We start from the raw sequence: 57,671 nt of genomic DNA on the forward strand, positions 1-57,671 counted from the left end.
TCAAATGTTTGTTACGAAAAATCGGGTATTTAAAGGGTATAAAAAAATAGTAGCAAACTAAAGTCTACTACTATTTTTTATGTAATTTTATAATATTAATCCTGTATCGTTATTTCAGGACTAGACAATTATTGTTTTAAAACAAGAGATTTGTTAAAGTGTCTTTTTAAAGTTTTAGTTTGGAATAAAATGGAACAAAATAAACCGGTATCATAGTTTTTGGTTTATCTTTGCCAGTTGTAAATAGTTAATATGAAGTTCGATTTATTACATACCGATGCGCAAAGCAATGCGCGTGCAGGGAAAATTACTTTAGATCACGGTGTTATAGAAACACCTATTTTTATGCCTGTAGGAACAGTTGCTACAGTAAAAGGAGTGCACCAACGTGAATTAAAACAAGAGGTGAATCCTGATATTATCTTAGGAAACACGTATCACTTGTATTTACGTCCGAAGATGGATATTTTAAAGCAAGCAGGAGGTTTACATAAATTCATGAACTGGGATCGAAATATTTTGACCGATAGTGGTGGATTTCAGGTGTATTCGCTTTCAGCAAATCGTAAGATTAAAGAAGAAGGAGTGAAGTTTAAATCGCATATCGATGGTTCTTATCATTTCTTTTCACCGGAGAGTGTAATGGAATTGCAAAGAACAATCGGGGCTGATATTATTATGGCCTTTGATGAGTGTACGCCTTATCCTTGCGACTATCATTATGCAAGACGTTCGATGCACCGTACTCATCGTTGGTTAGATAGATGTATTAACCATCTTGAAAAAGTTCCCGAGTATTATGGTTATTCGCAAACATTTTTTCCTATCGTACAAGGAAGTACATATAAAGATTTACGCACGCAATCTGCTGAGTATATTGCTAATGCTGGGGCTTTAGGTAATGCAATAGGTGGTTTGTCGGTAGGAGAGCCGGCAGAGGAGATGTATGCAATGACAGATATTGTATGTGGTATTTTACCTAAAGAAAAACCACGCTATTTAATGGGGGTAGGAACACCAATTAATATATTGGAGAATATTGCTCTAGGGGTGGATATGTTTGACTGTGTGATGCCTACTCGTAATGCAAGAAACGGAATGTTATTTACTGCCGAGGGTACCATTAATATAAAAAACAAAAAATGGGCTGAGGATTTCTCTCCAATAGATGCTAATGGCTATACTTGGGTAGATACCGAATATTCTAAGGCGTATTTGCGTCATTTATTTGCTGCTGATGAATCTTTGGGTAAGCAAATTGCCACTATCCATAATTTAGGTTTTTATTTATGGCTTGTTCGAGAGGCTAGACGCCAAATTTTAGCTGGAACTTTTACGCCGTGGAAAAATAAAATGGTTCTTAAATTAGGGCAACGTTTATAATTGATTCAAAACATCAAATCAATAAAGTATGAAGATTATCGATTGGTATATTCTAAAGCGTTATTTGGTAAACTTTACGGTAATGTTAATGCTGTTTGTTCCTATTGGGATAGTTATCGATGTTTCTGATAGAATAAATAAAATTTTAAACAATAAGGTTCCTTTAGAAGCAGTGTTGCTTTATTACTTAGACTTTACAATCTATTTTGCCAACATGCTTTTTCCTATTTTTTTATTTATCTCTATTATATGGTTTACCTCAAAGCTTGCAAATAATTATGAGATTATAGCTATTTTAAGCTCTGGTATTTCATTTAATCGATTTTTAAGGCCTTATTTTATAGGAGCGACAATGGTTTCTATTTTCGCACTTATTATGTCGGTTTTCATTGTTCCTAGAGCTAGTGCTGGTTATAATGATTTTAGATATAAGTATTTAACTCGTAGTGAGGTACGTGAGTCTCAAAACGTCTATCGACAAATTAGCGAAAACGAATTTATTTTTGTTAGTAGCTTTTCTTTTGGTAGTCAAACCGGATATAATTTTTTAATGGAGCAAATGGATGGTAATACTTTAAAGAGTAAAACCACCGCTAGTCGTATTGTTTGGAATCCAGAGTCTCAAACCTACACTCTTCATGATTATTTTAAAAGAGAGGTAGGAAGTGAAAATGCGGGTGACACTTTTGAAAAGGCCAATAGAAAGGAAATGAAATTAGATTTTGATTTAGATGATTTAACACCTGTAGTATATGCAGCAGAGACTATGTCTTTAAAGCAGTTAAAGGCATTTATTGCCAAAGAACAAATGCGTGGTTCTTCCAACATTAGTACTTATTTAATTGTTTTATATAAAAAGTATAGTATTCCCGTGTCTGCTTTTATTTTGACAATTATAGCTGTATCAGTTTCTTCAATGCAACGAAGAGGAGGAATGGGGGCAAACTTAGCCATAGGTATAGCCTTGGCATTTATTTACGTGTTTTTTGACAAAGTATTTAGTGTGTTGGGAGAGGCCTCAAGTATTCCACCTTTGTTAGCAGTATGGATACCTAATATAGTTTTTGGTATTTTAGGATTATATTTATTAAATAATGCTCGCAGATAACATAAAGAGTTATATTTATCTTCATATAATAGTTTTTATATGGGGGTTCACTGCTATACTGGGACACTTAATAAGTTTAAGTGCCTTGCCATTGGTTTGGTATAGGATTGCCATAGCGGTTATTACACTTGTTTTAGTGTTTGTTTTTCGAAAGCAAAGCTTTCGTATTTCCAAAAAAAGATTACTACAAGTTCTTGGTGCTGGAACTGTGATTGCTTTACATTGGCTTACGTTTTTTTGGGCCATTAAAGTATCAAATATTTCGGTAACACTTGCTTGTATTTCTACTGGTGCTTTTTTCGCCTCTATTTTAGAACCAATCTTTTATAAAAGGAAGATTATATATTATGAGGTTTTTTTAGGCTTAGTAGTTATTGGAGCTTTAGGGCTTATTTTTAGTGTAAGTGGAGATTATGTAGAAGGAATAGCTTTGGCTTTAACAGCAGCATTTCTTTCCGCTTTATTTTCCATTATTAATGCAAAACTAGTGGTACATTGCCCAGCTTATTTGATAACTTTCTATGAGATGATTGGAGGATTAATCATTTTGAGTTTATTTTTACTTATAACTGGAGGCTTTACTTTAGAGTTTTTTCAAGTGAGTCTACAGGATTGGTTTTGGCTTGTTATCTTAGGGGTATTTTGTACAGCTTTTGCATTTTTGGGATCGGTTTATATACTAAAGGATTTAAGTCCTTATACGGTTATGTTAACGATAAATTTGGAGCCAGTTTATGGCATTTTGTTGGCGTTGGTTTTGTTTAAAGATAATGAGAAAATGAACTCAGCTTTTTACATAGGGGCAGCACTGATTCTCAGTACTGTAATTGCTAATGGAATTATTAAAAATAGAAAAAAGAGAAAACTTGTTGCTAAATAGCTTATCTATTAGCGGAATATTTTATCTTTGTAAATTGTAATTGAAACTAAAACCTATTCATAAATGGAATATTTAGATTTTGAACTTCCTATTAAAGAACTTGAGGAGCAGTTAAAAAAATGTACGTTGATCGGTGAGGAGTCGGATGTAGATGTATCAACTACTTGTAAGCAAATCGAGTCTAAACTTGAAGAAACCAAGAAGAACATATACAAAAATTTAAGTGCTTGGCAAAGAGTACAATTGTCTAGACATCCAAACAGGCCTTATACATTAGATTATATCAAAGCTTTGTGTGGCGATACTTTCTTAGAGTTATTTGGTGACAGAAATGTAAAGGATGATAAGGCAATGATTGGTGGTCTTGGAAAGATTGGTGATCAAAGTTATATGTTTATTGGTCAACAAAAGGGATTTAACACAAAGACAAGACAATACCGTAATTTTGGTATGGCTAATCCGGAAGGATACAGAAAGGCTTTGCGTTTAATGCAGATGGCTGAAAAATACAACATTCCAATAGTTACTTTAATTGACACTCCTGGAGCTTACCCAGGTCTTGAGGCAGAAGAAAGAGGACAAGGAGAGGCAATCGCAAGAAACATTTACGAGATGTTCCGTATTAAAGTGCCTATTATGTGTATTATTATAGGTGAGGGAGCCTCTGGTGGAGCTTTAGGTATTGGTGTTGGAGATAGAGTAACTATGCTTGAGAATACATGGTACTCTGTAATATCCCCTGAATCCTGCTCTTCTATTTTATGGAGAAGCTGGGAATTCAAAGAAACTGCAGCCGATGCACTTAAGTTAACTTCATTTGATATGAAGAAAAACAAACTTGTAGATGATATTATTGAAGAACCTCTTGGAGGAGCGCATTCTGATAGAGAAGCTACTTTTACTTCAGTTAGAAAGTATATCGAAGAAACTTACAAAGAGTTAAAAAAATTACCAGTTCAAAAACTTTTAGACAAGCGAATGGATAAATATTTTGAAATGGGAGAATACAGAGATTAAGGTTCTGCCTTTTTTATATAAATCCGAGATATGTTCTCGGATTTTTTTTGTTAATTGTTTTTCGTAACAAGAATTTAAGCAAGTTAATAACTAAAAAATACTTATTTTCGCATCATGGAACAAGCAAATGAATTTCGCCCAATAAAATCCTTCTCTAAAGAGTTAGTTTCTTTAGAAAAGGGTAAATTACCCCCACAAGCAATTGATTTGGAGGAGGCAGTCTTAGGCGCAATGATGATTGATAAAAAGGGAATCGATGAGGTTATCGATATCCTTCAGCCAGAAGCTTTTTACAAAGAAGCTCATAAGTATATTTTTGAGGCTATTGATCAGTTATTTGTAAGTAACCAACCTATCGATTTATTAACAGTAGCTGCGCAGTTAAGAACTAACGCTAAGCTTGAGATGGCAGGAGGGGAGTATTATCTGGTGGGATTAACGCAAAAGATTACTTCTTCTGCTCACATAGAGTTTCACTCACGAATTATATTACAGAAGTTTATTCAGCGTAGTTTAATACGTATTTCTAATGAGATTATTGCGGAGGCTTATGATGAGACTAGTGATGTATTTAATTTATTAGATAAAGCCGAGGCCAGATTATATGAAGTAACTCAGGGTAATATTAAAAAAAGTTCAGAAACAGCACAATCATTAGTAGCGCAAGCAAAAAAACGTATCGAGGAAATCTCTACTAAAGAAGGATTAAGTGGATTACCCACTGGATTCCATAAGTTAGATGAGCTTACCTCTGGATGGCAGCCAAGTGATTTGATTATTATAGCCGCCCGTCCTGGGATGGGGAAAACAGCCTTTGTTTTGTCCATGGCACGTAATATTGCTATTGACGCGGGGAAAGGTGTAGCCGTATTTTCCTTGGAGATGTCTTCCGTTCAGTTGATTACTCGTTTAATTTCATCTGAAACTGGTTTAAGTTCGGAGAAGCTTCGTACAGGAAAATTAGAAAAACATGAATGGGAACAATTAAATGTGAAAGTAAAGGATCTAGAACGAGCACCTCTTTATATTGACGATACCCCTTCTTTATCTATTTTCGATTTACGTGCAAAGGCAAGACGTTTGGCATCACAGCATGGAATTAAATTAATTGTTATAGATTATTTGCAATTAATGACCGCTGGAGGAAATCAAAAAGGTGGAGGTAATCGGGAGCAAGAGATTTCAACTATTTCAAGAAATTTAAAAGCCTTGGCCAAGGAGTTAGATATTCCTGTGATCGCACTATCGCAATTATCGCGAGCTGTGGAAACTCGAGGGACCTCAAAAAGACCTTTATTGTCGGATTTAAGGGAGTCTGGTGCTATTGAGCAAGATGCGGATATTGTTTCGTTTATCTATCGCCCAGAGTACTATAAAATTGATGAGTGGGACGATGAAGAGAGAACCCCTACCCAAGGACAAGCAGAGTTTATTGTTGCAAAACATAGAAATGGTGGCTTGGATAATATTCGTTTGAAATTCTTAGGACAGTTCGGAAAATTTGATAATCTAGAGGATGATTTTCTAGGAGACGGTGGTATGTACTCTTCAGCTATAAATGAAGCAGCACAAGGGGGAAACATGGGATATGGTAATCAGAATTTTACCAATAATCTACCTCCGGCCAACCAGGTCTTTAATGATGATGATGTACCATTTTAATAAAAAAAATAAGCTAGTTTATAAACTAGCTTATTTTTTTTGATATTGTTCGTTGGCGTATTCCCAATTTAAAGTTTTTAAACATTTTTCTATGTATGATTTCATATCATTGGGATAAGTTGTTACATAGGCATGCTCCCATAAATCAATTCCAAATAATATTTGCTTTGTAGCTGGTAAATTAAAAGGATTTTCATTGTTCGGAGTCCAAAGAATACTTAAGGTATTATCTGATTTTTTGATTAACCAAATCCAACCGGATCCAACGCTATTTAAGGCTATATTTTTGAATTGATTGTTAAACTCTTGTAAAGAACCAAATGAGCTCTTTAAAGCTTGTTCAAGTTCATTGCTTACAGTAGTTTGTATATTAGGCTCTAGACTTTTCCAATATATGTTGTGATTTAAATAAGCACCACTTAGATTTTTTATATTAGAATCATTATTACCAACCTTTTTGACTATCCCTACGATGCTGTCTTTTTCATACTGTGTATTGTGAATTGCAGTATTTAAAGCATTGGCATACCCCAGGTGATAGTTTTGATAATGAGAGTAAGCTGTTTTAGGTTCAACAATTGTAAATTGATCGAAACGATAAGCTAAACCCGGCATATCAAAAGGACCTTGTAATGTTTTTATACTTGCCGGATCTGGAAACTCTGTTTTTTCAACTATGAAGGTTTCTCTTTCCGGAATTTCTATTTCCGTTAAAGTCTGGTTATCATTACAACTAAATAAAATAATAGACCAAATCGATAAAAAAGCATAACGTAGTTTATTCATTACCTTTTGTGGAATCTAATATTTGATTTGCTAGTTTGATATACTCCTCTTTAGCTTGAGTGGGGGTTAGATGGCTTACTTGCGTCCAGGCGTTAAACTTAAAGGCTTGCTTTAAGTTACCTGACATATTTTCAAAGTCTCTATGACTTAGGCCGTTTGTTGCTTGTTTGTAGAAAGCATATATTCGCAGCATGACATCTGGAGCTAAATTAATTGCTTCATTGGAAATGCGAATATATGCTTCGTGGAATTCTTTATCTAAAGTGTTCATCACTTATTTACGTACAATTTCTGTTATATTACCTACTGCTTTTTGATTCAGTACTACCTCTACATTAGTTCCTAGTGGTAGATATAAATCTACTCTTGATCCAAATTTAATAAATCCAGCATCGTCCCCTTGTTCAACACGCTCTCCTACTTTAGCATAATTAACAATTCTTTTTGCTAAGGCTCCTGCTATTTGGCGATACATTACTTCTCCAAAAACAGGGTTATCAATAACAATAGTAGTTCTTTCATTTTCTTCACTAGCTTTGGGATGCCAAGCTACAAGATACTTTCCAGGGTGATACTTACTGTATTTTACTACTCCACTTAATGCATATCTGGTTACGTGCACATTTAAAGGCGACATAAAGATAGATACCATAAGACGTTTGTCTTTGAAATATTCAGGTTCGAAAACCTCTTCAATAACTACAACCTTACCATCCACTGGGGCTAGAATAGTATTGTCTTCTGGAGTAACTGTTCGGTTTGGATTACGGAAAAATTGTAGAATTAAACCTAAGAAAACTACAATTAAACCTTGTATTGAAATTTTCAACCAAACTGTGTCTATTAAAAAATAGGCCGCTATGAACAGAAAAATTGCTACAATTAGCGAGTAAAAAATAATTTTAGTTCCTTCTTTGTGAAACATGATTATAATATTTGAAAAATTATATACAAAAACGGGGCTACAAAAATAACACTATCTAAGCGATCTAATATCCCCCCATGTCCAGGCATTATTGATCCGCTATCTTTTACTTTCGCCTCTCTTTTAAAATGCGATTCGACTAGATCACCAATTGTGCCAAAAATTCCGACAAAAATAGCACTACTTATCCATATTGTAATAGAAAAAAAGCTAAAAAATTGACTTAATATAATAGAAGCCACTATACAGAAGAAAATTCCCCCTAAAAAACCTTCAATTGTCTTCTTTGGCGAGATTCTTTCAAAAAGTTTATTTTTCCCAATTTTTTTTCCAACCAGGTAAGCAAAGGTATCATTTGTCCAAATAAGTATAAACATGCCGATTATTATTTCTGGTTTATACTCTTGGTGATTAAAAGGAAGAAGTAAAAGACATAAGAATGGGCATATTATGTATCCAAGAAATATAATTAACTTTATAAATACTGATCTGTTAGGTTTTTGTGTCGTAAATAGCTCTGCCATTAAGGCCAAGAGAACTAAAATTGCAAAACCTGCGATAATACTACCAGGAATTAAACTAGGATAGAAGAAATAGACTCCTAAAGCTACTAAAGTAGTACTAATTGTTACTGCTTTTGGTAATGAAATTAGTTTTGCAAATTCGTAAGATGCAATAAGCATAAACAAGGCGAAAAGTATTTCAAAGGAAATACTACAGTACAAGGTAGCGCTTATAAGAAGTAGTATGTATACTACCCCTGATATGGCACGGGTTAGGGTTTCTGACATTTTATAAATCTTCTAAAAGTAGTAAGTAAAGGTTTTTAGGAGTTCTTCCATAACTTAGAAAATCACTTTCTACCGAAGATGGCTTGAAACAATTAAAAGCCGTTATGTTACTAGGTAAGCAACTTCCGTATTTCTTTTTAATTTCGCGTAATCCATCGCTTTTTGTTTTAGTAATTTGACTTGTTTTAGCCAAAATAACCATGTTTATTGGTAAGTGATTTGCTTTATTGTCTTTTAATTGACGATCGCTAAATAATATAGCACCATCATCAGCGATAAGACTCTCGCATGAAGAAATGAAAAAAGCTGGTTGGTTAACCTTTTCAAAATTAATGTTGTTTTCCTCTAATAAAGAAAAAATACTTGATTCATAAGTTTGAGCATCTTTCTCAAACCAATCGTTTTCAACAAGAATATTTACAAAAGTTTCTTCTAGTTCTTGGCTAGAATCACAATACAAGAATTTGCCACCATTATTTTTAAAATTAATGGTGAAAAGCTCGTCAACAGGCAATTCCTTAGGTGGCAAATATTGACCCCTTTGTTCTGTGGCTTGCTCTGGTTGCTCCTCCTTGGATTGAAAAACTTTGATTAGCTTCTTGAAAAAACTCATACGAATATGATAGAGGTATAAAATTTAATTAGTTTAGTAGTCAAAGATAAAAAAAAACTTAACTTAAAGGGTAGTTTAAGTTAAGTTTTTTAGTATGATTGTTTGTCTTAAACCAGACTTAGTTTTTCAAATCTGGGTTTGTTGATTGAGTTTCAACTTCTCCGGTGGAATCTTGCTGGTTTATTTGCGTGTCTTGTAATTTTTGTTCTTCACCAATGGATGCGGAAACATCTTGAAGATTAGTTTCAATATCCTTTACATCTGTATGGATATCTTGAACCGGCTCAAAAGGTCTTTTTCCAAATATGCGTTCTAAGTCCTCTTTGAAGATAACTTCTTTCTCACATAATAAATCTGCAAGTTGAATTAACTTGTCTTTATGTTCAAGTAAAATAGCCTGAGCTCTTTGATATTGCCCTTCAATTAACTTTGATATTTCTTGATCGATTAAAAGTGCTGTATCATCCGAGTAAGGTTTAGAAAAATTATATTCCGATTGACCAGATGAATCATAATAGGTTATATTTCCAAGCTTTTCATTTAATCCATAAATAGTAACCATAGCTTTTGCTTGTTTGGTAACTTTCTCCAAATCACTTAATGCCCCGGTAGAAATCTTATCAAAGATTACTTTTTCTGCTGCACGGCCTCCCATTGTAGCACACATCTCGTCTAACATTTGTTCTGTTCTAACAATTTGTCGCTCGGCTGGTAAGTACCAAGCTGCCCCTAGGCTTTGTCCTCGAGGAACAATTGTCACTTTAACAAGTGGTGCTGCGTGTTCACACATCCAACTCACTGTTGCATGACCAGCTTCATGGATAGCAATAGCGTATTTTTCTTCTTTCGAAATTATTTTATTTTTCTTCTCTAATCCTCCAATAATACGATCAACGGCATCAAGGAAGTCTTGCATATCAACTTGAGTTTTATTTTTTCTGGCTGCCGTTAACGCTGCCTCGTTACATACATTAGCTATATCCGCACCTGAGAATCCAGGTGTTTGCTTAGCTAAAAAGTCAATATCTAAATTATCAACCTTTTTTATCTTACTTAAGTGAACATGGAAAATCGCTTCTCTTTCTTTTACATCTGGCAGGTCAACGTAAATTTGTCTATCAAAACGACCAGCACGAAGTAAGGCTTTATCTAAGATCTCCGCACGGTTAGTAGCTGCAAGTACTATAACATTGGTGTGAGAGCCAAAACCGTCCATTTCTGTTAATAGTTGGTTTAGGGTATTTTCTCTTTCGTCATTGGATCCCGAGAAATTGCTTTTTCCACGTGCTCTACCCACTGCATCAATCTCATCAATAAAAATAATTGCTGGAGATTTTTCTTTGGCTTGTTTAAATAAGTCACGAACCCTTGAGGCTCCAACCCCTACAAACATTTCTACAAAATCTGAACCAGATAAGGAGAAGAAAGGTACTTTTGCCTCACCTGCCACAGCTTTAGCAAGTAGTGTTTTCCCGGTTCCGGGAGGACCTACTAATAAAGCTCCTTTTGGAATTTTTCCTCCAATAGAGGTGTATTTTTCAGGATTCTTTAAAAATTCTACAATTTCTACTATCTCTTCTTTTGCACCTTCTAATCCAGCAACATCTTTGAAAGTTACTTTTACATCATTTTTCTCATCGAATAATTTAGCTTTTGATTTACCAATAGAAAAGATTTGGCTTCCTCCGCCTCCAGCTCCTCCGCCTGACATTCTACGCATCATAAATAGCCAAAAACCAATCAGAATTACGATGGGTAAAAAGCTAAATAAAATATCGCCCCAATTACTTTCAGGTTCTGAGTTATAAACTGCCAGTTTGTCATTATTAACTGCTTGGTCTAATTTCTCTTGTAGAATTTTACTATCACCAATATCTGTCACGAACTGTGGGCCTGTGTTGTCACGGCCTAACATTGACTTTTTTTGAAGTTTCTCAAACTCTGGTAGAGAAAGGGAGTCTTTATTTATATAAATTTTTGCTACACTACGGTTAAAGTCAACCTTTTCTATGTAACCTTTATCAAGATACTCATACATCTTAGATAAACTAAGTTGCCTTGAATCTCCAAAGTTACTTCCATTAGTTAAAAGTTGAATAACCAAAATAATCATTATAACACTTCCGTATAGCACCCAAGGGTTAAACTTTGATTTATTTGGTTTTTGTTTCATATTTCCTGCCATGAAAAATAGTTTTAATTTAGTATTGGCTATCTATTCTTGTGATTTTTGCATCTCCCCATAAGTTCTCTATTTGGTAGTAATCGCGTATGTGTTTCTGGAATATATGAACAACTACGTTAACATAGTCCATTAAAATCCATTCCGAGGCTACCTCACCTTCAACATGCCATGGTTTATCGTGTAACTCTTTTGATACTGTTTTTTGAACAGAACCTGAAATAGCGTTAACTTGAGTACTTGAATTACCTTCACATATAATAAAATAATCGCAAGGAGTATTATCGATATCTTTTAAATCAATAATTGTAATGTTAGCTCCTTTTACTGCTTCAATACCTTTAATAATATTAGCAATTAATTCGTCGTTGTTTATTTTTTTCTCTGCCATCTATTTTTTTTCCTCTGATTTTCGCGATTAATTATATTTGTTGTCTAATTTTGGCTTCAAATATAGTGAATCAGTTTAGATTAGTCTATAATAATTTTCTATGAATATAATCAAACTCGATGCCATAGGTTCTACAAATACATATTTAAAAGAACTTTTAGTGCAAAGTAATCTTCCGAATTTAAGTGTCGTAGTGGCACAGCGTCAACTTAATGGGCGTGGTCAAAGGGGTGCGAAATGGGCTGTTAGTGATTCTAGTAGTCTAACCTTTAGTGTTTTAGTTAAAGATGTTCTTCGGGATGTAGGTCAGATATTTGACCTGAATGTGGCTGTAGCACTAAGTGTACAACAAGCCTTAGAATCCCAAATGGAACTTAGTTTTCATATTAAATGGCCTAACGACATTTTGTCAGCAAATAAAAAAATTGGAGGAATTCTAATTGAAAATAGTATAAAGACAGTTAATGATGTGCAAAGTATAGTCGGAATTGGTATTAATGTAAATCAGGAAGATATGAGTGATTTACCTAAGGCTAGTTCTTTAAGACTTTTAAAGGGGATTGAATGTGATAAAGAAAAAATTTTTGTAGATATATTAAATTTTTTGCAAGGTAATTTGGATCTAATCCAAAAAGGAGAAAGTAATTTACTTTGGGATCAATACCATAAAAAATTATTCAGAAAAGACATGGTAAGTAGTTTTCAAGATAGTAATGCAGAAAACTTCAACGGGATTATTAAAGGAGTTACTCGTTATGGTAATCTACAAGTTCTAACAGACAATCAGGAACTACGCGAGTTTGGAATAAAAGAAATAAAGCTCCTATATTAAAAAAGCTAAACACTGGTAGTTTAGCTTTTTTAATATAAAATTATTTAGAAGGTATGAACTTTAAAGCAACAGAGTTCATACAATATCTTTGACCTGTGGTTTGAGGACCATCTGGAAATACATGCCCTAGATGCCCATGACAATTGTTGCAAACAACTTCTGTTCTTAGCATTCCATGACTTGTATCTTCGATGTATTGAACAGTTCCTTTAATGGCCTGATCAAAAGAAGGCCAGCCACAATGAGCATCAAATTTATTAGCAGATTCGAATAACTTTGCACCACAACCAGCACAGTGGTAAGTTCCTGTTTCATAAAAATCATTGTATTGACCTGAAAATGGTCTTTCCGTTCCCTTATTTCGTAAAATATGGTATTGTTCTGGTGTTAGGGAGTTTTGCCACTGCTGATCGGTGGTGTTTTTATCTTTTTTCATAGGTGAAATATCTTGATAGGTTATTTTTTGGCAAGCTATGCTTAAAAATAAGAAAAATATCCATAGGAGTTGTTTAATCATGGTGGTTTTTAATGAATTCCATCATTTGTTCGATAACTTTTCGATCGCCTAGTATTTTTCTATGCCCTAGGTTGTTTGTAACAATCAATTTAGCTTTTGGTTGATGTTTTTTAATTTGGTATGCTGCTTTTATTGGAACATCAAAGTCCTGGGTGTCATGAATAACAAGCAAAGGAATTTCAATTTGTTTGGCTTGTAAGTGTACACAATAATCTTGCATGCTTTGATTAAATTGAGACTCAAATTTTTGCTTTAATCTTTTAGCTATTTCTGGTTTTAATTCAATTTGTTTTATAAAATCATCTATAACATCTTCTACAACATCTCCACTTCCAATAATAATAGCCATTTTTGCTTTTAGCCCTCTTGTTAAAGCATTTATGGTGGTCATACCTCCTAAAGAGTGTCCCACAACCAAGTCAAAAGGTCCGAATTGTTGCTGAACCTCTAAAGTGCTTTGAATAAATTCCGTTAGATTAGTTTTTGTTTTAGGACTTCTACCGTGACCTGGAGCGTCAAATGCGACCACATCATATCCTTGTCTTGCTAACATATTGGCGATGGTTACCAATTGGGTACCTCTACCGTTCCATCCATGAATTAATAAAGCTTTTTTATTTGCATCTTTATTGGTGCCATATTGATATACAGTAATGTCTTTGCGCAAATTCTTTACTGTAATTGTAGTGATTGTACTTTTATCTATCATTTCCTTCTCTCTTTTCGGAGCTTTAAACTTTATAGGAGTGATAAAAAGATTTTGAGCAAACTTTGTAGCTAGATTCTTTGAGAAAAATTGAATGAATTTTCCTGCTAAAATAATAGATTGAGGCACTTCTAAAGACTGCCTTTGTTTTTGCGTATTCATTACTTTAGGTTGTTTGAGGTAAAATTACGAAATTTTATGATGCTTTTAAACCGGCTGTGTTTATTGTAAAAAATAAAGTTGAATTACTGTATTGCGTGGTTTTGGTATGCGTATTATACCATGTCTATTGTAATTTATATTGTTTTTTTTTGATTTTGTTATCATAATTTTAGTTGCTTTGTGTTTTATTTGATGTTTTACATAGCGTTAAACAGTACTTTGTGTGTTACTTTGGACTGTGTTTTGCACACAGAGAAAACGACAATGAGATTTTGAATAAAAAAATTAGCTAATTTTGAGAAAAATTATATCTATGAGAAAAGCTATTTTACTTACAAGTGTTTTATTGTTAATTGGAGCATGTGCAACCAATCCTTTTACTGGAAAAAAAACGATGGCCTTAACGCCTAATTCTTCTTTGTTTCCTATGTCATTTCAGCAATATGATGAATTTTTAAAGGAACATAAGACTGTGGAGGGAACTCCTGATGCTAAGCGTTTACAAGAAGTTGGTAAAAGGCTAACTCATGCAGCTGATTTGTGGTTAAAGGCCAACGGTTATAGTGATTATTTAAAAGATTATCGTTGGGAATATAAGTTAGTGGAAGACTCCCAAATTAATGCATGGTGCATGCCTGGTGGAAAAATCGTGTTTTTTACTGGAATTATGCCAATTTGTGAAAATGATGCAGGTATAGCAACTGTTATGGGGCATGAAATCTCGCATGCTTTGGCCAATCATGGGCAACAAAGAATGAGTGCTAGTGTATTGCAACAAGGAGGGGCTACAGCTGTGGACTTGCTTACTCAAAATTCTAGCTCATTAGCAAAGCAAGTATGGACTACAGCCTATGGTGCAGGTACACAAGTGGGAGTAATGTTACCTTTTAGTCGTGCCAATGAAACCGAAGCAGATCAAATAGGACTAACTTTAATGGCTATAGCGGGATATAATCCCAATGAAGCTGTTGATTTTTGGTCTCGTATGGCTAAGGCTACCGGTGGAGATTCAAAAGGGTCGTCTTTTATGAGTACTCACCCTGGAAATGAGCAACGAATTGAAGAGTTAAAACGATTAATTCCAAAAGCTAAGCAAGAAGCGGCTAGATTTGGTGTATACTTTTCTAATTAAATAAAGATAGACGTTAAATGGTTTATCGGGTTTTTTATATATGAAAACATTATTTGAGAAAGGTAATAGAAGGTTATTAAAATCATGGGCTTTTTACGATTGGGCTAATTCTGTGTATTCACTAGTGATTAGTTCTTCGATTTTTCCTTTATACTATGGTTTTTTATTTCGAGAGTTAGGTGTTGATAGTTTTGAGCTATGGGGACAAAATATTAAAAGTGAATCTATAATAGGTTATACTACTGCTATAGGTTTTTTAATTATTGCAGTAATTAGTCCATTACTTTCTGGAATTGCAGATTATTTGGGTAATAAAAAATTTTTCATGCAGCTTTTTTGCGTGATAGGCTCTTTGTCTTGTATGGGGCTGTATTTTTTTTCTTTAGAATATTTGTCGTGGAGTTTGTTTGTCTATTTGATGGGACTCATTGGTTATTGGGGAAGTCTGGTTTTTTATAACTCTTATTTGCCTGATATTGCATTTAAAGAGCAACAAGACAAAGTGAGTGCACAAGGATTTGCATATGGTTATTTGGGAAGTGTCATTTTGTTACTTTTGAATTTAGCTATGATTATGAAACACGAATATTTTGGTATCTCAAGTGGTGTTATGGCTATGCGATATAGTTTTGTGCTAGTAGGAATTTGGTGGGCAGGGTTTAGTATTTATACCTTTAAAAATTTACCAAGTTTTAAAAATAAAAATAGATTATCTTCGAGTATATTTTTTAAAGGTTTTAAGGAGTTAAAATCTGTTTGGAATCAGTTAAAAGGGCAATTGGCAATAAAGCGTTTTCTGATTGCTTTTTTTGTCTATAGTATGGCGGTGCAAACAGTAATGGTTATTGCGGCATATTTTGGAGAAAAGGAAATTGCATGGGGAAGCGAGTCAGAACGTACCACGGGACTTATAGTGAGTATCTTGGTGATACAATTAGTTGCTATATTAGGTGCTTATTTAACATCGAAATTATCAAGTAAAATAGGTAACATTTATACGCTTTGTCTTTTAAATGCGTTATGGATAGTAATATGTGTGTATGCCTATGGAATTATTACCCCAAATGAATTTTATCTGGCAGCTGGATCTGTTGGGTTGGTAATGGGAGGAATTCAAGCCTTATCTAGGTCGACTTATGCCAAACTATTGCCTTTAACTAAGGATACTACATCTTTTTTTAGCTTTTATGACGTTACAGAAAAGATAGGAATTGTAGTAGGAATGCTTATTTATGCTTGGATAAGTGATTTCACAGGAAGAATGCAAAATGCTATATTGTTTTTAATTGTTTTTTTTGTTTTAGGGTTAATCTTATTACTGCGAGTTCCTTTTAAAAAGCAAAGAATATCAAAATAATATTAGTAAAATAAGACAAATAAAGATAACTTTAATCCATATTAAGATATATATATGAAAAGTATTATTAACGCCATTAGTGTTTTAATTTTAAGTGCAACTACTTGCTTACTAGTAAGCTGTGATAATGAACCTGTTGACTCTTATATCAAGGATTCTATAGAGGTAGGCAAACCAGTGGTTAGGGTTAATATAGACGAGCAACAGCAAATTATTCGAGAGGATATTTATGCTACGGTAAATAAGTTTGGTGAGTTTAAATTGATAATTCGTGATTTGCAGCAAAGGCAAGATTCCTTAACCTTATTTACTAGATTGTTTCAAGAAGGGTTATTTCCTGGAAGTAGTAATGCTAGTTATTATTGGAATCAAGAGTTAGATATTCATTATTCTACAGTAGATCCGTTACGACCTAATATGATGACGGGCTTTGTGACAATGGAGTATATTAACAAAAAGGCACATGTGGTTAAAGGTTCTTTTGATTTAACAATGATTCCTTTATCTCAAGATTCGGTGGGTACTGGAACAGGAAATCCAAATATTCAAAGTTTTAAGATAAGTGGAAGCTTTCAAGATCTACCATACAAAAGAGAGGAACCCTATTATTTAGAAGCAGATATCGAGCAACAAACCTTTAGAAATAACAATGCAACTATGTTTTATAGTAATAATAATTTTGTTATTCAAGCAAAAGGAGTTGAAAAGCCTGAGATGTTAATCGAACTTGTTTTACCTGTAGAACAATTGAAAAATGGAGAAACTTATGATTTTTCTCAAACAGGATTTGATGCTAGTTATATTTCAGAGAACGGAATTGAGTATGACTTGGGAAAACAAAATGGTAATTTTACCCCTAATTCCAGGCTTACTATAATGGAAATAAAAGAATTTGAGAAAGGGTATTTATTAGAAGCGGAGTTTAATTTAGAATTACATCCTGTTACCCAAGGGAGAGATCCTTTTATTATTTCCAGTGGTAGGTTAAAGTTAGTTAGTGAAATGTAAAATCTAGTAGAATTGTTATATAAAAAAGTCCCTAAAAAAGCATTAGGGACTTTTTTGTGGCATAAAGATTGACTTATTATAAGTAACAAAACCAGATATAAAATATAAAATACTGTTAGTTAATGAATTAGATGATAGGAGTTTGAAAAAGTATCCTACGCTATCAAATATAATAACTGACAAAATGACGCAAATATAATTATGGGGGATCAAAAAATAATAACATTGGACAATTTGTCGCTACAAGATATGGTAGATGGAGATTCAGAATTCATTCCATTACTAAGTCATGAAGACGAACAGGAGATGAATATGGAGGAATTACCAGATCAATTACCTATTTTACCTTTACGAAATATGGTACTGTTTCCTGGGGTTGTGATACCTATTACTGCAGGTAGGGATAAATCAATAGAACTCCTACACGCAGCAAACAAAGGAAATAAGACAATAGGAGTGGTTGCGCAAATTAATGAAGATACAGAGGATCCAACCATGGGTGATATCTATCATCAGGGAACTGTAGCAAAAATTCTAAAATTGTTAAAATTACCTGATGGTAATATAACGGTGATTCTACAGGGGAAAAAAAGGTTTGATTTAGTAGAATTAGTTCAACATGAGCCTTTTTTAAAAGGTGTTGTGGCGGAAAGACCTCAAAGTACTCCGGATGCAAATGATGGGGAGTTTGAAGCTTTAGTTGATTCTATTAAAGAAGTTGCTATTGAAATAATTAGAGAAAATCCTAATATTCCTTCCGAGGCAAGCTTTGCTATTAAGAATATTGAAAGTAATTCTTTTTTAATCAACTTTGTTTCATCAAATATGAATCTAAGTGTTGAGCAAAAACAAAACTTGTTGAACATTAATGATTTAAAGCAACGTGCATTTGAAACACTGAAACTGATGAATTTAGAGCTTCAAAAATTGGAGCTTAAAAACACGATTCAAAGTAAAGTTCGTTTTGATTTAGATCAACAGCAAAAAGAATACTTCTTACACCAACAAATGAAGACCATACAAGAAGAACTTGGAGGATTTTCAAATGAAGAGGAGTTTGAAGAAATGAAAAATAAAGCCAAAAGCAAAAAGTGGACTAAGCAAGTTAAAGAGAGGTTCGATAAAGAAATGCTCAAGTTTCAGCGCATGAATCCGCAAGTTGCTGAGTTTGGGATTCAAAGAAATTACTTAGAGTTACTCTTGGAGTTACCCTGGTCGGAGTATAGTAAAGATAACTTTGACTTAAAGAATGCTCAAAAAATTTTAGATAAAGAACATTACGGAATTGAAGACGTTAAAAAACGTGTTTTAGAACATATGGCTGTTTTAAAACTACGAAATGATTTAAAGTCTCCGATTCTATGTTTATATGGGCCTCCGGGTGTGGGTAAAACATCTATTGGAAAGAGTATTGCCAATGCATTAGGAAGGGAGTATATTAGAATTTCTTTAGGAGGGTTACGTGATGAGGCAGAGATTCGAGGACATAGAAAAACTTATATAGGAGCAATGCCTGGTAGAATTATCCAGAGTATTAAAAAAGCAAAAACTTCTAATCCAGTATTTTTATTAGATGAGATTGATAAACTTTCTTCAAGCCACAATGGAGATCCTTCTTCCGCTTTATTAGAGGTATTAGATCCAGAGCAAAATTCAGATTTCTATGATAACTTCTTAGAAATGGGCTATGATCTGTCAAAGGTAATGTTTATAGCTACTTCTAATAGTTTATCAACCATTCAACCTGCTCTTCGCGATCGTATGGAGATTATCGAAATGAATGGTTACACCATTGAGGAGAAAGTAGAGATAGGTAAGCAACATTTACTTCCAAAGCAAATAAAACTGCATGGTTTAACTTCGAAAGATTTGCAAATTGGTAAAAAGCAGATGGAGTTCGTAATTACTAATTACACTAGAGAATCTGGGGTAAGAGCTTTAGATAAAAAACTAGCACACCTTGCAAGGGGTGTTGCTAAAAATATTGTAATGGAGCAAGAATACGAATCTAAACTAACAGAAGCTGATATAATAGCTATTTTAGGAACTCCTAGATTTGATAGAGATAAGTATGAGTCTAATGAAGTAGCAGGGGTTGTTACAGGATTGGCATGGACTAGTGTAGGGGGTGATATATTATATATTGAGTCTTTGGTTAGTAAAGGTAAAGGGGGATTATCGATTACTGGTAATCTTGGAAATGTAATGAAAGAATCTGCCACTATTGCCCTGGAGTATATAAAAGCCCACGCTAAGGAATTAAATATTGCACAGGAAGTACTAGATCAGTATAAGATTCATATTCACGTACCAGAAGGTGCTACTCCTAAAGATGGTCCGAGTGCGGGTATTACAATGTTGACCTCTATGGTTTCTTCTTTCACGCAAAGAAAAGTTAAAAAGAATTTAGCAATGACCGGTGAAATTACCTTGCGTGGTAAGGTTTTACCAGTTGGAGGTATTAAAGAAAAAATTTTAGCGGCAAAAAGAGCCAATATCAAGGAAATAATATTGTGTAAAGACAATAAAAAGGATATAGATGAAATTAAGGCTGATTATTTAAAAGGACTTACATTTCATTTTGTTGATAAAATGGAAGAGGTTTTGCAAATCGCATTAACCGACCAGAAAGTTAAGAATCCTATTGTTTTTGACATCGAAAAAAAATAAAAGCAAGTTTTAGTATATAAAAAAGCACAACATATCGTTGTGCTTTTTTAGTTTTTGACGCTTTTTATAGTATGTGATAAAAATACTTGGTTAAAAAGGGGGAGAAAAGAGGATATTTGCTATTAGAAAGCTAAGTGTTTATGGTGTTTTATTAGAGCTTTTTAAATAAAATTTGCAATTTTTTTGTAAATTATAGTGCTTAATTATTTGATGATTAGTTTTTTATGTAAAAAAGGACAATACTTGACATAATTTGTCTACCAAAAGCGCGAGATAATGTACCTTTGTCAAGCTCAAAAAAAAGGGAAATACATTTTTCATACAAGATTTTGTATAAGAAAAATAGGAAACTAGCAGTAATGGATTTTCGTTTTAAACATATAGATCTTTTTTTTGATTTATATTGCCAAGAATAATATTAGGTTAATTTAGTAAACTTGTATGTTTGAGCACAATTAACTATAACATAATTTAAATTTTTCAGTTTTGAAGAAAATTACAATAGCAATCGATGGATTTTCCTCTACCGGAAAAAGTACATTAGCTAAATCACTTGCTAAGTCTTTAGGCTATGTGTACATCGATACAGGAGCAATGTACAGGGCTGTTACTCTTTTCGCAATGCGAAAAGGCTTTATAGATCAAGAACATTTTGATCAAGAAAAACTCATTGCGTCTTTAAATGATATTGAATTGCATTTTCAATATAATCCAGAAAAAGGTTTTGCTGAAATTTACCTGAATCACGAAAACGTAGAAGAGATTATACGAACTTTAGAGGTATCTGGTTTTGTAAGTCAAATAGCTGCCGTGGCTCAGGTTAGGAGAAAACTAGTTGAACAGCAACAAAATTTCGGAAAATCCAAAGCAGTTGTAATGGATGGGCGCGATATTGGAACTGTTGTTTTTCCAGATGCTGAATTAAAGATATTTATGACAGCCTCTGCTCAAATTAGAGCTCAACGTCGTTTCGATGAATTAAAACAAAAAGGGCAAGAGGTTTGTTTTGATCAGGTATATAATAATGTTGTGGAAAGAGATCGAATTGATACCACTAGATTAGACTCTCCTTTGCATAAAGCAGATGATGCTATTGAGGTAGATAATTCCGATCTTAGTATTGAACAGCAATTTGAGCTAATTTTAAGCCTTGTTAAACAAAGACAAGCTTTATAAAACGTAAATAATTTATTTTTTTAATTGATATAGCCTAAAAATATATGGGATCTAGTAAAAATGTAAAAGCAAGATTAACTATAATGAGCTTCATGCAATTTTTTGTTTGGGGTGCTTGGTTAATTACAATTGCTAATTATTGGTTTAACACCAAAGGATGGAGTGGAAGTCAGTTTGGACTTATATTCGCAACTATGGGAATTGCTTCTGTTTTTATGCCAACAATAGCTGGTATTATTGCCGATAAATGGGTTAATACAGAGCGGTTATATGGTGTTTTACACGTTTTATACGGAGGGTGTTTATTTTATTTAAGTACCGTTACAACACCCGATCAATTCTTCTGGGTAATGTTAGTTGCTATGTTTTTTTACATGCCTACAATAGCTTTAAGTAATTCGATTTCTTATGATATTTTAAAAAGTAATGGTTACGATGTTGTAAAGGATTTTCCTCCGATTCGAGTATTTGGAACAATTGGCTTTATTGTAGCTATGATTGTAACAAATTTAAGTGGAAATAAAGCAACACAGTATCAATTTATTATCGCAGCTGTTGCAGCAGTTTTATTAGGGATTTATTCCTTTACTCTACCTGCATGTAAACCAAAGGGAGAGAAAAAAGGAGATTCTTGGCTAGAAATTTTAGGTTTGAATGCTTTTAAATTATTTGCCAATTATAAGATGGCTTTATTTTTTGGTTTTTCAATGTGTCTTGGTGCCGCATTACAATTAACAAATGCCTATGGAGATGTTTTCTTGGATGAATTTAAGTTTTTTCCAAAATATGCAGATTCTCTAATTGTCAAATACTCTACTATCATATTAGCAGTGTCTCAAGTTTCAGAAACGTTGTTTATTTTAGCAATTCCTTATTTTTTAAAGCGTTTTGGAATTAAGACCGTGATGTTAATTTCTATGTTAGCTTGGGTACTTCGTTTTGCCTTCCTAGGGTTAGGTGATCCAGGAACAGGATTATGGATGATAATAGTATCTTGTATTGTTTACGGAATGGCTTTCGATTTCTTTAATGTATCCGGATCTTTGTTTGTAGAAACCTCTACTGAGCCTTCAATGCGTTCTTCGGCTCAAGGGTTATTTATGATGATGACAAATGGTTTTGGAGCTATTTTAGGTAACTTAATAGCCGGAAACTTAATTGATTCTTACTTCACAAAAAGCTTCACTCAAATCTCGGATTTAGCAACTTATTTGGATACAACTACAGATAACCCAACCCTTCTTGCAATGGTAGGTCAAAAAGGAGCTGAGGTTCTTCATAACGGTGTATTAAGTATACCAATTAATATTAAAGAATGGACTCATATTTGGATGACATTTGCGGCTTATTCATTAGTTGTTGCTATTTTATTTGCTATCTTTTTTAAACATAAACACAAATCAGGAGATGATGTGAATTTATAATGCTTTTATATAAGCGATAGAAAATTATAATAAGAAACACCCCAAAAAAGTATCCAGCTTTCTTGGGGTGTTTTTTGTGTAAATAGAAAAGATTAAATACCAATAAGCACAGATTCAAAATAAATAGGGTAAATCATACCTTACTTAAAACACAATGACGATCAAACAGTATCTATTATTCTATAAAATATGAGCTCGGTGGAATACCGAGCTCATTATATTGCATAACTTTCTAATTTGGATTTTTTTATAAATTCATGTTAGTCAGTAATATTGTTTAGGTTTTTGTTATTCTCCACGACGTTTAGCGGCTCTTTTTGCTTCAACCGCGCGGTTACGTGGTTTGTTTTTTCTAGGAGTTCGTTTTCCAGGCCCTCCTAAATTTACTTTTTTGTTTTTATCCTTTTTTTCATGAAAAGCAGCACCTTTTTCGATTGGCTTTTTGACTTTAGTTAGCTGTTTGGATTTTAGTTTAGACTTTTCAAACTCCATTAAAGATTCTGAGATGATTACTTCTTTTGGAATTGGAATCTCACGTAATTCTTTATCCATTAGTTGCTCGGCCTCTAATAGAAATTCCTCTTCTTTTGGATCAACCAAAGATATAGCAACTCCTTCTTTATCTCTACGACCTGTACGTCCAATGCGATGTATGTATTGCTCAGGTGAATCGGTAAATTGTAAATTTATTACATGAGAAATATCAGAGATATCTAAACCACGAGCCATGATATCAGTAGTTAAAAGTCCTCGTAATTCACTACTTTGAAATTCAGCCATACTTCTTAATCGGAAATTTTGTGACTTATTAGAGTGAATTACTGTAAATTCCTCAGGAAACTCTGTTTGTAGTTTTTCCATCACCACATCTGCTAATCGTTTACTGTTGATAAAAATTAATACACGATTAAATGTTTCCTTATCCTTTAAAAGATGTAATAATAAATTCATCTTGGTATTAAAGTTGGGAACATGGTATAATTGCTGATCTATTTTTTCAAGCGGTGTGCCTGACGCAGCTAGAGAAACCTCTTGAGGAAAATCAAAATATTCATCTAATATCTCATCTACTTCTTCTGTCATAGTTGCTGAGAATAGAATATTCTGTTTTTTATTTTTCATCATAGCTAATATAGATGTTAGCTGGGTTCTAAAACCTAGATTTAATATCTCATCAAACTCATCTATTACTAACTTCTGTAAATGATCAAAACGAAGTACTCCATCTAAGGCAAGATCCATCATACGTCCAGGAGTTCCAACTAAAATATCAACTCCAGCATAAACAGCCTTACGTTGGGTGTTAATATTGGTTCCTCCATACACTCCTAAGGTTCTAATAGACATGTATTTGGTTAGCTTTTGCGTTTCTTCAACAACTTGCACAACAAGTTCTCTTGTAGGAACAATAATAACCACTCTAGGAGTGTCAATATTAGCAAACTTCCATTGTTTTAAGATAGGCAATAAGTAAGCGAAAGTTTTACCAGTACCTGTTTGGGCTATTCCCATTACATCTCTGCCTGATAATATTACGGAAAATGATTTTTCTTGAATCGGGGTAGGAGTTGTTATATTAAGTTCCTTAAGGGCTTTATCTAAAGCTTTCGGTAGATTAAATTGCTCGAAAGTATTCATAGTATCTAGATTTTGTATCAAAGATACGCTTTTATTTTTTTCGAGAATTAATATTTATAGTGTTTGTTAAAATTCTTTATTATTAAAAGAATATCAATAGTAATTTTGTTAAAAAAGTACTTTATAGTATTTTTTTAATCACTCTTAATTTATGAGTGTGTCTTTTAGAGTCAATATTATAGATACCAAATTGATCAAGTCGATCAATCCTTACTTTTCCATGAGCATGAATAATATAATTGTTATCCATTATAATTCCAACATGTGTAATATTGCCTTCTGCATTGTCAAAAAAAGCTAAATCTCCCACTTCGCTTTCTTCAATAAAACTAAGTACTTCCCCTACTTGAGCTTGTTGAGAAGCATTCCTTGGAATGTGATAGCCATTTATTCTATAAACCATTTGCGTAAATCCTGAACAATCTATGCCAAAAGGAGTTTTTCCTCCCCAAAGATAAGGTGCGTTTAAATACATAAAAGCTGTTTTTAAAAACACACTTTTGTCAAATTGACCACTTATACTGCTGCCTTCATAAACAAACTTGTCAAGGTTTATACTGTTTTTTGTCAAGCCAGAAAGACAACTCCCTAGGGGAACAGACATTAAATGATTTGCAGGGTTTGTAATAAAATCAACTAATTCAGCTGAATATATCAAAGGGGAATCATTCAAGAAATCGAAATCGTCTTTTGATATTAATTGGTATTGTTTGTTGTCTACCCAACCTTGATATTTGTCAAAAGCTAATTCAATTTTAGACCATTTCTCAGTTTGTTCTAAAATTTTGAAATATTCTCCAAATAAAATTTGTGTAACCATCTCGCTTCGATCGGATGGCTCCGCACGTAAAGGAACGATAGCTAGATTGCAATATGCAAACATAATGTTGTTTTGAATTAGTGTGCAAAAATAAAATAAAAGATGGGTCTGAACAAATCAAACCCATCTTATAACGTCTACTAAAAAATAGTGAATTAAGCTTTTTCTATTACCATTGCTGAAGCACCACCACCACCATTACAGATAGCAGCTGCGCCAATTTTTGAATTGGTCTGTTCCAGTACATTTAGTAATGTTACTATAATACGTGCTCCAGAACATCCCAGTGGGTGTCCCATTGCTACGGCACCTCCGTTAATATTTACTTTATTTGGATCAATATCTAAAATCTTGGTATTGGCTATCCCAACTACAGAGAATGCTTCGTTAAACTCAAAGCAATCTACATCTGATAATTTAATATTAGCTTTCTCTAGAGCTTTAGGTAGAGCTTTGGCAGGAGCTGTGGTAAACCACTCTGGTTCTTGTGCTGCATCTGCATAACCTACTACATAGGCTAGAGGCTTTATTCCTAGTTCAATTGCTTTATCCTCACTCATTAGTACAACAGCTGCTGCACCGTCATTAATAGTAGAAGCATTTGCAGCCGTTACGGTTCCTTCTTTTGTAAACGCGGCCCTTAAACTTGGGATTTTGTCTAATACAACATTTGTATATTCTTGATCTTTAGTGACAAAAATTGGATCTCCTTTACGTTGAGGTACGGCTACTGGAACTACTTCATTATCAAATTTACCTTGTTCCCAAGCTTTGGCAACCTTCGAGTAAGAGTCAATTGCAAAAGCATCTTGCTCTTCTCTTGTAATTTTGTAAGTGGAAGCGCATAGGTCGGCAGCTACTCCCATCGCATTGTTGTCATAGGCATCTAATAAACCATCTTTTTGTAATCCATCCACTAATGTTGCAGGACCAAATTTTGTACCTTGACGCATATGAACATAGTGAGGAATCTGACTCATATTCTCCATTCCTCCTGCGACAATAATATCGGCATCCCCACATTGGATGGCTTGTGCTGCTAACATTATTGTTTTCATTCCAGAGGCACAAACTTTATTAACAGTGGTACATGGTACCTCTTTAGAAAGTCCAGCGCCTAATGCTGCTTGTCTTGCAGGAGCTTGTCCTTCACCAGCCTGAACTACGTTACCCATATAAACTTCGTCCACTAAGTTGGGATCTAAGTTTATTTTGTCAATAGCACCTTTAATGGCTGTTGCACCTAGGGTAGTTGCAGGTACAGAAGAAAGAGAACCTAAGAAACTCCCTATTGGAGTTCTAGCGGCAGAGACAATAACTACTTTTTTACTCATAACTATAATTTTAATTAGTTTTATGGTTTTTTGTTTGGCTAGATCTTTTTGAGATCTTATGTTTTCGAGTGGTAAATTACATAAAAAAAGTTGATTTTACTATTGTATTGTATCTTAGTGTAAAATTGTATAAAATATTATTATCATTAGGTAATTGATAATTAGTGAGTTCTAAATATTATTGATTTTTTTTTATTTTTTTTGCTACAAAAGCTTGCGTAGAATCAAAAGTAGTGCTAAGTTTGCATCGCAATAAAGGAGAAATCCTGACATGCAAAGGAGAGGTGCCGGAGTGGTAACGGAGCAGATTGCTAATCTGTCATCGGGTAACCGATGCCAGGGTTCGAGTCCCTGTCTCTCCGCAACTCGGGGTGTAGCGTAGCCCGGTCATCGCGCCTGGTTTGGGACCAGGAGGTCGCAGGTTCGAATCCTGCCACCCCGACAAGAAAACAAAAATGTTTTCAGGCTAGGTCCAATAGCTCAGCTGGATAGAGCAACTGCCTTCTAAGCAGTAGGTCTCAGGTTCGAATCCTGATTGGATCACAACAACGTTCTGGAAAACGTTGAAAATAAGCTAAATAGATAGTTCGTGTGTGAAATTTGCACGACATTTGTCTAAATGTTGTTTGTATTATTTAATGTAAATTTATACAAAATAATACGAAACTAACAAATTAGCTGTTTAAACTTATAAAAAAAGACCACTAATTTAGTGGTCTTTTTTGTTTACTCCCTTTCGCTTTTAAAATCACAACATAATGCTTTGATGAAAATTTCTAAGGTATCAAGAGATAGAGATCTTTTGGATCAAGTGCAAAAGTTGGGGACTAAGCAAAAAGTTTGCTTAATCTAAATAGAAAAAAAGCTCTGTCTTTTATTCCTATATGCTTCATACCTAGGTGCTTAATTTTATAATTAAAGGATTCAGCAGAGGCATTTGTACTTCTGTGATTAAAGTAGTTTAAGATAATCGGGTAATACTGCATGAAGGTCTTTACTACAACCTGAAACTGTTTTAGATCGGTTTGCTTAACCTGATTAAACCATTATGCAAGTTTTGTTCTTGATCCAAATATTATTTACTCAATAATCATATCGTCCTTTGATTTGTCTTGGCTTTATAAAGTAGCAATCTTTCAAGATTTCTCTTTAATACTCAATGTCGTTTAGTTAGGCGTATAAGATTATCTGGTTGCTGGCGTGATACAGGCTCTAGAAAAGTAGTTAAAAAAGCGCTATTTTACTTGTAACAATAAAGTTATTTAAATACTTTAAAATTTTTTATTTCGTTTTTTTTGTATTTTATCGTGAATGTATCTTTTAAAAATATTATTATTGTCCTTCACTTCAAAGCGTATTTCCATGTTTAGCTTAATTCAAGATTTTTTACAAGTAGAATCTTCGCAAATTTATTATCACTATTATAAACAGAATAAGACACCTGAAAATAATTTTACTTTAGTATTGCTACATGATTCCCTTGGGTGCATAACCCTGTGGAGAGATTGGCCAAAGTTTTTTGCAGAGCATCTTGATTGCAATGTACTTGTATATGATAGAGTAGGATACGGGAAGAGTCAGAAAATGTCTAGTGTAGTTCGTTCATTAGATTATTTACAAAAGGAAGCCTATTTCCTTAATAATATCCTGGATTTATTACAGATAAAGCAAGTATGTTTGTTTGGTTATAGTGACGGAGCAAGTATAGCCCTTTTATATGGTGCCTTGTTTCCCATGTCTACAAAGGGAATAATTAGTATTGCAGGGCATGTATTTGTAGAACAAATTACTATAGAGGGGGTTAATAAATTTAAAGAAGAATTTAACAAGGGAGATTTAGCAGTTCGTTTAGAAAAATATCATCCAGAAAAAGTAAATGACCTTGTAAATGCTTGGGTGAATACTTGGACTAGTGAACAATTTAAAGCTTGGAGTATTGAAGATTTGTTAGATAAAATTATTTCTCCTCTTTTATTTATTCAAGGGGACCAAGATCAGTATGGTTCTTTAGATCAAATAATTCGAACTTTTTCAAAGGTTAAAGGTTTAGCCATTTCTAAAATATATCCTGGCGCTACCCATAGTGTACCTAAGGAGAGAACTATGGAGATTAGACAAGAAACTCTCGATTTCATGTCTACTTATGTGCGGGACTTTAAAATTAAAGATTAATTAGTTGTTCAAATTTATCTTTAAAAAGATTATTTAATCGAGGATCTTTGGTTGCAATATAAGCGCTTTGTAAACTTTTTAAATAAAGGTCCAAATCTCTAACTATACTTCCTTGTACTAAAGTAAAGGGAACCGATAGGTTTTTGGCTTTTATTTTTTCTATTGCTGTGGCAGTATAGTTTTGTTTGTCCATTTTATTTTAATTAGTTGTGGTGATTGCAAAATTAGATGTAAAATAGTTGGAAAAAAAATAAACTTGATTATTGTAGCACGGCAGGACTTTTTATAATGGATTTATTATAAAAAGTCCTGCCGTACTATTGGGTTAAATTCCCTGAGTAGGTATTTCTATTTGATAAGATTTTCCCTTTACTTTTAAAGAAGTATTAACCAGCCATGGATTGTAAAGCTTTAATAATTTGTAGTTGATACCTTGATCTTTTGCCCATTTTGCTAAATCATCTATATCATAATCGACCGTAATTTTATTGGTTTGTACTGGATGGTATTTAGCATTATAGGGAATTGTAAAACCGTATTTATCGGTATTATTCATAATTTCCTTTAAGGCAAGAATTCTAAATACATATCGGGAGGTTTCTTGATTTAAAAATAAATCATAATAATTATCCACATACTGTGTATCTAGAGCTCTTTGAATGCCCGCCATTCCACGATTGTAAGCTGCCGCAACAAGAGTCCAGGATCCGAATCTATCCTTTGCATCTTTAAAGTATTCACAAGCTTTATTTGTAGCAAGTTCTAAATCATATCGCTGGTCAATGGATTCGTCAACTAACAGTCCATAATCTTTAGCAGTTCCTTTCATAAATTGCCAAAAGCCGCTTGCTCCAGCAGGGGATACCGCATTACTTAAACTACTTTCAATTACACATAAATATTTAAAATCATCCGGTATACCATGTTTTTTCAAAATCGGCTCAATTACCGGAAAGTATCTTTGGGCTCTTTTTAAAGTTAAGATAGTTGATCCATGTAAGTTAGTATTAGAGATTATTTCTCGATCAAAGCGTTCTTTTACATCTAGAATATCAAGAGGCACTTTTTCTCCTGCAAAATCGGCTGTTAGGGGAGTTGGGAAAAAATGTGGACTTTGCTGGATTTTTAATTGCTCTAGCATTTTTATTTCGGGATCATTTTGTGCATTATTTTGTGCACTAGTTCCACTTGTCGTAGAGTATATAAAAGTAGAGGAAATAGCAACTACCGCAAAAGTAGCCAATGCGGTTCTAATTGTTTTGTTCATAAGTAGAATCTAATATTAGTTTAGGTAAATTTTCATTAAACCATTTGTATTTGGTAATGATCATAGCGTGAGTTCCTTGTTTTAAGACAATAGCATTTTTAATATTTTTTATAGGAAAAAGTTCATCTTTTTCACCATGTATATGTATAACGTTTTTTATAGGTTGTTCTTGCTTCCAATGTAAAATTTTATCAATCGACCAATTTAAGTATTCTTTATCAGTTACAGTAATATACCTTTTGTAAAGCGATATGCGATGCGATCTTTTTTGTTTTGACCAACTAGGATAATAATTCAACAAAGGTTTTATCAACCAGGTAGGTAAAAGTTTGTAAAGGGACGTTTTTTTTGCAAATCGATACAGGCTAGGATATTCCCAAATATTTTTTGCGCTCGAGATAATTATAGTTTTTCTCGTTTTTATGCACTTACTCAACTCTTGGGTAATTATTCCTCCAAAGGAAACCCCTATAATTACTGGATTTGGATGAACAATTTGTTTTTGAAACTCACTTACGTAATTTTGTAAGGTATAGCTTGACTGTACCTTGGGCCATTGTAAAAAGATAGTTTCAAAAATAGAATTATCTAATTTTATATGTTCGAAAATTAATGGACTTGAGGCCATTCCAGGTATGAAATAAACAGGTATTTTACTCATAATAAATAAATTAACTTTCCAAATTGTGTTTGTTTCAAAAAAAATACCGAACTTTGATAAAAATAATCAATTACCAAATCAATAAAAACTTTCGTGTGTTAAAAGTACAACAACTTAAGGAAATATGAAAAAAACTCCATTTTTGAATATGAGGTAGTTGACCATCTACATAAAACTAATACACTATATAATGGAAATTAAAGACAATGAGTTGCTTCGTCAGTTCGAACTAGAAACTGCCGATGGACTACTTAGTGTGGAATATTCCTTACAAGAAAGAAGAATATTCCTTACAAGGCTAAACAATGAGCAAGAAGGTAAGCAGATTGATAGCGCTGACTTTTTAAAGGGAATTTTAGAATTGGTTCGTGGTAGAAAACTAAGAGTTGTACCCACTCATCCTAAAATTGTTTCGTTCTTTCGAAAAAACCCTAGTTACAAAGAAATGTTACCTCCGGGGATAAGAATTTAATAGTAAAAGAAGAACTATTTTAGATGTAAAAATTAGGGTTTGTATAGTTGGCTATACAAACCCTAATAGTTTTTATATAAAATCGAATCTTACAATTCCATCTTGATCAATTTGCGTTAATTTAACCTTAGCAAGCGTGTTAACAAGCTCCGGGTTCCATGGTGTTTTTACTTTCACATAGTTTTCGGTAAACCCGTGAATATAACCAAGTTTGTTTTCACTTTCAAATAAAACAGTTTTTTCCTTTCCTAGTTGACTCTCGTAAAATGCTCTACGTTTTTTCACCGATAAACCACGAAGCATTTTGCTTCTTTTGTTTCTTACATTAATAGGAACTACTTCATCCATATCTACTGCCTCGGTGTTGTCTCTCTCGGAGTAAGTAAACACATGAAGATAAGAAATATCTAACTCATTTAAGAAGTTATAAGTCTCTAAAAATTTCTCATCACTTTCTCCTGGAAATCCTACTATTACATCCACACCAATACAACAATCAGGCATTACCGATTTTATTGAGTGTACCCTATCTTGATATAATTCACGTAGGTAACGTCTTTTCATTCGTTTTAATATATCATTGCTTCCGGATTGCAAAGGAATATGAAAATGTGGAACGAATGTTCTACTCTTAGCTACAAAATCAATTGTTTGGTTTTTTAGTAGATTAGGTTCAATAGAAGAGATTCTAAGTCTCTCAATTCCTGGAACTTTATCTAGTTCTTGTACAAGTTCTAAAAAAGTATGTTCATGCTTTTTGTTGCCAAATTCCCCTTTACCATAATCTCCAATATTAACCCCTGTAAGGACTATTTCTTTAATATTTTGACTTGAAATTTCAGCGGCATTTTTCAAAACATTTTCCATTGTATCACTTCTAGAGATACCACGAGCAAGTGGGATTGTACAATAAGTACACTTATAATCGCAACCATCTTGCACTTTTAAAAATGCTCTTGTTCTATCACCAATTGAATAACTACCAACATAAAAGTCAGCTTCTGATATTTCACAAGAATGAACCTCTCCCATGTCATTCTTTGACAAATCGTTGATATAATCAGTGATCTTGAATTTTTCAGTAGCTCCTAAGACTAAATCTACACCATCAACTAAGGCTAATTCTTCTGGCTTTAGTTGTGCATAGCACCCTACTGCAGCTACAAAAGCTTTTTCATTTTTCTTTTGCGCTTTTTTTACGATTTGTTTAAATTGTTTATCGGCGTTTTCTGTCACCGAACACGTATTAATAACATATATATCGGCAACTTCCTCAAATTCTACGCGATCAAAACCTTCTTGTTCAAAACTCCTAGCAATTGTAGAAGTTTCGGAAAAGTTTAATTTACAACCTAACGTATAAAAAGCTACTTTTTTTCTATTTTCCATAATGTTTACCTACTATAGTAGTAACTTTGACTATCTTTCCTTTTAGTTTGAAAAAGGTTTGCAAATTTACGTACAAAATTCGGTTTGATGAAATCAATAATATATTATATATCAATTATTTGTGTAGTTTTATTTATACTCGGGTGTGAAAATAAAACAACTAACCTAGACCAAAGCGATGTTTTTAGATATAACGAAAGCTCTGGAATTGCCACTTTAGATCCTGCCTTTGCAAGAAGTATGTCGGTGATTTGGCCTTCGAATCAAATATTTAACTCTTTAGTTGGTTTAAATGATAGTCTACATATAATTCCTGATGTAGCTCACAGTTGGAAAATTAGCCCTGATGCGATGAACTATGATTTCTTTTTGAAAGATGATGTGTATTTTCACAAGCATGAAAATTTTGGAAAAGATAGTACTAGAGCTGTGGTAGCAGGTGATTTTGTTTTTAGTTTAAACCGCCTTAAAGATCCCGATTTAGCATCTCCAGGGGCGTGGATTATGCAATATGTAGATAAGGTGCAGGCTTTAAATGATACTACTGTACGGATTTCTTTAAAAGAGCCTTTTCCTGGTTTTCTAGGATTAATGTCCATGCGATATGCCTCGGTGGTTCCAAAGGAAATTATTGAAGATAAAACAATTAACTTTCGTACTAACCCCATTGGTACTGGTCCATTTTATGTCAAGTATTGGCAAGAGAATGTTAAACTTGTTTTAAGGTCAAACCCCAATTACTTTGAAAAAGATTCTATGGGGGGGGCTTTGCCGTATTTAAAGGCTGTGGCTATTAGCTTTTTACCGGATAAACAAAGTGTTTTTTTACAGTTTATACAAGGTAAACTAGACTTTATATCAGGGATAGATCCCAGTTACAAGGACGATATAATTACCAAGGATGCTAAGTTAAATGAAAAATATGCCTCTTCCATTAAAATGACAAAAGGTCCCTATTTAAATACTGAATACCTTGGGTTTAATTTACAGGCTTCAGATCTTGGTAAGGATCATCAAATCTTGCGTAATGCTTTAAATATTGGATTTGATCGCAACAAAATGCTGTTATATCTTCGAAATGGACTAGGAAATCCCCAGTTAGGAGGGGCAATTCCAGCGGGGTTAGAAGGAAATATTGAAATTAATGAAAGTTACCATGTTTTAAAGGCTAAAGAACTAGTGGATAAATATAAACAAATAAATAACCTACAAGATGTTACCCTGGAGCTAGCCACTGATGCCTCTTATGTGGATATTGCCCAATATTTACAAAGAGAGTGGAAAAAAATTGGGGTTAATTTGAAAATAGATGTGATGCCAAGTGCAACACTTCGACAAGCATTGGCCTCTGGAAAAGTATCTTTTTTTCGGGCTAGTTGGATTGCAGACTATCCCGAGGCGCAGAATTACATGTCTTTGTTCTATTCGGAGAATAAGGCACCTAATGGACCAAATTATACCAGATTTGAACATAGTGAGTTCGATAAATTATACTTAGCAAGTATCAAAGAAATAGACAAAGAAAATAGAATTGATATGTATAAACAGATGGATCATATTATAGCAAAACAAGTTCCAATAATTGTTCTTTATTATGACCAAGCTGTGCGTTTTTCCCGATCCAATGTGCATAATTTGGGAATTAATCCCATGAACAATTTATTTTTGAAAACTGTGTATAAAACAAGTCAATAGTTTTTCTTACACAATTGCATAACTATTGGTATAGTTTTAGTGCAAAAGGGTATATTTGTCTAGTAAGACAACTTAATGGAAGTTTTTCTATAAAACTATAAATATGCTTGACTTATAGCGCAATAAATAATTTCAAGCCAAACACACTAACAACACCTAAAAGTAATGATTAATGATTTAGTGGTTCTAATTGTAGATGATGAACCAAAAGTTGCAGAAGTATTAAAAACAATAATTGAAAATAAAATAGATATAGAAGAGAAAATATCTGTTTCTTGTGTACATTGTGTAAAAGATGCCGTTAAGTTTATAGATAGTTATCTTCCTGATTTGGTTTTTTTAGATATTCATATGCCACAAGAAAATGGATTAGAGTTACTAAAACAAGTTGATAGTAGTAGTTTTGAGGTTGTTTTCACTACAGCTTATGATAAATATGCGATACAGGCTATAAATGAACATGATTGTTTAAAGTATCTACTAAAGCCTTTAAGTATTAGTGATGTACAAAGTGTCTTTGATAAATATAAAGAAAAATTAGGCTACCAGTATTACTATAAGATTGTCAAGAATAATTCAAAAAGGCATCTAATTCGTATCGATGATGTGGTGTTTTGTAAGGCTGCTGATAATTATTGTGAGATTTATTTGGTTGACTCTAAACACTTAGTATCAAGAACTCTAAAAGCGGTAGCTTCTAGAATATTACATAAAAATTTTCGTAGGGTCAATCGATCTTATTTTGTAAATATGGATTATGTAAAGCATATAGATCGAGAAAATAGAATTGAATTTAAATCTGCTTTAACTCAAAATAATATCGAAGAAGAACATCATGTTATTGTTGCGCAAAACGCTATGAAAGATCTTAGTAAATGGATGTTGTAAAAAGTGTATTCTTATTCTGGTTATTTTTTAATTCTATTTTGGTTAGCGCGCAAAATCGCGTACTTAGTAAAAAATATGATGTATCTACGGGACTTATTTCTAATGATATACAGGCCTTGTGTATAGACTCAAAAGGTATATTATGGCTAGGTTCAAGCGCTGGAGTATCCAAAGTGGTACAGGGAGTTGTGCAAGAGGATAGACAAATTAGTGATTACAATTTTACAAATGTTACAGAAATTATTGAGGATCCGTATAAAGGCATTTGGATATCGAGTTATGGACAAGGAGTATTGTATAAAAAAGGGGACTCCTTACAGAGTTTTGCCACAGCTGAAAAATTAATTTCAGATAGAGTTAGGGCCTTGTCTGTTTTGGATAAGTATATTTATGTGGGCACTTTAAAAGGAGTATCACTTATTTCGATATCCGACCTAAGTGTAATTAATCCTAGTTTTAATAACCAACAGACAAATAATACTTTTGAAGTCACAAGTTTTTTTCAAATAAACAACAAGGTTTACGCTACAACAGTTAGTGATGGGGTATATGTAATCGAGCCTGATCAAATAACGAAGGTTAATCATATTCAAGGAATTTTTTCAAGCTTTGTTCAAGATAATTTAGTTTTCTATGGAACAAAAGATGGACTTGTAGTGGAAGATTTTTGTACCAAAGAAATTCTTGCCAAGCAACATATACCTAATATAAGAGATTTCGAATTGGTCAATGGCGAACTTTTTATTATTAGTTCTGGTTTTTTTGATAACCAAGGTGGAGTTTATAAGTGGGATAAAGATAAGGCAGTATTAATTAATCCATCTGTTGATTTGCAACCCAAAGCATTTTTATCAATGACCTATGATCAGAATCATGAATTTCTATATATAGGTACAGGTAATGCTGGATTATATCAAATAGATCTTTTCTCTGCTTTAAGTGTCGATACCAGTAAAAAACAAGTTATGGCCTTACAGGCTAACGGACCAGATTTATATGTTTTTTCTAACAATGGGTTAGAAATTTTAAAAGACTCCAAATCGTTAAAGCAAATAGGGTTAGATGAGTTTAAAAAATTTCAGCAAAAAAATTACCAATTTTTTAAAGATATAGCCGTAGCGGAGAACTATTTTTTTGAAATTGACTATCAGACTCCTTACCAACGTATTGTTTTCTTTAAAGCTATGATTCATAACAATAGATTATGGGTTAGTAGTAATATAGGCCTTTTCGAATTAAGCTTGAAAGGTGAGATTTTGAAGTACTATAATATTTATGCCAGAGATTTTGATTTTTTTGGTCATGAGTTTATTCAAGTTACGCAAAATCAAGGGGTAAGAATATTTTCGGATTTAGCAAATTTTAGATTTAGGAATTTCTCACCTATGCAAAGTATTGATATTCCAAGAGAAGTTGTAGGAATGCAAAGAATCGGACAATACGTTTTTTTTGCTAGTGCTTTAGACGGATTATATTATTATTCTTCGGACCAAGGATTTGTATCTATGTTAGAAAAAGGTTGGTTTAAGCAAAAAAGAATAAAAAAGTTAACCAAAGGTCCTAAAGGAATCTTGTATGTGGCTACCGATACTAACGATATTTATGCTCTACAAACCGATTCTCCCATTTTTACAGATGAGAAAATAATTGAAAAAAAACAGATATTAGGATCAGATATTAGTTTTATCTCTTGGGATGTGGATAAGATTATTGTTGGGACAAATAAAGGGCTAACTGTTTTTAAATATAATAGTTTATTTTATTTTGATGGTGAGCAAGGATTTCATTCTAGTTTGGTGAACACAACAATTCAGCAAGGACGTATTTTACATTTGGGAACCCAAGATGGTCTTTATAGTTTAAATACCTATTATTTTCAAAATAAAGAGAGATACCTACAAGTGGAATTACTCGATGTGGTTGTTAATGGTAATAAGGTCTCTTTACAAGCATTGAAAGAAGATTCCCAAATGGCTTTAAATTTACCTTACTATTTGAATTCACTTCAAATTTATTTTGATGTTCAAGGTGCCAAATTTCCAAACAAATTACAATTTGAATATCGCTTAAAACCTGATGGTAATTGGCGTTTGGTTGAGGATTATAAAGTAGTTTTACATTATTTAGAAGCAGGTATTTATCCCATAGAGTTGAAAATAACGGATTTTGATTCCGGTACTCAGGTACTCAAGCCGCTGCTTTATGTGAAAATTGATAAGCCTTTTTATCAAACAGCATGGTTTGTGCTATTTGGATTTCTTGGTATTGTTGTATTGGGGTATTTAATATACAATAGCCAAATAAATCGATTAAAACGAGAATCTAGCATACGAGCTCGTAAATTAGTATATGATAAACGATTAGCTGAGGTTAAGTTACTTGCGGTAAGAAGCCAAATGAATTCTCATTTTATATTTAATGTTTTAAGCTCGATTCAATACTATATTTTAAAAGGTAGTCAAGATCAAGCATTTAATTATTTAGGAAAATTCGCTCACTTAATACGAGAGAGTCTTAACCTATCTACAAAAGAACGGGTAAGTTTAGCCTGTGAGTTAGATTATTTAAGAGCCTATGTTGAAATTGAAAATATGCGTCTAGATGGCAGGGTTAATTTTGAAATCTCTTGTGAACCAGAGTTAGATTTAGATAGTATTTTACTTCCTCCGATGTTATTGCAGCCATTTGTTGAGAATGCTATGATTCATGCTTTTCCAAATTCGATCGAAAATCCCCATTTATTGTTAAAAGTAAAAAAAATTAATGATAAGGATATTAAGATTATTATTTTAGATAATGGGATTGGTTCTAAATCAATAAGTAAAAAGAAAGGGCCTTATAAGTCTAAGGGGATGAGTATTGTTAGAGAACGTATGTCTCTTATTCAAGAGTATTTAGATGATGATTTAAAGACTTATGCTAATTTAAAAGGGAGTCGTATAGAGTTAATATTAAAAAATGTTATAAAATAAATATTTAAAATATATATGAAAAAATACTTGTTCTGTTTTGTAATCCTCTTATATATAATAGGAAATCTATATGTATTTAGCCGTTTTTTGGATGTAATCAATACGTTAGAACTTCCTCTTAAAGGTTTTTTTTATATAATAGCCGGGGCAATGAGTGGCTGTATCTTTTTGTTCTATGGTCTACAAAGTAGATTGCCAGTAAATTTAGCTAGTTTTTTCTATAAAATCGGGACCGGATGGCTTATGCTATTAATTTACGCATTTTTGATATGTGTTTTTGCGGATATAATCAGCCTTATTAATAGTATAATTATTAAACTTCCTTATCCTTGGTTGCAAATTGGCAATCCTGTTCGTTCTGGTATTTTAATAGGTATAACGGTTATTTTTGCTGTAGTCGGCTTTTTTAGTTATTGGAAGAAAAATAGAGTAGAATTAGAAATCAAAGTAGATAAAAAATTAGAAAAAGATTTAAAAATAGTATTTATATCAGACTTACATTTAGGGTATTCCATACAAAAAAAGGAGTTGAAAAGCTGGGTAGATCTCATTAATAAAGAAAAACCTGATTTGGTATTAATAGGTGGAGATGTAATTGATTTTTCTGTAAGACCTTTAGAATACTTAAAGTTAAGTGAAATTTTAAAAAAACTAACCCCAAGGTATGGCGTGTTTACTTGTTTAGGAAATCACGAATATTTAGCTGGGGTACAAAAGAGTATAGAATTTTTAAAAAAAGCTAATATAAATGTCCTTCAAGATCAATTTGTTTACTTAAAACAAGCTGGGATTTATATTATAGGAAGAGATGATAAAACAAATGTCAATAGGTTAGCTGTTAAAGAATTGATTAAAGATATAGAACCTGATAAAGTTAGTATTTTATTAGATCACCAACCCTATGCTTTACAAATGGCTAATAAGTCTAAAATTGATTTACAACTCTCGGGACATACTCATAGAGGTCAAGTTTGGCCTATCTCTTGGATAACAGATGCTATATTTGAAAAAAGTCATGGATACTTAAATAAAAATATAACGCAATATTATGTTAGTTCAGGAATTGGTATTTGGGGTGGTAGGTATAGATTGGGTACCTCTAGTGAATATGTGGTAATAAGACTTCGTGGAAATTAGAGAAAATCAGGCTTGTTGATTAAGTGTTTTTTAATAGTCAAATAAAAGGCTATTTTTGTAAAAATTTATTATTGTGAATTATCTATCTGTAGAAAATATATCTAAATCTTTTGGTGCAAGAACTTTGTTTGAAGATATTAGTTTTGGTATTAATAAAGATCAAAAGATTGCCTTTGTAGCTAAAAATGGTACTGGGAAAACAACTATTTTAAAGATCTTAACGGGTATGGATCAACCTGATCAAGGACGGGTTATTATGCGTAAAGATATAAAAATGGCTTTTTTATCTCAAGAACCTGCTTTACAAGATGAGCTTAGTATTGAAGAGAGTATTTTTGCCTCTGATAATGAGATTCTTAAAGTCATTGAGCAATATGAGAAAGCACTTGAAAATCCAGAGGATCAAGATGCTTATCAGGCTGCTTTTGAGAAAATGGAGATTCATAATGCTTGGGATTTTGAAACCCAATATAAACAGATCTTATCTAAGTTAAAGCTTGATGATCTCAAATTAAAAGTAAAAGCTTTATCAGGAGGGCAAAAAAAGAGATTAGCTTTGGCTATAATTCTTATAAACAGACCAGATCTGTTAATATTAGATGAGCCTACCAACCATTTGGATTTAGAGATGATCGAATGGTTAGAGAATTATTTTGCAAAGGAGAATATCACTTTATTTATGGTAACTCACGATAGATTCTTTTTAGAACGTGTGTGTAACGAAATTATAGAGTTAGACAATGGAAAGATTTATTCCTATAAAGGGAATTATTCTTACTATTTAGAGAAGAAAGAGGAGCGAGTGGCCATGGAAAATGCCAGTATAGAAAAAGCACAAAATCTTTTGGTAAAAGAATTATCATGGATGCGTCGTCAACCTAAGGCTAGAACCACTAAGAGTAAAAGCCGTATTGATGATTTTTACGTAATTAAAGAGAAAGCACAAAGCAGACGTATCGAGCATCAAGTCGAACTTGAGATCAATATGGAGCGAATGGGGAGCAAGATTATTGAGTTACATAAACTGCATAAAAATTTTTCAGACAAAGTAATTTTAAAGGACTTTTCTTATACATTTAACAAAGGTGAACGTATTGGTATTATTGGTAAAAATGGTACTGGAAAAAGTACTTTTTTAAATATTTTAACCCAAATCGAAAAACCAGATGCTGGTAAAGTAGTTATAGGGGAGACAATTAAAGTAGGATATTATACCCAAGGAGGTATCAATATAAAGCCAGAACAAAAAGTTATTGAGGTTATCAAGGAGTTTGGTGAGCAAATTCCTCTTGCTAAAGGTAGATCTATTTCTGCAGCTCAATTACTAGAGCGATTTTTATTTGATCGCAAAAAGCAACATGATTATGTTGAGAAATTAAGTGGAGGGGAATTAAAAAGGTTATATCTATGTACTGTGCTTATACAGAATCCTAATTTTTTAATTTTAGATGAGCCTACTAATGACTTAGATATTATTACCCTAAATGTTTTAGAGAGTTTTCTTCTTGATTTTCCGGGCTGCTTAGTTGTTGTTTCCCATGATAGATATTTTATGGACAAAATAGTAGATCATTTGTTTGTCTTTACAGGGGAGGGAATTATCGAGGACTTCCCGGGGAACTATTCAGACTATAGGCAGTATGAAGATAGTGTAGAACCAGTAAAAGAAGAAGTTAAAGAGAAGGTTAACTGGAAGCAAAAACAAGATCAGAACGGATTAAATTTCAATGAGCAAAAAGAGTTTTCTAAGCTAGAGCGTGAAATTCAAAAGTTAGAACAAGAAAAAGTTGAAATTGAATTAGAATTTTCTAGTCAAAAACTAAATGATCAACAAATACAGGAAAAAGCTACTGAATTGGAAAAGATACTTAAACAAATCGAACAAAAAGAAGAAAGATGGTTTGAGTTGTCTGCAAAAATGGAGTAGTAACTTTTAAAAGCATAATGTTATCTTTATAGAAACTTCTTATAACCGCCAGGTAATAAGAAGTTTTTTTGTGGAAAAAGCTCAATGTACAATTAAGTTTAAAGAAACATGGGTATAAATTAAAGTTTTTAGCTCATTTATTGGGTAGTACACCCTTAAAATTTGGGGAAAAACCATGGACTAAAAATGGCATAATTTTAGCATTAATCTCTAGAGAACAAAAGCAAAAATAAAACTAAAAAAAGATAGGAAAAGTCGCTTGTTTATGGATAGAATTCAGCATTTTAATCTGTAAATTGGTGATGGGCGCTGTTTAATTTAAGGAGTTTTTTATTTTTTCACAATTTATTTTGTGTTAAAGTTTTGTTTTGTAACATATTGAATTATAGAGTGTTAAATCTATAATGATGTTAAATCTAGGCTAAATAAGGCTAATTAGAGTAAGGTTTTGAAAAAAGGCAGTAACTTTGCATCCGTAAATTTCAAGTGGTGACAGGGCTTGAGAAATCAAACTTAATGAGAAAAAAATGTTCTTTTTTTATTGGAGCTGTACTACTAGTTGCTATGGTAGTTTCGGGTTTTAAGCAGTATGAACAACTCTTATCCCCAAGCTTAAACATAGAGGTGCCTGCTGATCTTTTCTATCACAATCCACAGATTGAGGAAAGTTTTAAAGACCAAACAAGTTTTACACTTCCATTTACAGGAAAGACCTACATAGGTTTTAAACAAGCCTTAGGGGCCAGAGAGTCAAACGGACTATACACCATAGTTAATTCATATGGGTATATGGGAAAATACCAATTTGGTAAACTCGCACTGCGTTCAATAGGAATTTCAGATGCGACTACGTTCTTAGAGAATCCATTGTTGCAAGAGAAAGCTTTTGATGCTTTAGTATCAAAAAATAAATGGATTTTACGTAAAGAGATAAAAGAATTTCAGGGTAAAGATATAGCTGGAATTCGTATTACAGAATCAGGCCTTATTGCGGCAGCTCACTTAGGTGGAGCAGGTTCTGTAAAGAAATTTTTGAAAAGTAATGGAAACTATGGTTTTCGTGATGGTTTTGGAACTTCCATAAAATCTTATTTAAAGAAATTTGGAGGTTATGATATATCACAGATCAAAGCAGATCAAAATGCGATGGTAGCATTGTGATAATAAAAAATTTTGAAAAAAGGCTAAAAACAACCTGTGTTTTTAGCCTTTTTTTAGTTCATAACCTATTGTTTTTACTTTAAGAAATAGTGTGGTCCGATATAATTAGGATGACAAAAAATCACTTGAATTTAGTTTTTAAGCACGGAACATCGAAGTCATTTTTTTGTTTTACTTAATTAAAATAATAGTAAAGCTGATAATTATTAGTTTTTTTCTTTGTAAAATAAAACATTGATTTTCAAGAATGTATGTTGTGTAAAAAAGGAATTTTTCACATAATTAATTTTTTTCTTGCTAGTCTTATTTTTTTTTAGGTACATTTGCAAAGTAAAATAAACACAAAAATGAATTTAATTCTTACAAATACTTGGTGGTGGAATTCTCTTACGTCGAACTTCGTGAGCGGTCCATGCTATGTATTTATGAGATAAAAAATAATATATATTTATGCAAAAGGCTTGTCACACGACAAGCCTTTTTTTTTGCTCAAAATTTAAAAATAAAGAACTATGAATTATCAAATTGACTCAAATGGATTTTATGGAAATTATGGTGGAACTTTTATTCCAGATGCTTTAAAACCTGCTATTTTAGAACTGCAAAACACTTATTTGCAAGTCATAGAAGAGCCTGAGTTTCAAAAGCAAATCAACGAGCTCTTAAGTCAGTATGTGGGACGCCCAACTCCTTTATATTTTGCAAAGAACTTGTCTAAGAAATATAATACCAAAGTTTATTTAAAAAGGGAGGATTTATGTCACACAGGAGCTCATAAAATAAATAACTGTATTGGTCAAATTCTTTTGGCAAAGCGACTAGGAAAGAATAAAATTGTGGCAGAAACTGGAGCTGGTCAACACGGTGTTGCTACTGCTACGGTTTGTGCTTTAATGAAAATGGAGTGCATTGTATATATGGGTGAGTTAGATATGCAAAGACAAGCTCCAAATGTTGCCCGCATGAAAATGTTGGGAGCGAAGATTGTTCCGGCCAAAAGTGGAGCAAAAACTTTAAAAGAAGCAGTTGATGAGGCCTTGATGTATTGGGTTGAAAATGCGCACGATACTTTTTATTTAATAGGTTCAGCTGTTGGACCACATCCTTATCCAGATATGGTGGCTAAATTCCAATCGGTGATTTCAAAAGAAATTCGCAAGCAATTACTAGCACAAGAAGGTAGAGAGACACCAGATTACGTGGTAGCATGTGTTGGAGGTGGAAGTAATGCAGCTGGTGCGTTTTATCATTTTTTAGAGGACCAATCCGTTAAGTTGCTTGTAGCCGAGGGTGGAGGTAAGGATTTAGAGTCTTTACAGACAGCTGCAACTTCTTTTGTTGGTAAACCTGGGGTTTTACATGGTAGTAAAACTCTTTTTATGCAAGATGATAACGGAGAACCTTTGGAGGCATATTCTGTTTCTGCTGGATTAGATTATCCCGGGTTTGGTCCCTTGTATTCTCATATGAAAGAACAAAATCGCGCGGAATTTTTTGCCATTTATGATCAGCAAGCTATGCAAAGTGGATTAGAATTATGTAAGTTAGAAGGAATTATTCCTGCAATTGAAAGTTCACATGCACTTGGAGTGTTGAATCAAAGGAAATTCCAACCCGATGATATTGTGGTTATCAATTTATCGGGAAGAGGAGATAAAGATTTAGATAATTATAGAAATTATTTTGATTTTTAGTACTTGTTATGCTTTATAGATGAAGAATTTAATACGCCCTATGATTCTATAACAAGTATCATAGGGCGTTTTTTAGCAAATGGGTTAGAAATTGCTGTTAATTATATATTTATTTTACCCACCATATCTTTAGCTACCACTAATTTATCAAAGTCTTGCTCTTGAATATATCCCAATGTTAGGGCGGCTTGTTTTAATGTGGTATGATTTTGATGAGCATACTGTGCTATTTCGGCGGATTTGTAATAGCCTATATGTGGATTTAAAGCAGTAACTAGCATTAGCGAATTATCTAATAATTCTTTTATTCTTTTAGTATTAGGTTCAATACCTTGAGCACAGTGTATGTCAAAGGAAACACAGGCTTGTCCTAAGAGTGTTGCTGATTGTAAAAAATTTGCTGCCATCACGGGTTTAAATACATTTAACTCATAATGACCTTGGGTACCTGCAAAACTAATTGTGGTATCATTACCTAGGACCTGAGCGGCAACCATAGTTAAGGCCTCACATTGGGTTGGATTTACCTTTCCTGGCATTATGGAAGAGCCTGGCTCATTTGTAGGAATAATAATCTCTCCAATTCCAGATCTTGGTCCAGAGGCTAGAAGGCGGATATCATTAGCTATTTTAAAAAGACTAACTGCCAATTGTTTAATGGCTCCATGTGTTTCTACTATCGCATCATGAGCAGCTAAAGCCTCAAATTTATTTGGAGCTGTAATAAAGGGTAGTTTGGTAAAATCGGCTATGTACTTGGCTACTTTAACATCATAGTTACTGGGCGTATTTAATCCCGTTCCCACGGCCGTTCCTCCAAGAGCCAGCTCACTTAGATGAGGTAAAGTGTTTTTTAATGCTTTTAAGCCATGATTTAATTGTGCAACATAACCAGATAGTTCTTGACCTAAGGTTAATGGGGTGGCGTCCATTAGGTGTGTTCTACCAATTTTGACAATATCTTTAAATTCTTGTGCCTTTTTATATAGAGTATCTCTTAATTGTTCGACTCCCGGGATTGTAATCTCTACAGTAGCCTTGTAGGCTGCAATATGCATAGCTGTAGGGAATGTATCATTAGAGGACTGGGACTTATTTACATCATCATTGGCCTTTAATAGTAATGGTTCTTTACCTATTTCACCCCCAAATAGTATTTGAGCTCGATTTGCAATTACCTCATTTAAATTCATATTAGATTGAGTACCAGATCCCGTTTGCCAAATTACAAGAGGAAATTGATCATCTAAATCTCCTTGTAATATTTCATCACAAACTTTAGCTATGGCCATCTTTTTTTGTTCCGATAAAACTCCTAAGTCAAAGTTGGCATACGCGGCTGCTTTTTTTAAATAAGCGAAAGCTTGTATAATTTCCCTTGGCATGGAAGCCGTGGGTCCAATTTTAAAGTTGTTAATGGATCGTTGAGTCTGCGCTCCCCAATATTTGTCAGCTTGTACTTTAACTTCTCCTAAGGTGTCTTTTTCAATACGATATTTCATAATAATTTGATTTTAAGGATGCTACTTATAAAGTTACATAAATTATTTAGTTTTAGTCTAAAGTATTAATAAAAAGAAGTATTGTTTTAGGTTAGAAAAAATAAAGTCTGTATATTTGGGGGGTATATACAAAAATTCCGGAAAAATGTTTGAATTTCAACAGTATTTAGCTTTTATCGTTGGTATGACGGTTATTACAATGGCATTTTGGCTTTTGATTTTCCTAGTTGGTTTTGCTTGTTACTGGGCAACGGGAGGAACAATTGAATTGTTAAAAGAGAAAAAAGCTAAAAAACAGCAATTAGAAGAAAGTCGAGTATAGTTTTAAATATTGGACTTTTACAAATAAAAGAGCTATATAAATTTTATATAGCTCTTTTTTTTTGCCCAGCAAGGGGCAGCAACTCTAGTGTGATAGTCCCTAGTACGACTTTACAATGAAAAGTATAGCCCTTTATTTGAAAAACCTAAAGAAGATGACAAAGTAAGACTACTTGGAATACCTATTTTAGTAGGCACATTAGTTAAGCAAATTATGGCCCGAGTACTATCTTTTATTTATGAAAAGGAGTTTTGTGCTTGTAGTGATGGTTTTAGGTCTAAAAAGAGGCTGTCATGCTGGTTTAAAAGAAGTAAAAAATTTCTTAGACACGCAATACCACTATGCGGTAGAACCTAGACTTAGAGACATTTTTTGATAAGGTTAATCCCAGTATATTAATTCCATTTTTATATAAAACCGTAGAGTTTCCCCTGGATAATATCCTTAATCCTTTAATGCTGGTAAACTTGGAAAAAGAAAATTCTAATAAAGTATTTTAGCTGTATCGCAAAAAGGCCCCCTTAAATCCTTTATTAAGTAATATTATGTAGGCATAGAACTAGAAAGACAAGAATTCTCTTGGTGCAGAACCGTGTGGCAGGAGGTGTGGTGTGAAAGGTCTATTCAAGAAGTAATCTTGCGTATCCTATTTGCTTTATAGTCAGAAAGTCAAGACTTATCCCAAAAAAAAAGATTGATTTCTGCAATGAAATCAATCTTTTTTATATGTGTTTGTATAATCTTTTTTTTAAAACCTGGATTAGATTAGTTCCATTTCTGAATCATCTTGTTGTGATCTTGATGAGGATTGACGCTGTCTATCATTTTTAGGTTGATTAAAACGATAGGTGAAAGTCAAATTGATTTGTCTTCCTCTCCACTGCATTTCACTATATGAATTAGATTGCGGTAGATTGGTATACATTTCTCTTTTTCTTGAGTTAAAAAGATCACTTACATTGGCAGTAATTGTGGCCTTGTCCTTTAATATATCTTTACTTAAAGACATATTAGCTGAGATATTTCCTTTTACTCTTCCTTGTGAGGTATCAAAAGGTGCTCTATACATACCATTTAATTGCCAATCAATTTTATAAGGTAAGGTAATCTTAGAAGAGATACGTGTAAACCAAGAATAAGCATTGTTGTCAAAGTTCTGTGTTTGCTTTGTTCCATCTATATCTGTAAAGGTATAATCTCCTTTGGTTTCTGTTTTGAAAAAGTTAAAGTTTCCATTTAATCTCCACCATCTAAATGGATTGTAATTTAATGTTAAATCTAATCCATAACGGTATTCAGTGGCTAGATTAATAGGAGAACTTACACTTATCGGAGTCCCATCATCGGTTTGTCCTGCTATATATCTTACAAATTGGAAAGTATCATCGGTTTTATTCAAGTAAACCGATCCTGTGAAAGTAAAGGTTGTCCATCTTTTCATAAAGCCTAGATCAAATGCATCTGTTTTAGCAGGATTTAAGTCTGGATTACCTTTAAAGTAATTAATATCACTTGTATAATTAGAGAATGGATTTAAGAACCTTCCTCTTGGTCTCATAATACGTCTACTATAACTTACCGATAAATTTGTACTTTGATTTAATTCATAATTTAAAAATGCACTAGGGAAAAAATCATTGTATTTTTTATTATTATAATCATTGGTGCGTAGTTGATTTACATCCACACTTGAATCTTCCCATCTAATACCTACCATGTAGTTTAATTGAGATGTAATCTTATTACCGTATTGTGCATATAGTGCATTTACATTTTCCTTATATTCAAGGGTGTTAGATATATTAGGGTCACTAACCCAATGTTGGTTGGTTAAGTTATATAAATCATACGCATTAGTATTCTTTTTAAATGTTCCTAAATATCCAGCCTCAAAGTTACCTGATTCTCCAAGGGGTAGGGTATAATCTAACTTAACAATTCCTCCTAAGTTCTTAAAATCAGTGGTGTTTTTTTGGTAGCCTGTAGTATTATTACCAGAATTAATATCTGCAATACTTGTATTCTCGTCATTAGTATCCGATGAAATGGAAGCCTCCAAGGTTAATTTATGGTCCGAATTAGAAGCAAATGTTTTTTCAAAAGATGTAGTATAATCTACCGAATTCCAAGTAGACTTAGAATCCTCTTGTCGTTGTCTGTTATGCGTGAAATTATGCATATCATCAAAGTAGGTATAATCTACATTGTTAGGAGCTTTTCTATTGTTTTTCCTAACGCTAACATTATTGGACCAAGTAAAGCTAGGGGTAATGTAATAATCTAAACCAAACATGGCATTATAACCATCTCTAGTGTTATTATTAGTTTTATACTCATCGATGAATTGTGTAGTTTGACCTTGATTATCAAAGTATTCACTATTGTTGCTACTATATCCTTTGGATTTACTATCACGATAACCTAAGGTGGTATAGAAATTGAATTTTTCAGATCTTAAGTTAAAGTTTCCATTTAGGTTATAATTCTCTGGATCTCCAATTGTTCCTGAAATATTACCATTGATACCTTGATTTTTACCTTTTCTAAGTACAATATTTATAATACCGGCACCTCCCTCTGCTTCGTAACGTGCCGATGGATTGGTTATTACTTCAACTTTCTCAATGGATTCGGCTGATAAGATACGCATAGCCTCCTCAATATTACTAGCAAGGCCGTTTGGCTTACCATCAATTAATACCTTTACGTTTTCATTACCACGTAAACTAACAGCGCCTTCACTATCAACTGTTATCGATGGAACGTTATCAAGTACATCAGCCGCAGTACCTCCTTTTAAGATCATATCTTGCCCAACGTTGTATACTTTTTTATCTAATTTAATTTCTACAGTTGAGGCCTGAGCGATTACAACAACATCATCAAGTAATTGTGCATCATCCTCCACACTTAAAATACCGATATTTGTATTGTTTAAAACAGAAATGTTTTTTTTCTCTATGGGAAGAAAACCTAAAAAGTCTACTTTTAAGTAATATACGCCTTGTGGAACATCAATATTAAACTCACCTTTTTCGTTGGTCATCCCTCCGCTGATGATGTTTTCTTTATCTTGATTTTGCACATAGATACTAGCAAACTCTAATGGTTGATTACTACTTTTTTCAATTACTTTTCCACTTAAAGTGAAAACCTTTGCATTTTGAGCTAATGCTGTCAAACTAAAAGTAAAAGTTAACAGCATTAGAAGAAGGTTATAAACTTGTCTATTGTTCATTGTCGTCGTTAGTTTTTATATCTATTTAGACGTACAAAGAAGACAAAGGTTTAATTAAGATATGTTAATAAAATGTTAATTGTTAAAAATTACAATATTTCATGTATCTTTTCAGTGGGTCTAGCTATTACCGCTCTGGGGCCGTTAACAACTATAGGTCTTTCTATTAATTTTGGATTTTTTACTAAGGCTTGTATAATTTGATCCTCACTTAAAGATTCTTGGCTAAATGTTTCTTGCCACAAGGAATCTTTTGTGCGTACTAGTTGGATAGGGGAATAGTTTAATTTCTTGAGAATAGTTTTAACATCTGATTCGGTAAGGTCCGCGTCTAAATATTTTATAATTTTGTAAGCAACGCCTTGTTGCTCCATAAATGCAATACTCTCACGAGATTTACTGCAACGAGGATTGTGATAAATTGTGATCATAATTAGGTGATTTTGTATCAAATATAGTACTTTTTTTGAAATATGAAATATATTGAACAGTTATTACGAAAAAAACATAAAGTCAAATTATGGCTGTACTTGCCTTTTTCTTTGTTTTTTTTTGGGATAATGATTATTAATGCAATAGCATTGAAATCTTCCCAAGTGTCAACCAATGACATTATTAAGGCAAACATTGCCCTTTTTGGTAAAAATGGTAATTTTTTAATTACAGTGGCACCATTAGCCTTGTTGTTATTACTTTTATGGCTCTGGGTTGTTTTGGTTCAGAAACAGTCCATTCGAAGTTTAACAACAGGTAGACAAAAAATAGATTATAAACGTATATTATTTGGCTTTGTAGTATGGTCGGTGGTCTGTATTGGTTTATTTGGTATTTCCTATTGGAGTGCTCCACAAGACTTCCAGTGGAATTTTGAATTAAAGCCGTTTCTTAGCTTTTTTGTTATGGCAATTATTCTAATACCTATGCAAACCAGTTTTGAAGAATATTTTATGAGAGGCTACCTAATGCAAGGCATAGGTCTGGCAACAACTAGTCGTGGCGTAGCATTGATTCTAACATCGTTAATTTTTGGCTTGATGCATTTGGCCAATCCAGAGGTGGATCAAAATGGTTATGGAATTATGGTATACTATATAGGTACTGGTGTTTTTTTGGGAGTTATTACACTTTTAGATCAAGGCTTAGAATTAGCACTTGGTTTTCATGCGGCTAATAATTTGGTCGGAGTGTTACTAGTAACCTCAAATTGGACTGCTTTTCAAACCAACTCTTTATTTTTGCAAATTAACGATCAACAAACTATTGGAACTTGGGAGTATGTGTTACAGATTGTTATTATACTTCCAATTGTTGGTTTTATTTTCTCTAAAAAGTATAAGTGGGGTAACTACCGAGAACTCTTGTTTGGTAGGGTAAAATAAAAAAATGATAAAACACGTGAAATGAAAAATTTTCAATTACATACTGATTTTCGATTCAATACAGAGTCCTATAATGAGCAGCAACTTTTAGATTGGGCACAAGGAATCTGTGAATCAACACAAACTAATTACTTACAGCAAATAGCTTGTTTTTTCTTGGAATGGTTTAATGATAAAACTTATATTGAGTTAAGAACCTCTGGTACAACAGGCACCCCAAAACTAATTCAATTGCCAAAGTCGGCTGTAATAACTTCCGCAAAGGCCACTGGAAAGTATTTTGATATACCCAATAAAAGTTCGGCTTTATTGTGTATGAACCCTAATTTTGTTGCTGGTAAATTAATGTTGGTACGGGCTATGTTATTAGGGTGGCATCTAGATGTAATACAGCCAGATTCTAAGCCGCTGTCTCACAGTGATAAATCCTATGATTTTGTTGCCATGGTTCCTATGCAAGTTGAGAACAGCATAGATCAATTGCACCGAGTAAAATGTTTGATCATCGGAGGTGCTAAAGTAAGTTCAGCTTTAAAACAAAGACTTAATGGCGTTGCAACTAGAATTTATGAAACCTACGGTATGACCGAAACAATCACTCATATTGCAGCCAAGCCCTTATTTCAAGAACACTTTGAAATTCTAGATCATGTTACTATAAGTCAAGATCACAGAGGTTGCCTTGTTATTCATGCCCCCGGTATTTCAAAAGAACCGATTATAACCAATGATGTGGTCCAGCAATTAAGCGGTAATAGTTTTCTGTGGCTAGGTAGGGCAGATAATGTAATAAACAGTGGGGCCATTAAACTGTATCCTGAACAAATTGAACAAAAATTAAGCCCATTTATTTCCTCAAGATTTTTCATTGGATCTAAAGCCGATAGTTACTTGGGTAATAAAGTGGTTTTAGTTATTGAATCTAAACCATATACGTTAGACTCTAATATATTTGCTAGTTTAGACAAATATGAAATACCCAAAGAAATTCAATTTTGCGAGGTGTTCGTCCAAACGGATTCCGGAAAGATTATACGCAGTAAAAACATTAAATAAATTATTATAATGACTCAATTAAAAAATGGTTTTTTAGTTATGCTTTGCATAGGATTCTCTGTAGTAACCATGGCAGCAAATGCCTTTAACGGGAACTTAGATTGGCAAAAGCATAAAAAAATTACCCAAAGACAAGCTCAGGAGATTTTAGATTCAAATAGAAGTTACATTTCTCAAGGTAATGTAGCTGATTATATTCCGGAATTGGCTAAAATAAATAAACAAGCAATTTCATTGAGTATTGTTCAGCCTAATGGTGAGATTATAAATGTGGGAGATAGTGATCAAAAATTTACCATACAAAGTATTTCAAAGATAATTTCACTGTTTGTTGCAGTTAGCGAAATAGGGGAGCAACAAGTATTTAACTTGGTTGGTTACTATGGGAGTGATAAGCCTTTTAATTATTCGGCTAATTTAGATTTTAATGGTAAACCTTATAACCCAATGATGAATGCTGGAGCAATACTAACAACTGCTTTAATACCCGGTGAAGGACAACAAGCTTATGAGAAAATATTGAAAATGATTCGATTCATCACCAATAATCCAACCATCGATATCAATGAAAAGGTTTATTTATCTGAGAAGCTTACCGGACATAGAAATCGCTCCATGTTTTATATGTTAGTTAATAGCGGATACATTGATTATACGCAAGAGAATGAAGATAAATTAGATAATTATTTTAAGCAATGTTCCATTGAGGTTACTTCGGAAGATTTAGCCAAAATAGGCTATTTTTTTGCCAATAATTGTGTGCGTTATGATGGGGATAAAACATTTGAAAACCCAGACTTGGCCAAGTTAATTCAATCCGTTATGTTTACCTCAGGAATGTATGAGTTTAGTGGTGAGTATGCCAGAAAAGTTTCCCTACCAAGCAAAAGCGGAGTAGGAGGAGGAATTGTTGTAAGTGCTAATAAGGGGTATGGAATAGGTGTATTTAGCCCTAGTTTAGATAAGCATGGAAACTCTTTAGCAGGTTATCATATAATAAAAGATCTAGCTAAGGAACTAGATTTAAGTGTCTTTTAATAAAAATGGCTTCTTTAAAAAAGAAGCCATTTTTATTTTTTATTATTATTTATCAAGGAGCAATCGTTGTAAATAAATAGGTGGCAAACAATACCAGTAAAACTATACCTTGTTGAATATTTGTTCTGCCTGAGCTCACTGCTATGTGTACTGTGGCTAAACTGGTTAATAATAAAACCGTAGATTTAGCATCAATGCCCAATCCTACTGTTAATCCAGTGAAGTGCGAGACAATTGCTACTGCAGGGATAGTTAATCCAATAGAGGCTAAGGCTGAACCAATGGCTAAGTTTAAACTTGTTTGTAAACGATCTGCTCTAGCTGCTTTATAAGCTGCTAGACCTTCGGGAAGCAAAATTACACCTGCGATTATAATTCCAACCAAAGATTTAGGTGCGCCCGCATCCATTACGGCTTGTTCAATAGTTGGTGATAATACTTTAGATAGTAGAACAACCGCTGTTAATGCAATTAAAAGACAAATGAATGCCATAATAGTGGTAGGTAAGTTTACACTAGTGTGTAAATCATGATCTTTAAGATCTGTTTGTTCGGTGTTTTCATTACCGTTATTATCTCCTAAATCAACTTGATGTTCTATGACAAAGTAATTTCGGTGTCTAATGGTTTGCACAGCAAGAAACCCACCATAAAGAATTAAGGAAACTATGGCAACAAAAAACAGTTGATTACTAGTATAACTATTTCCTGGTTGACTTGTTGTATGGTTAGGTAGAATTAAAGTTAATGTGGAAATTGCTAAAAGGGTAATAAGTCCAGAATTTACACCTTGTTTTATAAAATTCTGTTCCTTATATCTATATCCACCACTTAAAAAACAAATACCGATAATACCTGTAATAATTATCATAATAGCTGCAAATACAGTATCTCTGGCTAAATAAGATGGCTCTGAGCTTTGTTCACTTAACATAATTGATACTATTAAAGAGACCTCAATTACCGTTATAGCTAATGCCAAAATAATGGTTCCATACGGTTCGCCTACTCGATGCGCTACAGTTTCTGCATGATTAACAGCAGCTAGTACAGATCCAATTAGTGATGCTCCTAATATAATGTCGGTAACAATACTTGTTGGTAAAGAGTTTTGAATAAGTAGAAGTAAAACTGACAACATTGGTAATGCAATAGACCAAAAGGGAGTTTTTATGGACTGTATTAGTTTTTTCATACGCGAAAATTAAAAAATTAATATTTCGCAAAAATAATAATTTTTTTACTAAGTTGATTTAAAATAAGTTAAATACTTGTAAAACTTAACGATAAGATAATATGAAAAAGGATAACAAAAAAAGCCACTTGTCCAAAGGGCAAAGTGGCTTTTTTAGTATAGTATAAGAAAAATCTTAGAATTGCTCTCTTCCAGCAAAATGGAAAGCAGATTCAATAGCAGCATTTTGGTCACTATCTGATCCGTGAACAGCATTTTCTCCGATTGATTTAGCATATTTTTTACGGATTGTTCCCTCTGCAGCCTCTGCAGGGTTAGTTGCTCCGATTAAAGTTCTAAAGTCTTCAACAGCGTTATCTTTTTCTAAGATAGCAGCTACAATAGGTCCTCTTGACATGAATTCAACTAATTCTCCATAAAAAGGTCTTTCACTGTGTACTTCGTAGAATTTTTTTGCATCTGCAACTGTTAATTGCGTTAATTTTAGTGATACAATTTTAAATCCTGCTTCTGTAATCATGTTGATGATTCCACCGATATGTCCCGCCTGAACAGCGTCAGGTTTAATCATTGTAAAAGTTCTGTTCGTTGCCATTATTTTGAAATTTAATTTTTACAAAAGTAAACTTTTAAAACCTAATTTACATTATGAAAAGCATAAAAAAATAATACGCTATCTATGAAAATTACTTAGATAAAGGTATTGCTAATAATCTTTGGGCTAATTCTATCATTTCGGGTGTACCTGTGTGTTTTTTTGGCTCATCGGATAGTTTCACCACATCAGTCCAAGGACCTTTCTCTGGTAGGGCCTGAGACATTTTAATAACTATATTCATTGATGGTAAACCCACATCGTTGGTGAAATCTGTACCAATTCCAAAAGAAATTCCTATTTTGCCTTTGCAATATTCGGTAATAACTTCTACTTTTTCAGGATTCAAACCATCTGAGAATATGATTGTTTTAGACTTGGGATCAATATTGAGTTTTTGGTAATGCGCTATTGTCATTTTAGCAAAATCAATAGGATCTCCACTATCATGTCTTACACCATCGAATAGTTTAGCAAATTTTTTATCAAATTGTTCAAAGAATACTTTACTTGTATAGGTATCAGTTAGAGCAATACCAAGGTCACCTCGGTAGGTATCTACCCAATGCTCCAATCCGGTTGAGTTAGCCATTTTAAAGCCATATTTAGCTGCATGAAACATAAACCATTCATGTGCATGTGTGCCAATTGGTTTGGTATGATTTAACATAGCTAGATGAACATTACTAGTTCCAATAAAGGTAGTGGCACCATATTTTTTTAAGGTCTCCACTACTATTTTATGCACTTTATAAGAATAGCGTCTACGTGTGCCGAATTCTGCTACGGTAATTCCCAAAGACTTGTAGTTTTCTATTTTTGTTTTAGCTGATTCGATAATTTGTTTGTCAGTTTCCGGTTGCGCGTTGGTTAGTTTGTAATATAATTCACAAATAATGGACATTAAAGGTACTTCCCATAATATAGATCTATACCAATAGCCCTGGATATGAATTTGTAAATCCTCACCATGTTGGGTTATTTCAACCTCACTAGGGTCGTAACTATATCCTTCTAAAAAATCTAAGTAGGTTGGGTCTAAGTAAGGACAAGTTTTTAAAAGAAATTCTTTCTCTTGTTTGCTTAGCCTTAATTTAGCCATTAAATTTACTTGATGCTGTAATTCTTCGGCAAATCCTTTTGGATAGGAATGCTTGCCTCTGTTTATAAAGACATAGGAAGCCTTAGCATAAGGGAATTGCTTTATAACGGCATGTTGCATGGTAAATTTGTAGAAATCGTTATCTAAAATTGACGGTATAATCGGTTGCGAAATTTTCACACTCATACTATTTATAAAATTTAAGTGATCTTATGTTTTACTTGTTATGTGTTTTATCCTAAAATACAAAAAATCCAGAATACTTATAAAAAAAAGTAAATCTGGATTTGTCTTTTAATACTTTACTCTAAAGTTTGCAATGAAACTAGTTTAGAATATGTACCACTTTTATTAAGTAACTCTTCATGGGTTCCTTGTTCAATGATTTTACCTTTTTGCATCACTACAATTAAATCAGCTTTTTGGATAGTGGACAAACGATGGGCAATTACAATAGAGGTTCTGTTTTTCATCATATTCTCTAATGCATGTTGTACTAGTTTTTCACTTTCGGTGTCTAAGGCTGAGGTAGCCTCATCTAGTACCATAATAGGTGGATTTTTTAAAACAGCTCTTGCAATGGATAAACGTTGTTTTTGTCCACCAGATAATTTATTACCTGAATCTCCAATATTGGTATCTAAACCTAAGGGTAAATCTTTGACAAACTCGTAGGCATTAGCAACTTTCAAAGCTTCTATGATTTGTTGATCACTAGCTTGGGGATTTCCAAGCTTTAAGTTATTTTTAATGGTATCGTTAAATAAGATACTATCTTGTGATACAAGACCAATTAAATCTCTTAAATCTTTTAATTCAATGTCTCTTATATCTACCGAGTCAATAAGAATCTTACCATGATTTATATCCCAAAAGCGAGTAAGTAGATTTGAAATTGTACTTTTACCACTACCACTTTGCCCTACCAAAGCAATAGTTTTGCCTTTGGGTATAACAAGATTAAAATCAGTTAGTACAAATTCTTTTTCATATTTAAAGCTGATATTATCAAAGCATATTTCATTTTCGAAAGTATCTTTTTTAATAGGATTAACTTTAGAGATTATAGTGTTTTCTTGGTCTAATATCTCAAGAACTCTCTCCGCGGCTGCGTACCCTCGTTTAAGGCTGTAAGAGGCTTTACTCATTGCCTTTGCAGGAGTTAAGATATTGTAAGCCATCCCCACATAAGCAATAAAAGCTGCACCAGATAAACTTTGTTCACTCAGTACCATATGTCCTCCAAATACTAATAATACGGCAATTGTTACAATTCCTAAAAACTCACTAAGTGGTGAAGATAAGTTTTGTCTGTTTAAGATTGTATTATTCAGTTCATAGAAACTTTGTGTGGATTCTTGAAATTTTTCATTAAATATTTTCTCTGAATTAAAGCTCTTAATTACTCGTTGACCTGCTAAAGATTCCTCAATCAAGGATAAAAAATATCCTTGTTCTTCAGATGCTTTTTGAGAGCTTTTCTTTAATGTTTTACCTACCTTAGATATTATCACACCTGAAATAGGAATAAAAATAAATACAAATAAAGTTAGTTTTACACTTATACCAAACATAGCAATTATAGTGAAAACAATAGTCAGTGGTTCTCTTACTATGATTTCCAAAATAGATAAAAATGAATGTTGTATTTCCAAAACATCCGCTGTTATTCTAGAGATAACGTCTCCTTTTCTTTTTTCAGAAAAAAATGAAAGAGGTAATTCTAATGCCTTTTTATACATTGCATTACGCAAGTCTTTAAGAACACCATTACGTAAGAAGGTACTGAAATACATACCCCAATAATTAAATAAGTTTTTAAGCAAAAATAGAGATATAATTAACCCGGCCATAACCATAAGGGTGTTTTCCGCTCCATGCTTTTGGGTGTAAGTGGTAATAAAAAAAGACATATAGTCTTCTAAAAAACTTTTCATAGAAGAGATTCCTTCATACACCGGTTTCTCTAATATTGGTTTTGCTTCTCCAAACAAGACAGTCATCATTGGAATTAGTGCAACAAAAGATAGAGCACTGAACAATGCATAGAGAATATTAAAGAAAACATTTAGATAAGCGTAATTTTTATAAGGAAGCGCAAATCGAATAATTTTTTTAAAGTATATGTTCATATAAAAAGGTACTAATGTAGGTGTGAATTAATACAGACTAGAGTATTATCTAGTCTGTATGGATTAATTTAATTTCATTTCTTGGATTATATCCTTTATTTTTTGATCTAGATTTGCTTCTACCTCAGGAATTTGAGTAAGATCATCTAAACTTTCATTCACA

Annotated in this window: 49 protein-coding genes, 3 tRNA genes and 1 pseudogene (1 of these 53 running past the window's edge); 28 read left to right on the forward strand and 25 right to left on the reverse strand. The window is 33.1% G+C overall.

Features of this window, described 5'->3' with window-relative positions; translation table 11 throughout:
• Positions 1 to 252: 252 nt before the first annotated feature.
• From tgt to dnaB, 5 genes are all read left to right on the forward strand, one after another.
• A complete protein-coding gene (tgt, locus tag ACYSNV_RS09940; RefSeq protein WP_461762418.1) occupies positions 253 to 1,383 on the forward strand; it encodes a tRNA guanosine(34) transglycosylase Tgt in 1,131 nt (376 codons plus the stop codon).
• A gap of 28 nt (positions 1,384 to 1,411) precedes the next feature.
• Positions 1,412 to 2,491, forward strand: a complete 1,080-nt coding sequence (locus ACYSNV_RS09945) for an LptF/LptG family permease (RefSeq protein ID WP_461762419.1) — start codon at positions 1,412 to 1,414, stop codon at positions 2,489 to 2,491.
• Positions 2,478 to 3,371 (forward strand): DMT family transporter, encoded by an 894-nt coding sequence (locus ACYSNV_RS09950; protein ID WP_461762420.1) that lies wholly within the window; start codon positions 2,478 to 2,480, stop codon positions 3,369 to 3,371. Before ACYSNV_RS09945 ends, ACYSNV_RS09950 begins: the two co-directional genes overlap by 14 nt.
• A 63-nt stretch (positions 3,372 to 3,434) precedes the next feature.
• On the forward strand, positions 3,435 to 4,388 hold the full coding sequence (locus ACYSNV_RS09955) for an acetyl-CoA carboxylase carboxyltransferase subunit alpha (RefSeq protein ID WP_461762421.1): 954 nt from the start codon (positions 3,435 to 3,437) through the stop codon (positions 4,386 to 4,388).
• Positions 4,389 to 4,502: 114 nt separating this feature from the next.
• Positions 4,503 to 6,050, forward strand: coding sequence for a replicative DNA helicase (gene dnaB / locus ACYSNV_RS09960; RefSeq protein WP_461762422.1), 1,548 nt, complete (start codon positions 4,503 to 4,505; stop codon positions 6,048 to 6,050).
• A 30-nt stretch (positions 6,051 to 6,080) separates the two neighbouring features.
• Here dnaB and ACYSNV_RS09965 read toward each other — a convergent pair whose 3' ends face one another.
• From ACYSNV_RS09965 to rsfS, 7 genes are all read right to left on the reverse strand, one after another.
• Entirely contained in the window at positions 6,081 to 6,836 is a 756-nt protein-coding gene (locus ACYSNV_RS09965) for a superoxide dismutase (RefSeq protein WP_461762423.1), read from the reverse strand.
• A complete protein-coding gene (locus ACYSNV_RS09970; RefSeq protein WP_461762424.1) occupies positions 6,829 to 7,107 on the reverse strand; it encodes an acyl-CoA-binding protein in 279 nt (92 codons plus the stop codon). The genes ACYSNV_RS09965 and ACYSNV_RS09970 overlap by 8 nt, the downstream gene beginning before the upstream one ends.
• 3 nt (positions 7,108 to 7,110) lie before the next feature.
• The gene (locus ACYSNV_RS09975) at positions 7,111 to 7,761 is read right to left on the reverse strand and encodes a phosphatidylserine decarboxylase family protein (protein ID WP_461762425.1); all 651 of its coding nucleotides are present in this window, start codon (positions 7,759 to 7,761) and stop codon (positions 7,111 to 7,113) included.
• A 2-nt stretch (positions 7,762 to 7,763) separates the two neighbouring features.
• On the reverse strand, positions 7,764 to 8,552 hold the full coding sequence (locus ACYSNV_RS09980; RefSeq protein ID WP_461762426.1) for a phosphatidate cytidylyltransferase: 789 nt from the start codon (positions 8,550 to 8,552) through the stop codon (positions 7,764 to 7,766).
• Between the two features lies 1 nt (position 8,553).
• Complete coding sequence (locus tag ACYSNV_RS09985; RefSeq protein WP_461762427.1) at positions 8,554 to 9,165, reverse strand: LUD domain-containing protein; 612 nt, start codon at positions 9,163 to 9,165, stop codon at positions 8,554 to 8,556.
• 118 nt (positions 9,166 to 9,283) lie between these two features.
• Positions 9,284 to 11,350, reverse strand: coding sequence for an ATP-dependent zinc metalloprotease FtsH (gene ftsH / locus ACYSNV_RS09990; RefSeq protein WP_461762428.1), 2,067 nt, complete (start codon positions 11,348 to 11,350; stop codon positions 9,284 to 9,286).
• Positions 11,351 to 11,366: 16 nt separating this feature from the next.
• The gene (rsfS, locus tag ACYSNV_RS09995; RefSeq protein WP_461762429.1) at positions 11,367 to 11,738 is read right to left on the reverse strand and encodes a ribosome silencing factor; all 372 of its coding nucleotides are present in this window, start codon (positions 11,736 to 11,738) and stop codon (positions 11,367 to 11,369) included.
• 100 nt (positions 11,739 to 11,838) lie between these two features.
• Here rsfS and ACYSNV_RS10000 point away from each other — a divergent pair, with 100 nt between their 5' ends.
• Entirely contained in the window at positions 11,839 to 12,570 is a 732-nt protein-coding gene (locus tag ACYSNV_RS10000) for a biotin--[acetyl-CoA-carboxylase] ligase (protein ID WP_461762430.1), read from the forward strand.
• 40 nt (positions 12,571 to 12,610) lie between these two features.
• On the opposite strand, the gene msrB is transcribed toward ACYSNV_RS10000, so the two are convergent.
• Together msrB and ACYSNV_RS10010 are read right to left on the reverse strand one after the other, a co-directional pair.
• Complete coding sequence (gene msrB / locus ACYSNV_RS10005; protein ID WP_461762431.1) at positions 12,611 to 13,006, reverse strand: peptide-methionine (R)-S-oxide reductase MsrB; 396 nt, start codon at positions 13,004 to 13,006, stop codon at positions 12,611 to 12,613.
• Between the two features lie 73 nt (positions 13,007 to 13,079).
• On the reverse strand, positions 13,080 to 13,955 hold the full coding sequence (locus ACYSNV_RS10010; RefSeq protein ID WP_461762432.1) for an alpha/beta hydrolase: 876 nt from the start codon (positions 13,953 to 13,955) through the stop codon (positions 13,080 to 13,082).
• A gap of 313 nt (positions 13,956 to 14,268) precedes the next feature.
• Here ACYSNV_RS10010 and ACYSNV_RS10015 point away from each other — a divergent pair, with 313 nt between their 5' ends.
• The 6 genes from ACYSNV_RS10015 to ACYSNV_RS10040 all read left to right on the forward strand — a co-directional run bounded on the left by ACYSNV_RS10015 (position 14,269) and on the right by ACYSNV_RS10040 (position 22,722).
• Positions 14,269 to 15,087, forward strand: a complete 819-nt coding sequence (locus ACYSNV_RS10015; RefSeq protein ID WP_461762433.1) for a M48 family metallopeptidase — start codon at positions 14,269 to 14,271, stop codon at positions 15,085 to 15,087.
• A gap of 40 nt (positions 15,088 to 15,127) precedes the next feature.
• A complete protein-coding gene (locus tag ACYSNV_RS10020; protein ID WP_461762434.1) occupies positions 15,128 to 16,444 on the forward strand; it encodes an MFS transporter in 1,317 nt (438 codons plus the stop codon).
• Positions 16,445 to 16,498: 54 nt separating this feature from the next.
• The gene (locus ACYSNV_RS10025; RefSeq protein WP_461762435.1) at positions 16,499 to 17,452 is read left to right on the forward strand and encodes a hypothetical protein; all 954 of its coding nucleotides are present in this window, start codon (positions 16,499 to 16,501) and stop codon (positions 17,450 to 17,452) included.
• Positions 17,453 to 17,653: 201 nt separating this feature from the next.
• A complete protein-coding gene (gene lon, locus ACYSNV_RS10030) occupies positions 17,654 to 20,122 on the forward strand; it encodes an endopeptidase La (RefSeq protein WP_461762436.1) in 2,469 nt (822 codons plus the stop codon).
• A gap of 486 nt (positions 20,123 to 20,608) precedes the next feature.
• Positions 20,609 to 21,298, forward strand: a complete 690-nt coding sequence (gene cmk, locus ACYSNV_RS10035) for a (d)CMP kinase (protein WP_461762437.1) — start codon at positions 20,609 to 20,611, stop codon at positions 21,296 to 21,298.
• A gap of 44 nt (positions 21,299 to 21,342) precedes the next feature.
• A complete protein-coding gene (locus ACYSNV_RS10040) occupies positions 21,343 to 22,722 on the forward strand; it encodes a nucleoside permease (RefSeq protein ID WP_461762438.1) in 1,380 nt (459 codons plus the stop codon).
• A 288-nt stretch (positions 22,723 to 23,010) separates the two neighbouring features.
• On the opposite strand, the gene ACYSNV_RS10045 is transcribed toward ACYSNV_RS10040, so the two are convergent.
• The 3 genes from ACYSNV_RS10045 to ACYSNV_RS10055 form a co-directional block, all read right to left on the reverse strand.
• Positions 23,011 to 24,360 carry a DEAD/DEAH box helicase gene (locus tag ACYSNV_RS10045; RefSeq protein ID WP_461762439.1) on the reverse strand — a complete coding sequence of 450 codons (1,350 nt, stop codon included), beginning with the start codon at positions 24,358 to 24,360 and terminating at the stop codon, positions 23,011 to 23,013.
• A gap of 121 nt (positions 24,361 to 24,481) precedes the next feature.
• Positions 24,482 to 25,243, reverse strand: a complete 762-nt coding sequence (locus tag ACYSNV_RS10050; RefSeq protein WP_461762440.1) for a C40 family peptidase — start codon at positions 25,241 to 25,243, stop codon at positions 24,482 to 24,484.
• Between the two features lie 92 nt (positions 25,244 to 25,335).
• Positions 25,336 to 26,514, reverse strand: a complete 1,179-nt coding sequence (locus ACYSNV_RS10055; protein ID WP_461762441.1) for an acetyl-CoA C-acyltransferase — start codon at positions 26,512 to 26,514, stop codon at positions 25,336 to 25,338.
• A gap of 278 nt (positions 26,515 to 26,792) precedes the next feature.
• Here ACYSNV_RS10055 and ACYSNV_RS10060 point away from each other — a divergent pair.
• The 3 genes from ACYSNV_RS10060 (at position 26,793) to ACYSNV_RS10070 (ending at position 27,057) form a co-directional block, all read left to right on the forward strand.
• A tRNA-Ser gene (locus tag ACYSNV_RS10060) sits at positions 26,793 to 26,876 on the forward strand.
• A 5-nt stretch (positions 26,877 to 26,881) separates the two neighbouring features.
• Positions 26,882 to 26,956: transfer RNA gene (locus tag ACYSNV_RS10065), tRNA-Pro, on the forward strand.
• Positions 26,957 to 26,983: 27 nt separating this feature from the next.
• Positions 26,984 to 27,057 (forward strand) — tRNA-Arg (locus ACYSNV_RS10070).
• A 284-nt stretch (positions 27,058 to 27,341) separates the two neighbouring features.
• On the opposite strand, the pseudogene ACYSNV_RS10075 reads toward ACYSNV_RS10070, so the two are convergent.
• Positions 27,342 to 27,548: pseudogene (locus ACYSNV_RS10075) on the reverse strand (transposase); the annotation flags it as partial.
• Between the two features lie 328 nt (positions 27,549 to 27,876).
• Here ACYSNV_RS10075 and ACYSNV_RS10080 point away from each other — a divergent pair.
• On the forward strand, positions 27,877 to 28,686 hold the full coding sequence (locus tag ACYSNV_RS10080; protein ID WP_461762442.1) for an alpha/beta fold hydrolase: 810 nt from the start codon (positions 27,877 to 27,879) through the stop codon (positions 28,684 to 28,686).
• Here the strand turns inward: ACYSNV_RS10080 and ACYSNV_RS10085 are convergent.
• From ACYSNV_RS10085 to ACYSNV_RS10095, 3 genes are all read right to left on the reverse strand, one after another.
• On the reverse strand, positions 28,676 to 28,879 hold the full coding sequence (locus ACYSNV_RS10085) for a hypothetical protein (protein WP_461762443.1): 204 nt from the start codon (positions 28,877 to 28,879) through the stop codon (positions 28,676 to 28,678). The two genes, ACYSNV_RS10080 and ACYSNV_RS10085, sit on opposite strands and share 11 nt — an antisense overlap.
• A gap of 132 nt (positions 28,880 to 29,011) precedes the next feature.
• Positions 29,012 to 29,953, reverse strand: coding sequence for a lytic transglycosylase domain-containing protein (locus tag ACYSNV_RS10090; RefSeq protein WP_461762444.1), 942 nt, complete (start codon positions 29,951 to 29,953; stop codon positions 29,012 to 29,014).
• The gene (locus ACYSNV_RS10095; RefSeq protein ID WP_461762445.1) at positions 29,937 to 30,614 is read right to left on the reverse strand and encodes an alpha/beta hydrolase; all 678 of its coding nucleotides are present in this window, start codon (positions 30,612 to 30,614) and stop codon (positions 29,937 to 29,939) included. Before ACYSNV_RS10095 ends, ACYSNV_RS10090 begins: the two co-directional genes overlap by 17 nt.
• Before the next feature lie 190 nt (positions 30,615 to 30,804).
• Here ACYSNV_RS10095 and ACYSNV_RS10100 point away from each other — a divergent pair, with 190 nt between their 5' ends.
• Positions 30,805 to 31,086 (forward strand): GNAT family N-acetyltransferase, encoded by a 282-nt coding sequence (locus tag ACYSNV_RS10100; protein WP_461762446.1) that lies wholly within the window; start codon positions 30,805 to 30,807, stop codon positions 31,084 to 31,086.
• Between the two features lie 72 nt (positions 31,087 to 31,158).
• Here the strand turns inward: ACYSNV_RS10100 and mtaB are convergent, their stop codons facing one another.
• On the reverse strand, positions 31,159 to 32,475 hold the full coding sequence (gene mtaB / locus ACYSNV_RS10105) for a tRNA (N(6)-L-threonylcarbamoyladenosine(37)-C(2))-methylthiotransferase MtaB (protein WP_461762447.1): 1,317 nt from the start codon (positions 32,473 to 32,475) through the stop codon (positions 31,159 to 31,161).
• Between the two features lie 87 nt (positions 32,476 to 32,562).
• Here mtaB and ACYSNV_RS10110 point away from each other — a divergent pair, with 87 nt between their 5' ends.
• From ACYSNV_RS10110 to trpB, 7 genes are all read left to right on the forward strand, one after another.
• Positions 32,563 to 34,170, forward strand: a complete 1,608-nt coding sequence (locus ACYSNV_RS10110; protein ID WP_461762448.1) for an ABC transporter substrate-binding protein — start codon at positions 32,563 to 32,565, stop codon at positions 34,168 to 34,170.
• A gap of 165 nt (positions 34,171 to 34,335) precedes the next feature.
• Positions 34,336 to 35,058: a LytR/AlgR family response regulator transcription factor gene (locus ACYSNV_RS10115; protein ID WP_461762449.1), complete on the forward strand. Its 723-nt coding sequence runs from the start codon at positions 34,336 to 34,338 to the stop codon at positions 35,056 to 35,058.
• On the forward strand, positions 35,046 to 38,030 hold the full coding sequence (locus ACYSNV_RS10120; protein WP_461762450.1) for a sensor histidine kinase: 2,985 nt from the start codon (positions 35,046 to 35,048) through the stop codon (positions 38,028 to 38,030). The genes ACYSNV_RS10115 and ACYSNV_RS10120 overlap by 13 nt, the downstream gene beginning before the upstream one ends.
• Before the next feature lie 15 nt (positions 38,031 to 38,045).
• The gene (locus ACYSNV_RS10125) at positions 38,046 to 39,167 is read left to right on the forward strand and encodes a metallophosphoesterase (protein ID WP_461762451.1); all 1,122 of its coding nucleotides are present in this window, start codon (positions 38,046 to 38,048) and stop codon (positions 39,165 to 39,167) included.
• Positions 39,168 to 39,240: 73 nt separating this feature from the next.
• Positions 39,241 to 41,094, forward strand: a complete 1,854-nt coding sequence (locus ACYSNV_RS10130) for an ABC-F family ATP-binding cassette domain-containing protein (protein WP_461762452.1) — start codon at positions 39,241 to 39,243, stop codon at positions 41,092 to 41,094.
• Positions 41,095 to 41,610: 516 nt separating this feature from the next.
• The gene (locus tag ACYSNV_RS10135; protein ID WP_461762453.1) at positions 41,611 to 42,255 is read left to right on the forward strand and encodes a peptidoglycan-binding protein LysM; all 645 of its coding nucleotides are present in this window, start codon (positions 41,611 to 41,613) and stop codon (positions 42,253 to 42,255) included.
• Positions 42,256 to 42,767: 512 nt separating this feature from the next.
• A complete protein-coding gene (trpB, locus tag ACYSNV_RS10140; protein WP_461762454.1) occupies positions 42,768 to 43,949 on the forward strand; it encodes a tryptophan synthase subunit beta in 1,182 nt (393 codons plus the stop codon).
• 101 nt (positions 43,950 to 44,050) lie between these two features.
• Here the strand turns inward: trpB and fumC are convergent, their stop codons facing one another.
• Positions 44,051 to 45,451, reverse strand: coding sequence for a class II fumarate hydratase (fumC, locus tag ACYSNV_RS10145; RefSeq protein ID WP_461762455.1), 1,401 nt, complete (start codon positions 45,449 to 45,451; stop codon positions 44,051 to 44,053).
• Between the two features lie 145 nt (positions 45,452 to 45,596).
• Between fumC and ACYSNV_RS10150 the strand changes: the two genes are divergently transcribed.
• Positions 45,597 to 45,773 carry a hypothetical protein gene (locus tag ACYSNV_RS10150; RefSeq protein WP_461762456.1) on the forward strand — a complete coding sequence of 59 codons (177 nt, stop codon included), beginning with the start codon at positions 45,597 to 45,599 and terminating at the stop codon, positions 45,771 to 45,773.
• A gap of 760 nt (positions 45,774 to 46,533) precedes the next feature.
• On the opposite strand, the gene ACYSNV_RS10155 is transcribed toward ACYSNV_RS10150, so the two are convergent.
• Both ACYSNV_RS10155 and arsC read right to left on the reverse strand, forming a co-directional pair.
• On the reverse strand, positions 46,534 to 49,011 hold the full coding sequence (locus ACYSNV_RS10155; RefSeq protein ID WP_461762457.1) for a TonB-dependent receptor: 2,478 nt from the start codon (positions 49,009 to 49,011) through the stop codon (positions 46,534 to 46,536).
• Positions 49,012 to 49,100: 89 nt separating this feature from the next.
• Positions 49,101 to 49,442, reverse strand: coding sequence for an arsenate reductase (glutaredoxin) (gene arsC, locus ACYSNV_RS10160; RefSeq protein WP_461762458.1), 342 nt, complete (start codon positions 49,440 to 49,442; stop codon positions 49,101 to 49,103).
• Between the two features lie 42 nt (positions 49,443 to 49,484).
• Here arsC and ACYSNV_RS10165 point away from each other — a divergent pair, with 42 nt between their 5' ends.
• From ACYSNV_RS10165 to glsA, 3 genes are all read left to right on the forward strand, one after another.
• Complete coding sequence (locus ACYSNV_RS10165; RefSeq protein WP_461762459.1) at positions 49,485 to 50,390, forward strand: lysostaphin resistance A-like protein; 906 nt, start codon at positions 49,485 to 49,487, stop codon at positions 50,388 to 50,390.
• Positions 50,391 to 50,411: 21 nt separating this feature from the next.
• Positions 50,412 to 51,446: an AMP-binding protein gene (locus tag ACYSNV_RS10170; RefSeq protein WP_461762460.1), complete on the forward strand. Its 1,035-nt coding sequence runs from the start codon at positions 50,412 to 50,414 to the stop codon at positions 51,444 to 51,446.
• A gap of 69 nt (positions 51,447 to 51,515) precedes the next feature.
• The gene (glsA, locus tag ACYSNV_RS10175; protein WP_461762515.1) at positions 51,516 to 52,484 is read left to right on the forward strand and encodes a glutaminase A; all 969 of its coding nucleotides are present in this window, start codon (positions 51,516 to 51,518) and stop codon (positions 52,482 to 52,484) included.
• A 52-nt stretch (positions 52,485 to 52,536) separates the two neighbouring features.
• Here glsA and ACYSNV_RS10180 read toward each other — a convergent pair whose 3' ends face one another.
• The 5 genes from ACYSNV_RS10180 to ACYSNV_RS10200 form a co-directional block, all read right to left on the reverse strand.
• On the reverse strand, positions 52,537 to 53,679 hold the full coding sequence (locus ACYSNV_RS10180; RefSeq protein ID WP_461762461.1) for a calcium:cation antiporter: 1,143 nt from the start codon (positions 53,677 to 53,679) through the stop codon (positions 52,537 to 52,539).
• A gap of 175 nt (positions 53,680 to 53,854) precedes the next feature.
• The gene (locus tag ACYSNV_RS10185; RefSeq protein WP_461762462.1) at positions 53,855 to 54,274 is read right to left on the reverse strand and encodes a nucleoside-diphosphate kinase; all 420 of its coding nucleotides are present in this window, start codon (positions 54,272 to 54,274) and stop codon (positions 53,855 to 53,857) included.
• A gap of 91 nt (positions 54,275 to 54,365) precedes the next feature.
• Complete coding sequence (gene pncB, locus ACYSNV_RS10190) at positions 54,366 to 55,562, reverse strand: nicotinate phosphoribosyltransferase (protein WP_461762463.1); 1,197 nt, start codon at positions 55,560 to 55,562, stop codon at positions 54,366 to 54,368.
• Positions 55,563 to 55,678: 116 nt separating this feature from the next.
• Positions 55,679 to 57,508, reverse strand: coding sequence for an ABC transporter ATP-binding protein (locus ACYSNV_RS10195; RefSeq protein WP_461762464.1), 1,830 nt, complete (start codon positions 57,506 to 57,508; stop codon positions 55,679 to 55,681).
• A gap of 63 nt (positions 57,509 to 57,571) precedes the next feature.
• Positions 57,572 to 57,671, reverse strand: partial view of a phospho-sugar mutase gene (locus tag ACYSNV_RS10200; RefSeq protein WP_461762465.1) — the 3' end only. 1,628 nt of this gene lie beyond the right edge of the window; the window shows 100 of its 1,728 coding nt (coding positions 1,629–1,728); the start codon falls outside the window, past its right edge; it ends in the stop codon at positions 57,572 to 57,574.

It is taken from the genome of Myroides sp. LJL119, from assembly GCF_054871605.1.

What these genes read in the sequence shown, in the direction of transcription:
- tgt (WP_461762418.1), top strand. Translation starts at nt 253, where the DNA reads ATGAAGTTCGATTTATTACATACCGATGCGCAAAGCAATGCGCGTGCA.
- ACYSNV_RS09945 (WP_461762419.1), top strand. Translation starts at nt 1,412, where the DNA reads ATGAAGATTATCGATTGGTATATTCTAAAGCGTTATTTGGTAAACTTT.
- ACYSNV_RS09950 (WP_461762420.1), top strand. Translation starts at nt 2,478, where the DNA reads ATGCTCGCAGATAACATAAAGAGTTATATTTATCTTCATATAATAGTT.
- ACYSNV_RS09955 (WP_461762421.1), top strand. Translation starts at nt 3,435, where the DNA reads ATGGAATATTTAGATTTTGAACTTCCTATTAAAGAACTTGAGGAGCAG.
- dnaB (WP_461762422.1), top strand. Translation starts at nt 4,503, where the DNA reads ATGGAACAAGCAAATGAATTTCGCCCAATAAAATCCTTCTCTAAAGAG.
- ACYSNV_RS09965 (WP_461762423.1), bottom strand. Translation starts at nt 6,836, where the DNA reads ATGAATAAACTACGTTATGCTTTTTTATCGATTTGGTCTATTATTTTA.
- ACYSNV_RS09970 (WP_461762424.1), bottom strand. Translation starts at nt 7,107, where the DNA reads ATGAACACTTTAGATAAAGAATTCCACGAAGCATATATTCGCATTTCC.
- ACYSNV_RS09975 (WP_461762425.1), bottom strand. Translation starts at nt 7,761, where the DNA reads ATGTTTCACAAAGAAGGAACTAAAATTATTTTTTACTCGCTAATTGTA.
- ACYSNV_RS09980 (WP_461762426.1), bottom strand. Translation starts at nt 8,552, where the DNA reads ATGTCAGAAACCCTAACCCGTGCCATATCAGGGGTAGTATACATACTA.
- ACYSNV_RS09985 (WP_461762427.1), bottom strand. Translation starts at nt 9,165, where the DNA reads ATGAGTTTTTTCAAGAAGCTAATCAAAGTTTTTCAATCCAAGGAGGAG.
- ftsH (WP_461762428.1), bottom strand. Translation starts at nt 11,350, where the DNA reads ATGGCAGGAAATATGAAACAAAAACCAAATAAATCAAAGTTTAACCCT.
- rsfS (WP_461762429.1), bottom strand. Translation starts at nt 11,738, where the DNA reads ATGGCAGAGAAAAAAATAAACAACGACGAATTAATTGCTAATATTATT.
- ACYSNV_RS10000 (WP_461762430.1), top strand. Translation starts at nt 11,839, where the DNA reads ATGAATATAATCAAACTCGATGCCATAGGTTCTACAAATACATATTTA.
- msrB (WP_461762431.1), bottom strand. Translation starts at nt 13,006, where the DNA reads ATGAAAAAAGATAAAAACACCACCGATCAGCAGTGGCAAAACTCCCTA.
- ACYSNV_RS10010 (WP_461762432.1), bottom strand. Translation starts at nt 13,955, where the DNA reads ATGAATACGCAAAAACAAAGGCAGTCTTTAGAAGTGCCTCAATCTATT.
- ACYSNV_RS10015 (WP_461762433.1), top strand. Translation starts at nt 14,269, where the DNA reads ATGAGAAAAGCTATTTTACTTACAAGTGTTTTATTGTTAATTGGAGCA.
- ACYSNV_RS10020 (WP_461762434.1), top strand. Translation starts at nt 15,128, where the DNA reads ATGAAAACATTATTTGAGAAAGGTAATAGAAGGTTATTAAAATCATGG.
- ACYSNV_RS10025 (WP_461762435.1), top strand. Translation starts at nt 16,499, where the DNA reads ATGAAAAGTATTATTAACGCCATTAGTGTTTTAATTTTAAGTGCAACT.
- lon (WP_461762436.1), top strand. Translation starts at nt 17,654, where the DNA reads ATGGGGGATCAAAAAATAATAACATTGGACAATTTGTCGCTACAAGAT.
- ACYSNV_RS10040 (WP_461762438.1), top strand. Translation starts at nt 21,343, where the DNA reads ATGGGATCTAGTAAAAATGTAAAAGCAAGATTAACTATAATGAGCTTC.
- ACYSNV_RS10045 (WP_461762439.1), bottom strand. Translation starts at nt 24,360, where the DNA reads ATGAATACTTTCGAGCAATTTAATCTACCGAAAGCTTTAGATAAAGCC.
- ACYSNV_RS10050 (WP_461762440.1), bottom strand. Translation starts at nt 25,243, where the DNA reads ATGTTTGCATATTGCAATCTAGCTATCGTTCCTTTACGTGCGGAGCCA.
- ACYSNV_RS10055 (WP_461762441.1), bottom strand. Translation starts at nt 26,514, where the DNA reads ATGAGTAAAAAAGTAGTTATTGTCTCTGCCGCTAGAACTCCAATAGGG.
- ACYSNV_RS10080 (WP_461762442.1), top strand. Translation starts at nt 27,877, where the DNA reads ATGTTTAGCTTAATTCAAGATTTTTTACAAGTAGAATCTTCGCAAATT.
- ACYSNV_RS10085 (WP_461762443.1), bottom strand. Translation starts at nt 28,879, where the DNA reads ATGGACAAACAAAACTATACTGCCACAGCAATAGAAAAAATAAAAGCC.
- ACYSNV_RS10090 (WP_461762444.1), bottom strand. Translation starts at nt 29,953, where the DNA reads ATGAACAAAACAATTAGAACCGCATTGGCTACTTTTGCGGTAGTTGCT.
- ACYSNV_RS10095 (WP_461762445.1), bottom strand. Translation starts at nt 30,614, where the DNA reads ATGAGTAAAATACCTGTTTATTTCATACCTGGAATGGCCTCAAGTCCA.
- ACYSNV_RS10100 (WP_461762446.1), top strand. Translation starts at nt 30,805, where the DNA reads ATGGAAATTAAAGACAATGAGTTGCTTCGTCAGTTCGAACTAGAAACT.
- mtaB (WP_461762447.1), bottom strand. Translation starts at nt 32,475, where the DNA reads ATGGAAAATAGAAAAAAAGTAGCTTTTTATACGTTAGGTTGTAAATTA.
- ACYSNV_RS10110 (WP_461762448.1), top strand. Translation starts at nt 32,563, where the DNA reads ATGAAATCAATAATATATTATATATCAATTATTTGTGTAGTTTTATTT.
- ACYSNV_RS10115 (WP_461762449.1), top strand. Translation starts at nt 34,336, where the DNA reads ATGATTAATGATTTAGTGGTTCTAATTGTAGATGATGAACCAAAAGTT.
- ACYSNV_RS10120 (WP_461762450.1), top strand. Translation starts at nt 35,046, where the DNA reads ATGGATGTTGTAAAAAGTGTATTCTTATTCTGGTTATTTTTTAATTCT.
- ACYSNV_RS10125 (WP_461762451.1), top strand. Translation starts at nt 38,046, where the DNA reads ATGAAAAAATACTTGTTCTGTTTTGTAATCCTCTTATATATAATAGGA.
- ACYSNV_RS10135 (WP_461762453.1), top strand. Translation starts at nt 41,611, where the DNA reads ATGAGAAAAAAATGTTCTTTTTTTATTGGAGCTGTACTACTAGTTGCT.
- trpB (WP_461762454.1), top strand. Translation starts at nt 42,768, where the DNA reads ATGAATTATCAAATTGACTCAAATGGATTTTATGGAAATTATGGTGGA.
- fumC (WP_461762455.1), bottom strand. Translation starts at nt 45,451, where the DNA reads ATGAAATATCGTATTGAAAAAGACACCTTAGGAGAAGTTAAAGTACAA.
- ACYSNV_RS10150 (WP_461762456.1), top strand. Translation starts at nt 45,597, where the DNA reads ATGTTTGAATTTCAACAGTATTTAGCTTTTATCGTTGGTATGACGGTT.
- ACYSNV_RS10155 (WP_461762457.1), bottom strand. Translation starts at nt 49,011, where the DNA reads ATGAACAATAGACAAGTTTATAACCTTCTTCTAATGCTGTTAACTTTT.
- arsC (WP_461762458.1), bottom strand. Translation starts at nt 49,442, where the DNA reads ATGATCACAATTTATCACAATCCTCGTTGCAGTAAATCTCGTGAGAGT.
- ACYSNV_RS10165 (WP_461762459.1), top strand. Translation starts at nt 49,485, where the DNA reads ATGAAATATATTGAACAGTTATTACGAAAAAAACATAAAGTCAAATTA.
- ACYSNV_RS10170 (WP_461762460.1), top strand. Translation starts at nt 50,412, where the DNA reads ATGAAAAATTTTCAATTACATACTGATTTTCGATTCAATACAGAGTCC.
- glsA (WP_461762515.1), top strand. Translation starts at nt 51,516, where the DNA reads ATGGCAGCAAATGCCTTTAACGGGAACTTAGATTGGCAAAAGCATAAA.
- ACYSNV_RS10180 (WP_461762461.1), bottom strand. Translation starts at nt 53,679, where the DNA reads ATGAAAAAACTAATACAGTCCATAAAAACTCCCTTTTGGTCTATTGCA.
- ACYSNV_RS10185 (WP_461762462.1), bottom strand. Translation starts at nt 54,274, where the DNA reads ATGGCAACGAACAGAACTTTTACAATGATTAAACCTGACGCTGTTCAG.
- pncB (WP_461762463.1), bottom strand. Translation starts at nt 55,562, where the DNA reads ATGAGTGTGAAAATTTCGCAACCGATTATACCGTCAATTTTAGATAAC.
- ACYSNV_RS10195 (WP_461762464.1), bottom strand. Translation starts at nt 57,508, where the DNA reads ATGAACATATACTTTAAAAAAATTATTCGATTTGCGCTTCCTTATAAA.